At 43.4% G+C, this 57,671-nt stretch carries 39 protein-coding genes and 1 other RNA gene; 6 read left to right on the forward strand and 34 right to left on the reverse strand.

What is annotated here, in order from left to right; genetic code table 11:
• Positions 1-66: 66 nt before the first annotated feature.
• The 11 genes from EO124_RS01440 to EO124_RS01490 all read right to left on the reverse strand — a co-directional run bounded on the left by EO124_RS01440 (position 67) and on the right by EO124_RS01490 (position 13,414).
• Positions 67-948, reverse strand: a complete 882-nt coding sequence (locus EO124_RS01440; RefSeq protein ID WP_127058019.1) for a LysR family transcriptional regulator — start codon at positions 946-948, stop codon at positions 67-69.
• 46 nt (positions 949-994) lie between these two features.
• Positions 995-2,947: an aconitate hydratase gene (locus EO124_RS01445; RefSeq protein WP_241230639.1), complete on the reverse strand. Its 1,953-nt coding sequence runs from the start codon at positions 2,945-2,947 to the stop codon at positions 995-997.
• 2 nt (positions 2,948-2,949) lie between these two features.
• Positions 2,950-4,095 (reverse strand): PrpF domain-containing protein, encoded by a 1,146-nt coding sequence (locus EO124_RS01450; RefSeq protein WP_127058020.1) that lies wholly within the window; start codon positions 4,093-4,095, stop codon positions 2,950-2,952.
• Between the two features lie 20 nt (positions 4,096-4,115).
• Complete coding sequence (locus tag EO124_RS01455) at positions 4,116-5,000, reverse strand: amidohydrolase family protein (protein ID WP_127058021.1); 885 nt, start codon at positions 4,998-5,000, stop codon at positions 4,116-4,118.
• A gap of 10 nt (positions 5,001-5,010) precedes the next feature.
• Positions 5,011-6,159: a DASS family sodium-coupled anion symporter gene (locus EO124_RS01460; protein ID WP_241230640.1), complete on the reverse strand. Its 1,149-nt coding sequence runs from the start codon at positions 6,157-6,159 to the stop codon at positions 5,011-5,013.
• A 233-nt stretch (positions 6,160-6,392) separates the two neighbouring features.
• On the reverse strand, positions 6,393-7,100 hold the full coding sequence (locus tag EO124_RS01465) for an RraA family protein (RefSeq protein ID WP_127058022.1): 708 nt from the start codon (positions 7,098-7,100) through the stop codon (positions 6,393-6,395).
• A 266-nt stretch (positions 7,101-7,366) separates the two neighbouring features.
• Positions 7,367-7,801: a Dps family protein gene (locus EO124_RS01470; protein ID WP_127058023.1), complete on the reverse strand. Its 435-nt coding sequence runs from the start codon at positions 7,799-7,801 to the stop codon at positions 7,367-7,369.
• A gap of 407 nt (positions 7,802-8,208) precedes the next feature.
• On the reverse strand, positions 8,209-8,982 hold the full coding sequence (locus tag EO124_RS01475) for an RraA family protein (protein WP_127058024.1): 774 nt from the start codon (positions 8,980-8,982) through the stop codon (positions 8,209-8,211).
• A 56-nt stretch (positions 8,983-9,038) separates the two neighbouring features.
• On the reverse strand, positions 9,039-10,322 hold the full coding sequence (locus EO124_RS01480; RefSeq protein ID WP_127058025.1) for an SLC13 family permease: 1,284 nt from the start codon (positions 10,320-10,322) through the stop codon (positions 9,039-9,041).
• Between the two features lie 11 nt (positions 10,323-10,333).
• Positions 10,334-11,371: a lactonase family protein gene (locus tag EO124_RS01485; protein ID WP_127058026.1), complete on the reverse strand. Its 1,038-nt coding sequence runs from the start codon at positions 11,369-11,371 to the stop codon at positions 10,334-10,336.
• 105 nt (positions 11,372-11,476) lie between these two features.
• Positions 11,477-13,414, reverse strand: coding sequence for an aconitate hydratase (locus EO124_RS01490; RefSeq protein WP_127058027.1), 1,938 nt, complete (start codon positions 13,412-13,414; stop codon positions 11,477-11,479).
• A gap of 205 nt (positions 13,415-13,619) precedes the next feature.
• On the opposite strand from EO124_RS01490, the gene EO124_RS01495 reads away from it, so the two are divergent.
• Complete coding sequence (locus EO124_RS01495) at positions 13,620-14,525, forward strand: LysR family transcriptional regulator (protein WP_127058028.1); 906 nt, start codon at positions 13,620-13,622, stop codon at positions 14,523-14,525.
• A gap of 335 nt (positions 14,526-14,860) precedes the next feature.
• Here EO124_RS01495 and EO124_RS01500 read toward each other — a convergent pair whose 3' ends face one another.
• The 8 genes from EO124_RS01500 to ffs form a co-directional block, all read right to left on the reverse strand.
• A complete protein-coding gene (locus EO124_RS01500) occupies positions 14,861-15,394 on the reverse strand; it encodes an NAD(P)H-dependent oxidoreductase (RefSeq protein ID WP_127058029.1) in 534 nt (177 codons plus the stop codon).
• A gap of 227 nt (positions 15,395-15,621) precedes the next feature.
• The gene (locus EO124_RS01505; protein WP_127058030.1) at positions 15,622-16,596 is read right to left on the reverse strand and encodes an RluA family pseudouridine synthase; all 975 of its coding nucleotides are present in this window, start codon (positions 16,594-16,596) and stop codon (positions 15,622-15,624) included.
• A 10-nt stretch (positions 16,597-16,606) separates the two neighbouring features.
• Positions 16,607-19,177: a 3'-5' exonuclease gene (locus EO124_RS01510; RefSeq protein ID WP_127058031.1), complete on the reverse strand. Its 2,571-nt coding sequence runs from the start codon at positions 19,175-19,177 to the stop codon at positions 16,607-16,609.
• Positions 19,178-19,196: 19 nt separating this feature from the next.
• The gene (locus EO124_RS01515) at positions 19,197-19,430 is read right to left on the reverse strand and encodes a hypothetical protein (RefSeq protein WP_127058032.1); all 234 of its coding nucleotides are present in this window, start codon (positions 19,428-19,430) and stop codon (positions 19,197-19,199) included.
• A 10-nt stretch (positions 19,431-19,440) separates the two neighbouring features.
• Complete coding sequence (gene recR, locus EO124_RS01520) at positions 19,441-20,031, reverse strand: recombination mediator RecR (protein ID WP_127058033.1); 591 nt, start codon at positions 20,029-20,031, stop codon at positions 19,441-19,443.
• Position 20,032: 1 nt separating this feature from the next.
• Positions 20,033-20,368 (reverse strand): YbaB/EbfC family nucleoid-associated protein, encoded by a 336-nt coding sequence (locus EO124_RS01525; protein ID WP_006555898.1) that lies wholly within the window; start codon positions 20,366-20,368, stop codon positions 20,033-20,035.
• 102 nt (positions 20,369-20,470) lie between these two features.
• Positions 20,471-22,987 carry a DNA polymerase III subunit gamma/tau gene (gene dnaX / locus EO124_RS01530; RefSeq protein ID WP_127058034.1) on the reverse strand — a complete coding sequence of 839 codons (2,517 nt, stop codon included), beginning with the start codon at positions 22,985-22,987 and terminating at the stop codon, positions 20,471-20,473.
• Positions 22,988-23,042: 55 nt separating this feature from the next.
• Positions 23,043-23,142, reverse strand: an RNA gene (gene ffs / locus EO124_RS01535) — signal recognition particle sRNA small type.
• Between the two features lie 227 nt (positions 23,143-23,369).
• Here ffs and EO124_RS01540 point away from each other — a divergent pair.
• Together EO124_RS01540 and EO124_RS01545 are read left to right on the forward strand one after the other, a co-directional pair.
• Entirely contained in the window at positions 23,370-24,788 is a 1,419-nt protein-coding gene (locus EO124_RS01540) for an alanine/glycine:cation symporter family protein (RefSeq protein ID WP_127058035.1), read from the forward strand.
• A gap of 1,098 nt (positions 24,789-25,886) precedes the next feature.
• The gene (locus EO124_RS01545; RefSeq protein ID WP_127058036.1) at positions 25,887-26,675 is read left to right on the forward strand and encodes a basic amino acid ABC transporter substrate-binding protein; all 789 of its coding nucleotides are present in this window, start codon (positions 25,887-25,889) and stop codon (positions 26,673-26,675) included.
• 280 nt (positions 26,676-26,955) lie between these two features.
• Here EO124_RS01545 and addA read toward each other — a convergent pair whose 3' ends face one another.
• From addA to EO124_RS01565, 4 genes are all read right to left on the reverse strand, one after another.
• Complete coding sequence (gene addA, locus EO124_RS01550) at positions 26,956-30,909, reverse strand: helicase-exonuclease AddAB subunit AddA (protein ID WP_127058037.1); 3,954 nt, start codon at positions 30,907-30,909, stop codon at positions 26,956-26,958.
• The gene (locus tag EO124_RS01555) at positions 30,869-34,483 is read right to left on the reverse strand and encodes a PD-(D/E)XK nuclease family protein (protein ID WP_164726531.1); all 3,615 of its coding nucleotides are present in this window, start codon (positions 34,481-34,483) and stop codon (positions 30,869-30,871) included. The genes addA and EO124_RS01555 overlap by 41 nt, the downstream gene beginning before the upstream one ends.
• Before the next feature lie 406 nt (positions 34,484-34,889).
• Positions 34,890-38,420: a pyruvate:ferredoxin (flavodoxin) oxidoreductase gene (gene nifJ / locus EO124_RS01560; RefSeq protein WP_127058039.1), complete on the reverse strand. Its 3,531-nt coding sequence runs from the start codon at positions 38,418-38,420 to the stop codon at positions 34,890-34,892.
• Positions 38,421-38,634: 214 nt separating this feature from the next.
• Positions 38,635-39,885, reverse strand: a complete 1,251-nt coding sequence (locus EO124_RS01565; protein WP_127058069.1) for an SLC5/6 family protein — start codon at positions 39,883-39,885, stop codon at positions 38,635-38,637.
• 422 nt (positions 39,886-40,307) lie between these two features.
• Here EO124_RS01565 and EO124_RS01570 point away from each other — a divergent pair, with 422 nt between their 5' ends.
• From EO124_RS01570 to EO124_RS01580, 3 genes are all read left to right on the forward strand, one after another.
• Positions 40,308-41,258: a LysR family transcriptional regulator gene (locus EO124_RS01570; protein WP_127058040.1), complete on the forward strand. Its 951-nt coding sequence runs from the start codon at positions 40,308-40,310 to the stop codon at positions 41,256-41,258.
• 249 nt (positions 41,259-41,507) lie between these two features.
• Entirely contained in the window at positions 41,508-42,704 is a 1,197-nt protein-coding gene (megL, locus tag EO124_RS01575; RefSeq protein WP_127058041.1) for a methionine gamma-lyase, read from the forward strand.
• Between the two features lie 435 nt (positions 42,705-43,139).
• On the forward strand, positions 43,140-44,324 hold the full coding sequence (locus tag EO124_RS01580) for an SAM-dependent methyltransferase (RefSeq protein ID WP_127058042.1): 1,185 nt from the start codon (positions 43,140-43,142) through the stop codon (positions 44,322-44,324).
• Positions 44,325-44,536: 212 nt separating this feature from the next.
• On the opposite strand, the gene EO124_RS01585 is transcribed toward EO124_RS01580, so the two are convergent.
• The 11 genes from EO124_RS01585 to EO124_RS01635 all read right to left on the reverse strand — a co-directional run bounded on the left by EO124_RS01585 (position 44,537) and on the right by EO124_RS01635 (position 57,433).
• On the reverse strand, positions 44,537-45,322 hold the full coding sequence (locus EO124_RS01585) for a RibD family protein (RefSeq protein WP_127058043.1): 786 nt from the start codon (positions 45,320-45,322) through the stop codon (positions 44,537-44,539).
• Between the two features lie 91 nt (positions 45,323-45,413).
• Positions 45,414-46,580, reverse strand: a complete 1,167-nt coding sequence (locus EO124_RS01590; RefSeq protein ID WP_127058044.1) for an iron-containing alcohol dehydrogenase — start codon at positions 46,578-46,580, stop codon at positions 45,414-45,416.
• Between the two features lie 254 nt (positions 46,581-46,834).
• Positions 46,835-47,545, reverse strand: coding sequence for a DUF554 domain-containing protein (locus tag EO124_RS01595; protein WP_127058045.1), 711 nt, complete (start codon positions 47,543-47,545; stop codon positions 46,835-46,837).
• Between the two features lie 194 nt (positions 47,546-47,739).
• A complete protein-coding gene (locus tag EO124_RS01600; RefSeq protein WP_127058046.1) occupies positions 47,740-49,281 on the reverse strand; it encodes an ABC transporter permease/substrate-binding protein in 1,542 nt (513 codons plus the stop codon).
• A 3-nt stretch (positions 49,282-49,284) separates the two neighbouring features.
• A complete protein-coding gene (locus EO124_RS01605; protein ID WP_127058047.1) occupies positions 49,285-50,004 on the reverse strand; it encodes an ABC transporter ATP-binding protein in 720 nt (239 codons plus the stop codon).
• Positions 50,001-50,462, reverse strand: coding sequence for a MarR family winged helix-turn-helix transcriptional regulator (locus EO124_RS01610; RefSeq protein WP_127058048.1), 462 nt, complete (start codon positions 50,460-50,462; stop codon positions 50,001-50,003). Before EO124_RS01610 ends, EO124_RS01605 begins: the two co-directional genes overlap by 4 nt.
• A 341-nt stretch (positions 50,463-50,803) precedes the next feature.
• On the reverse strand, positions 50,804-53,701 hold the full coding sequence (locus tag EO124_RS01615) for a YadA-like family protein (RefSeq protein ID WP_127058049.1): 2,898 nt from the start codon (positions 53,699-53,701) through the stop codon (positions 50,804-50,806).
• Between the two features lie 337 nt (positions 53,702-54,038).
• On the reverse strand, positions 54,039-55,046 hold the full coding sequence (locus tag EO124_RS01620) for an electron transfer flavoprotein subunit alpha/FixB family protein (protein ID WP_127058050.1): 1,008 nt from the start codon (positions 55,044-55,046) through the stop codon (positions 54,039-54,041).
• Positions 55,047-55,059: 13 nt separating this feature from the next.
• The gene (locus EO124_RS01625) at positions 55,060-55,860 is read right to left on the reverse strand and encodes an electron transfer flavoprotein subunit beta/FixA family protein (RefSeq protein ID WP_127058051.1); all 801 of its coding nucleotides are present in this window, start codon (positions 55,858-55,860) and stop codon (positions 55,060-55,062) included.
• A 14-nt stretch (positions 55,861-55,874) separates the two neighbouring features.
• Positions 55,875-56,156: a ferredoxin family protein gene (locus tag EO124_RS01630; RefSeq protein WP_006555881.1), complete on the reverse strand. Its 282-nt coding sequence runs from the start codon at positions 56,154-56,156 to the stop codon at positions 55,875-55,877.
• A complete protein-coding gene (locus tag EO124_RS01635) occupies positions 56,153-57,433 on the reverse strand; it encodes an FAD-dependent oxidoreductase (protein WP_127058052.1) in 1,281 nt (426 codons plus the stop codon). Before EO124_RS01635 ends, EO124_RS01630 begins: the two co-directional genes overlap by 4 nt.
• Positions 57,434-57,671: the final 238 nt, after the last annotated feature.

Below are 57,671 nucleotides of genomic sequence, written 5' to 3' on the forward strand. Positions count from 1 at the left end.
AGATGTAATCTGAAGTTACGGCTACTCTTTTTATTTGCAATTAACCCTTTTCGTTGATGTCAATATTCACAATTTAACAGACGACTTAAAGTCCCAATTTTTCACAAATTGAATAAAAACATCAAAGATATTATTTTCTTTTAAATCCGTATCATATTGAATATAAGTTTTTCTGGTCAATTCCTTACCGTCCTCCAATAAAAGAGGTCTGCGAAACAATTCCGGGCACTCCTGTTTTATAATCAACTCGGATAGAAAACTATATCCCAATCCCTTTTGTACCATAACTCGGCAAGCATCAACGTTTAACACCGACATGCCAATGTTAGGGCGTTCTCTATAATTATTAAACCACCAATGATTAAGTTTAAACTCAAGCATTTCATCGTTGCGATAGGCCACTTGTTGCATCTTAGGTAAATCTTCATACTCAAAATATTCACACGCTGCTGCAAACATAGTTTCTTCAAACAATTCATCCCGCTCTCCGATGCTACTATATTCGCCACGAATAAAAGCCATCCAGATTTCCTTACGTTCCAACATATGAACCAAGTCACGGCTCCACGCCGTCACTACCTTCACTTCTATATTGGGATATAATTTTTTAAATGCCACTAAAATATCCGGTAATAAATATTTAGTAAATGTATTAGATGCGCCGATACGCAAAACGCCAGTCTTATCTGTTCGTGCTCGAGCTACATCATATTCAGCTGCCATAGTGGCTTTAATTAATCGTTCAGCCCAGTCACAAAGCACGGTCCCTTCCGGCGATAAAACAAGACCTTTCTTAGTCCGTACACCTAACGAACAATTAAATCGTGCTTCAATTTGTTGTACCCGTTTTGAAATGGCCGGCTGTGAAAGCATCAAATTCATTGCTGTTTTACTAAGATTATGTGTTTGTTTTAAATCTTCAAGAATTTGCCAATCCAACTCTTCCATAAAACGCTCCTTATCAATGAATCTACTCACAACCTAAAACTAACAATTACGCGTCCAGCAAGAAATTCAAAAAGCCACCGGCTAAAAGTATTTCTTTTTGACGTTCAGTTAACGAACTTACCGCTTTAATATAACGATTCTTAGTTTTATTAAAAATCGTAACTTTGCCGCTTTTAATACCCTGGTGCAAATTATCCAAGACCAAAGTATCTCCATCTTCTATACTATCATAATCTTGGGAATCAACAAATGTTAATTGCAGAATCCCAAAATTTACTAAGTTAGAGCTATGTATACGTTCTACCGATTTAGCCAATACAACTTTGACTCCCAAAAACATAGGGCAAAGCGCTGCATGTTCTCGCGAAGAACCTTGTCCGTAACTTTCACCGGCTACAATCACTGAGGCTATCCCCGCGTCGCGATTAGACATACAGGTTTTTGCGAAATCCGGTTTTATAAACGAAAATACGTATTCTGAATATTTAGGCACATTGGAACGATATTTCAACAAAGACCCTGCCGGCGTAATATCATCCGTTGTAATCTTATCGCCAAGTTTAATACCAACCTTAGCTTCCAAGGTATCAGGGTACGGTTGATTTTTAGGCGGTGCTCCAATATTCGGTCCAATAACAACTTCCGTATCCGGATTACAGGTTGGTTTAATAAAAAGCGTGTCATTAATTATATATTCGGCCGGCAACTCAATCGTTGGGTACGCTAAATTATATTTTGCCGCAAATTTACGCGGATCTGTAATTACACCTGTAATAGCACTCGCTATGGCTGTTTCAGGACTAACCAGATATACATCTGCATCTTGTGTTCCTGAACGGCCTTTATAGTTTCTATTATTTGTACGTAACGATACACCACGACTTTTCGGCGATTGGCCGGCTCCGCAACAAAATCCGCAAGCACTTTCGAAAAGTCGTGCACCGCCATCCATAAATGTCGTCATTAAACCATTTTGCATCGCCATTTCTTGAACTTGTCTACTGCCCGGTGCAATCCCAAAACTTACACGGTCAAAGGCTTTATGCCCCTGCATCATATAAGCGGCTATGAGTAAATCTTTATATGAAGAATTGGTGCAACTACCAAGTAACACTTGATCTACAGGTAGGCCTTCTATGGATTCAACCGTCACAACTTGATCCGGAGAATGCGGACACGCAATATTCGGTACGATAGCACTCACATCAATTGTAATCTCGTCTGCATATACAGCATCTTCATCAGCCGCTAAAGGGCTCCAGTCTTCTAAACGTTGTTGAGCTTTTAAAAAGGTTTGTGTCACTTCATCGCTTGGAAAAATTGAGGTTGTAATGCCCATTTCAGCCCCCATGTTAGTGATGGTGGCACGTTCCGGAACAGTCAAATAAGGTAATCCTGATCCGCCATACTCAATAGCCGTTCCAACATTTCCCTTCGTAGTAAAATGTTTTAAAACTTCTAAAATAATATCTTTTGCACTACACCAAGGCTGTAAACGTCCCTCTAAATTCACCCGAATAATTTTTGGCATAGTAAAATAAAACTTACCACTGGCCATAGCTCCCGCAATTTCAAGACCGCCGACGCCAATAGACAATTGGCCGGCACCGCCTCCGGTCGGCGTATGACTGTCACCGCCAATCAAGAAATCACCGGGTTTGGAGAATCGTTCCAGATGCAATTGATGGCAAATCCCATTGCCCGGTTTAGAAAATGTAATCCCATATTTATCTGCCACCGTTTGTAAGTATATATGGTCATCAGCGTTTTCAAAGCCTGACTGCAATGTATTATGATCTACGTACGAAACCGATCTGGTTTTCACCTTATCAGCTCCCAATGCTTGGAACTGTAAATATGCCATAGTTCCCAGCACATCCTGTGTTAAGGTTTGATCGACACTAACCTGAATTTCATTGCCTGATTTCATTTCACCACTTAATAAATGTTTTTGTACAATCTTTTCTATAATCGTAAGACCCATATTAATCAGCTCCATTCCTATAATTCTTTTGGCACATACACTTCACCGCTCATAATTAAACGTGCCGTTCGTTCAACACTCACACTAACAGGGGTACCGCTTTCTTCATCTATATCAACAAACACCTCTGTGATACCACCGGGATGACCAATACGAACCAGGCGACGCCCCCCTGTTTTATCACCGATAATCTCATTAATTAAAGTACCTTTAATTGCCGACGAAACGGCTATATTATACATGCAGCTCGCCGGACTGGAATTATGCAATTTTCCCATGGATATTACCTTAATAGCAATATCTATATCCTCAGCATTCACAACGGTGCCTTGATTCGTTGTATAGGTAATCGGTTCGGACACTATCGCTATTTTGGGTATATTCTGAACCACTGTTTTAGCTTCTTGAACATCGCGAGCTAACCCCGTTTTTACTGCCATATCCGCACGTATATCATCTAATACATCAAATACTTTCTGATTTTTCAGTAATTCTGCTTTTGATTCAGCTCCGGTCAAGCCCACGCTACTTGCTCGGATAAATACAAACGGATTCAATACATCTGAAAAAGTCACATCACTATGATTTTGATTATTAAATACTATTTCAGATTTAACTCCAAGAGGGTTCACAGCCCCTGTATTCTCGCCGCCCGGATTCATTATTGATATATAAATTTTGGCACCCGGTTTCTTCACACCTGCTATATAAAAATCCCCTGTCGTTTGCGACATGTTCTCATATACCGGAACTTCTATGCGAATCATCTTTTTAAGGTTTGTATGATATACATTAACAGCTACTTGTTTAGACTGTGGCGGAATTTTAATTAAACCCTTATCTACGGCAAAAGCTCCTACAGCAGTCATTAAATTGCCACAAGTTCCTTTCTCATCAACTATGGGATTCTCCAAACCTATTTGAAAAAACGTCCATTCCACATCGGCACCATCAATATCAGAGGGTCCCACTACACAAACTTTACTCGTTGAGGAAGTCATCCCGCCAAGACCGTCTACCTGCGTACCGTTCCACGCATCAATAGCCGTCATAAACAATAAATCCCGTTTCTCTTTATTTTGGGGAACATCTTTAGCTAAAAAGAATATTCCTCGGCTCGTCCCCCCACGATATACCGAGCACGGTACTGACCACTGATCCATAAAATCATCTCCTTAATAATTTAAAACCTATATAATCTTTCAGGATTGTCCGCTAAAATTTTATTAAGAGTCTTTTCATCCCCTGCCTGCTCCAATAATAAATCCAACATATATGCATCATTCGGATATGCTCTGGTAGAATTAAAAACTGAAGGATGTGGCCAATCTGTGCCCCAAAGCATCCTATCAGGATTAATCGCTACGTAAGCTTTACCTACCGATACGGTATCTTGATAGTCAGGATATGCATCATCATGATCTATATACAGTCCGGATAATTTGACCCAAGCTTTGCCTGACTCCAATAAGGCCTTAATAACTTTAAATGCGGGGTGAGTTATACCAACACTTTTAGGTAAATGGCCTCTATGATCAAACACTATTTCATTTTTTAATGATTTAAGAAAATCAGATAATTCAAGAGTTGTATCGGCGGTCATCCAAAATTGAAGATGCCATCCGAAATCATAAATCCTGTCAGCAACCTCTTTAATAACGTCCAGATTACTTGTACCACCGGTAGCAATATTAAAGCGTACACCTCTGACACCTAACTCATTCCATCGACTCAGAGTTTCTTCTTCAATCGTATTATCAACAACCACAACAGCCTTAGCTTGTCCTCCCATTTGTTTTAATGCATCTAAAGTACATGAATTATCTAGTCCATAAGCTGATGGTTGCACAATCACACTTCTTCGAAATTGATATTTTTCTTGCAAGATCTTATATTCTTCTACCCTTGCCGGTGGTTGATTGCGAACATCACTTAATACATAAGGATACCTAGTAGGGTCATATATATGGTGATGACAATCACATGCATTCTGCAGAACCTGAATAATTGGTAAATCTCGAGAGCTCGAATATGTAACTTGTAATTGCTCCCTATTTATCGCTTTCATAATAATCACCTCATATTAATCCAAGAAACTTAATCCAAAGGCTTCCGATACCAATCCAAATAATCAGATTTATAATCGATAAAATAAAACCATTTCGCCACCACTGACTTTGACTAATATAGCCACTTTCAAAGAATATCGGTGATGGACCAGCTGCATAATGTGTTAATTCTTGAGAAATCGGCATACAAAACATTGTATCCCAAGCACCTTTTTCACCAGTTACGTCATTCCAGCTAATCACATTAGTAATAATCATGGCACCTACGGCTAATAATCCAATCAAAGTTGCATTCAAACCGGTAATTTGAGTAGTTGCCCACAATATAAGCGCACATAAAAAAATAATAACCAAAGAAATCTCAGATTTTTTAATGGGCCCTAAATTTTCTAATTCACTAATAGCTAATGATTTCGCATGAGGAGTTTTTTTAATTTCCGGCGGATTCATAAAATAAATAATTAAGGGTATCAAAAAAAAGCCAATAATTCCGGGAACTATTGTTACCAGTAACCATAATCCCCAACTTATCTCTATATTAGCCACATCTTTTGCTATAGATACCATCAATGGATTACCTGCCATGGCCGTCATAAACATAGCCGAAGTTGTTGTATTACCGTGATATGATGCTTGCATTAAGTAGTTTCCTAATCGTTTCGATGTTTCACCGGGATTTGAATCAAACGCACTACAAACACTCCGTACTACCGGATATATTATTCCTCCTGCACGAGCTGTATTCGATGGTGTAGCCGGTGCAATCAACAAGTCACTCAGTTGCAATACGTAAGCCAATTTTAATGTATTATCACCAAAGCACTTCATTAAATAATAAGCAACCCGTTTTCCCAATCCTGTTTTTATGAAGCCTCTTGAAAATAAAAAGGCAGATACAATCAACCAAACTGTAGGCTGCGAGAACGAACTTAAAATATCTTTTACCGATAAAACCCCTAATAATGCGGTGAGTCCCAAACTGATAAAAGCAATGGCACCAATTTGTAAAGGCTGTAAAATAAAAGCTAGTATAGTTCCCATAAAAATTGAAAATAAAGACCATGCCTGTACCGTAACACCATTCGGAATTGATATATTCCATAGGATTGCGCTAAGTAAAATTGGTCCTATCCATTTAAACTGCCGTTTCATTCCCATAACCACCCTTCTAAACACACTTACCATAAAGAGCTCTTATACATAGTCTAACAATACATTACACAAAAAGATATTTTCTATTCATTATGCTCAAACATAACGTTTTGTTATAGTAAAAACATCATCCTCATAACTTATAATTATTTTCATTTAAATAAAAAAAGACCCTAAGTAGGCAATAATAAAATTTGCTACTTAGAGTCTATAAAATTAATTTTTAATATATAAGCATACTATTTCATATGTTTAATATATTCCTGCAAATCTTTAGTCATGATAGAACTATAGGCGTTAAGATTTTTAGCATTCATATAGTCAAAATTTTCAGCCTTATTGCGCCGTTCCAAATCAACTTGCTCTTTTTCTTCAGAAGCAATAATCGCTTCTTCTAATATCTCTTGGGGGATAATTACAACGCCATCTTTATCCGCACAAATAATATCCCCGTTTTTGATTCCTACTTCACCAATCGTAATATCAACATTAATGCCCCCTACCTCTTTTTTATTAGGTCTATTAGGCACAATCCCTCTACAATAAACCGGTAAATCACTCTCTTCAAGAGTTGCCGCATCACGCACATAACCATCAATAATAATACCCTGACATTGTTTTTTTGAAGCAATCAAGGTTTGTATGTCTCCTAAATATGCAGATTCCTTATAATTATCAGTTGCTACTATCAGTATTCGCCCTTCAGAATGTGTGAACATTGCTAAATGTAGTGGTAAACTACTTCCTTCCGGCGCATATACCGTAGTTGCTAAACCGACCACGGTCTGTTCACTTTTGCCCAAATTCGAGAAAGTACCGGGAAGTGCATTACCGTTTACTAAACCTAACTTCTCTAAACCATCGCAAATTGCCGCTACTGACACCTTTGCCAACCGATCTTTCTGTTCCGGTAATAATTGGCCTTTATTGTCTTTAATAGTCAACATCACTATACCTCCCAACCATTATTCATTATCTGCTACATCAATAAGGTATTCTATACCACAACCAAAATTTGTTTCTATTATAGCAAAGTATTAGCAGTTATATGATACAAAAACATTATGTTTAATAATAATATCCCCTTATACTAAAAAAGCGATGGACCGAAATCCATCGCTTTGCTTGTTTATGTTATTGTGTGTTGAGCTATTTATGTTGTTATTATGTTGAGCAAGTATACTAACTACTTTGTAGTGCTTAAGCTAACTTCTTATGCTAAGCTTGCACGTAAGAACCAAAGCTGTTTAGTGTAGTACTCAATGTGCTCTTCCATCAAGTTGGACAATGCGAAGTTATCTTCTTCACCGGCTTCTTCACGGATTTTAAGAGCCAAGTCGGACATCAATTTGAAGTCAGCCTGTAAAATTTCGTATACTTCTTTAACGCTGAATGCGCGACCATCCAATTCTTCGATAGTAGCCAATTTCAAGTATTCGGAAACACGTACTACCGGTTCTTCGCCTGCCATTTTAAGAGCTTCAGCTACTGCATCATAGTATTCGAATGCATTATCGTATACACTTTCCAAGTATTCATGAGTTGGTACGAACTGGGAACCTACTACATTGAAATGAAGGTTGTGTAATTTTACGTTCCAAATTGCTAAGTTTGCTAAATACTTGTTTACTTCCTGTACGTTTTTCATAATTTTTTCCTCCTTGAATTGTAAACCTCTATTTACAATTCCTACGAATTTTAATAATTGACATTAAAAACATCATTTAATATTTCAACCGAATAGATTTCTTTATGATTCGGTTACTAGCACTTTTACTGCAATTTATAATCATTATTGTTTGCTATGGTTAGATTATAACATAGACAAAAATCGATGTCAATTACTTTTGGAAAATAATTATTATTTACTTTAAAACTTTTATTTATAGGATAAAACAATCAAACAAAACACCTTAAACCGCTATAAAACTAAGGATATTAAAATTACTTAGCAAATAATTTTAACAATTTACACTCATTTTACATTCATATTCAAGGCTTTTCAATTCATACTCCTTGATCAGCAATTTAGTAAAGCATGTCCTTTATCTATTATCATTCTCGATTATACTTATCAGCTTCCAGGTATTTGGCTACATCTTCGGTGACTATCTTTTTATAATCGTCTACGCTATGAATTGATTCAAAATCAAATGTGGCTACACGTCCCTTTCGCGCCATATCATAAGCCTCTTTCTCTTTGGCTGCCATGATGACAGCTTCTACTAATTCACGCGGCACGATTACAACGCCATCGGCATCCGCTACTACATAATCCTCCGGCTCTATAGCAACCGAACCTATTGTAATCGGTACATTGATGCCCCCGTTTTCAACTTTATTAGGTCGTCTTGGAGAAGTGCCGCTACAAAAGACAGGTAATGATGTCTCCAAAATCCCGGTCTTGTCTCGTACCAAACCATCGATAATAAGCCCACGACAATGATTACGATGCGCCAATAAAGCTTGTATATCCCCTATATATGACGTTGTTTTACAATGATTTGTAGCTACCACAACAATTCGATTACGTGCCTGTTTTAATAAAGCTAAGTGTAACGGCAAACTTGTACCATCCGGTGCCCAAACCGTACTCACTTGCCCCACCACGGTTTCTGTAATTTCGCCCAATGATTGTATATCGCTTGGCAAAACGCCGCCATGATTCATAGCGGTTACTGTATCTGAATTTTCCCTTGCTTCCTTCATACGATTACGCACTACATCCAACGCATCACTGATAACTGCCGCCGAAAATTTTCGCAAATCAGCCAAATATACATTAATTTCTTCTTCGTTGTTTACCGCAATATTCCGAATCTCAATCATGTGCCCCTCCTATTAATACATAAGGGGCACGCTCATACATGCCCCTTTGCCTAACATTATACTATTAAGTTATAAAGTAACCCGTAAACACCGGTAAAGGCCAACACGGCTAATACAACGAGTGTTATGCAAGACCAAATCAACAATTCAATAAAAATCTTACGACTTTTATGCTCACGCACATCTGTATTAGCGCTGGTTTCATCGGTCATAAGTGTTGCCAAAATAAGACCACCGGTTGTGGAGAACGGACTGACGCCTGTAAAAGTCCCACCAATAACAATGAGCGATGCCATTTCGATGGCATTTACATTGTCGCCGATAGCTTCTGCCAGACCGGCTACCGTTGGTAACAGCGTAGGAAATACAACGCCTAAGCCGGACGAAAACCACGACATAATCCCTGCAATAATCCCCATAATACCGGATGCAGTCGCCGAATTCATAAGGATTGCCAAAAAGTCGGAGATAATATCAATTCCGCCACTTTCAACGACAAGTTTCATCAACGTCCCGACACCACAAATCATAATCAGCACGCTCCAAGGGATACCTTTAATACTTTTTGATTCCTCAGCTGCCCCTAAGCACAATAAGGCGCCGCCTACAGTAAAAGATACTAAGCCCACATTGTGTTTAAAGAAAATAACCAATACAACCATCGTAAGTAACGCCACTAAGGATAACCACTGCTGACGGTTAAAGGGTGCTACTCTTTCCGTTATATGTACATTTTTAACTTTATATCCTTTGTAATATACAAAAGCAATGAGAGCGCAAACAATGCCGGTTAACGTTTGATTAGCAATAAGAATATTAACCAAGTCCGGCGAAACAATATTACCTTTAGCCAGTAATTCACGAACCAAAATACTTTCCGGCGTAATCGGTGACATTCGTCCGCCAAACACACCAAAATCGGCAATGAGCGCCATCATAATCGGATTATAACCTCGGGCAAGAGCTACCGGAATCGCAAAAGCAGGCATAATAGCCAACATCGGTATGGCACCGGGGCCAAGGCCCGTCATAATATAACCGGTCAAAAAGATAACAATCGGAATCAGCCAATTGTGTGAACCTACTAACGAAACGCTCCGGGTTGCCAACAACTGAATCGTTCCATTGGAATTTAGAATACTAAATAAAAACGTAACACCCATAAGGGTAACAAACAAATTACCGTTAAATCCTGATATAATCTGCTTATCATTAAGCCCCATCATATGACCTACTACAAAGGCGCCCATGATGGCTAAAATACCTACATTTAATTGCCTGAAAAAGCCAATCGCAATGGCGACGATGAGGCATATAATAGTAATCACGGCCATACTCATAATGACTCCCCCTATTTAAAGACTACACTTGTAGGGCTGCCTGTTTCAATCGTAATCCCGGCAAATGTCAACTGACCGTGCTCCGCATCAACATCAAAAAGTTGTAGCGTATCAGAGTCTTCATTAGCAATCAACAACTGCTTTTCATCAGGCATGAAGGTGAAAAAGCGTGGCGTTTTGCCCAAAACAGAGGTAAAGCCGAGATTAGTTAGAAATCCGGTGTCTCTGTTTACCCGATATATAGCTACGCTTTCATGAATACGATTTGTTTCATATAAGAAATCTTCACTCGGGCTAAGTAGCACAGCACTGGCCTGCCCTTGGCCGGTATAGGTTTCCGGTAGTGACGGAATAATCTGCAAAGCCGTCAACTTACCGGTTTTATCATCAAAATCATAGTACGTAACCGAGTTGCCCTTTTCATTCACCACATATACACGGCGATTATCTTTACTAATCGTCAAATGGCGCGGTTCCGCATAGGTTCTGGCATCGATATGAGAGTGTTCCGTAAGTTCGCCTGTTTCGGCATTTACTTTAAACACATAAATTCGTTCGTAGCCGATATGGCGACCCTGGGTAGGCACTAAAAGCCACTGACCCGTTTTATCCAACACACACTGATGAGCCAAGGAGACTGTATCATCACTAAGCCCTTTAATATGTGCTACCGATGTAGCTTTACCTAAACTACCGTCAGGAAGCCGCGGTATCGTAGTAACAGTACCACCTTGCAATGTGGCCACATATAAGAATCGATTATCCGGAGATACTTCAATGTATACCGGGTTTTTACCTTCACAGCCGGTTGTATTTAAAAACGTAAGACTTCCATCCGCTTCAACTTTAAAAGCACTTACTTCTTCATAATCACCATGAACGGTATACAAAAAATCCTTATTATTGTCAAAAGCTAAATATGAAGGGTTTTCCAAAATAGGTGTAATCCCCAATAAACGCCACCCCTGCTCCGTAACTTCATACGCAGAAATTCCTTTACCGCGTGCATTGCGATGCTCCGTTGTACGACAACCTACATAAGCAAACATGTGTATTCCTCCTCTACCTACTACCTTTACCAAAATCTAATTTTACACCAATTTAATTTCCACTGTTTACAATCAATTACACGGCTACTAAGAGTCATTCAATACCTACTGATTTTTTGATTGCACCAAACGCAATTGACCGCCATGAATCAGAATATTCACTTCTCTATCCGTCAAATCAGCTTTAGTATCAAAAGAAAATCCCTTAGTAACATTCGTAACCGTTACGATTCTTGATTCTAATTGACTTGGGAAATTTTCAATTCGTAATACATCATCTTGAGCAATACGGTCATAATCGGTAGCATCTACAAAATTCAATGGCACAACACCATGATTAATAAGATTATTTTTATGAATACGAGCCAAAGACTTAGTAATGATTGCCTTAACGCCCAAATACATTGGCGCAATGGCTGCATATTCGCGACTGGATCCTTGGCCGTAATTTTCACCACCCACAATAAATGATTTGCCATACGATTCGGCCCGTTTTACAAAATCCGGATCAATACGGCTAAACGTAATTTGGCTAATCGCCGGAATATTGGATCGTAAAGCAGAAAACTGTGCATTTGCCGGAATAATATCATCGGTTGTAATATTATCACCTCTATATGCTGAAACATGGGCTTCAATTATCTGAGGCAACGGTTCATTAATCGGCATCGGCTTAATATTTGGACCTCGAATAATCTCAACCGGTTCCGACGAAGTTTGTGGCGGGATAATCATATTATCTTCCACAATATATGTGGCCGGCTCAGTTACCGTACTAAGCACATCCGTTACGCCTTCACGAATCGGATCGGTAATGTACCCTTTTATCGCACTGATAGCCGCTACTTCCGGACTGCCTAAATAAATAGATGCAGCCAATGTGCCACTGCGTCCTTTAAAATTACGATTTGAAGTACGCAGCGAAACTCCGTTGGTGCGCGGTGCTTGACCAATCCCTACACAAGGTCCGCAACCACATTCCAAAATACGAGCACCTGCATCAACTAAAGTAGATATAATCCCGTCGCGCAAGGCCATGGCAAAAATTTGGCGACTGCCTGCGGCTACTACGAGACTTACATCGGGATGAACGGTGTGACCTTTTAAAATGGCCGCCGCTTTTGCTAAATCGCTATAAGAGGCATTGGTACAACTGCCGATAAAGACTTGATCCAATTTTACCGTTCCATTTAAATCACTGACTTTGCAAACATTATCCGGCATATCAGGCTGCGCTACCAGCGGTTCCAACTCAGCTAAATCAATGTCGATAACTTCATCATAGTCGGCATCTTCATCCGGTAACAACGGGCGCCACTGTTCTTCCCGCTGCTGATGAATAAAGAATTCATGTACTACTTCGTCACTTGGGAAGACCGATGTGGTAGCCCCCATTTCTGCGCCCATATTAGTGATGGTTGAGCGGTCATAAATACTCAAACAATCTAACCCATCCCCGGTGTATTCATATATTTTACCTACGCCGCCTTTAACCGTTTCACGTCGTAGCATTTCTAAAATAATATCCTTAGCACTCACACCCGGGCGCAAACGACCATGTAATCGTACATTGACTACTTTAGGCATTTTTAAATACATCGGTTCACCGGCCATAGCCAAGGCAACATCAAGGCCGCCTGCACCAATCGCTAACGCACCGATGGCACTACCGGTAGGGGTATGGCTGTCGGATCCCAACAAAATTTTTCCCGGTTGTCCGAATCGTTCAAAATGAACGGTATGACAAATACCTTTGCCGGCACGTGATAAATAAAGCCCATATTTTTTGGCAATGCTTTGCAAATACACATGATCATCTGCATTCTTATTATCTGCATATAATAAGTTGTGATCCACATAACTAACTGACAACTCTGTTTTTACTCTTGGCACATTCATCGTTTCAAATGCTAAATATGCCTGGGTTCCGGTCACATCATGAGTTAAAGTTTGATCAACCTTTACCGCGATTTCTTCGCCCACGGTCATGGTACCAGTTACCAAATGCGCCGCTATTATTTTCCGAGTTAAATTCTGTTTCATTCTGCTCGCCTCCAAGCTAACCGCTTTTTAATTTCAGCTTATTTCTCATAAACTAAAACGCTCAGTTAAAATACCTATTAAACATATTTCATATTCTTTAAACTCATCATACTATTTTTAATCATTTTATGATAATATTTAATTATGATAGATATATAACATTTTATTATGCAATGTACAATCTTATATTCAAAAGGAGAGGCCTATGGATATTAAGGATTTAAAAAACATAAAAACCATTGCCGATACCGAATCTTTTTCAAAAGCGGCAGACGCCCTATTCATTTCACACCCGGCCTTAAGCCAGGCTATCAAACGGTTAGAATCAGAATTAGGTCTCACTTTATTCTTTAGGGACCGTTCACGTGTTATCCCTACCGAAGCCGGCGAGCATCTTATAAAAAAAGCAATTCCTATTTTAAGTGCTTTTGAAGAATTGCAACGAGAACTTACACAATTTAATCACTTGGAGCACAGCACAATTTCTTTGGGCATCTCACAATTTTACGGACATCATATGTTATCCAATGCATTAGCAGCGTTTAAAGATTATCATGATGATTTACACGTAAATATTGTAGAAGGGGAATCTCACTTTCTGGAACGCCAAATCATCCTCGGTCATCTTGATCTGGGCATATTCCCCACGCCTATTTACTCATCGCAACTCGTAGCAACCCCAATTGTCAAAGAGGAAATACTCTTGGCTATTAATGAAAAAAACACCAAAGCTTTGGAATTAGCTCAATCGTTGAGTCAACAAAATGACCCAATTTCCCTTGAAGGCTTTTCGGACTTTCCTTTTATACTCTTAAAGCCGCATTTAAAATTGCGGACCCTTGTAAATGCTATCTGCGAAGAACATCACTTTGCACCGAAAGCTATTTTAGAAACAGAAAACCTGGATACTTGTTATTCATTGACTAGGGAAAACTATGGACTCACTTTGCTCCCCAATACGATTCGTAAAAACAAATCTGACTCATCTATCCATTTTTTCCGTATTCAATCAAAACTCAATATGCGCGACTTAGTTATTGTTGCCTTGCCGGAAATGGCTTCCAGATTACAACTCAAAGAAATTGCCGGCGTTATGGCTAAAAAATATTAACCTACACTTACAACTTTTTGCCATTGATAGCAAAAACTTTTTATTTTTACAACTTTTTGCCATTGATAGCAAAAACTTTTTATTTTTACAACTTTTTGCTATTAATAGCAAAAACTCGTTAAATTTTACACTTTTTTGCTATTGTATTTTAAATAAACACTATTATTATTCAAAAAACAACAAGCCTCCGCACACTTTCACTATCGAAAATGCACGGAGGCTTGTTCTATTCAATTGTCAGTAATATAGGGGCTTCAAGAGGCTTAAGCACTGTAAGGCACTTTACCATTTTAAATCGCTTTAAACCTTTTTAGCCTTTAAAGTTCAGTCTTTCCTCAGTCAAACTTGCCCAACGCAGGGATGCTTTCCTGTTTCAAGTATTCAGCATATTCTTTAGCATGTTTAGCCAAATCTTCATCACTCATAGTGAGGGTGCCTTTTACTACAAACGGCGTCAAGTAAGTCATGCCGCAGAATTCAGCCATAGCTTGGAACGGACGGAGCAATTCGGTAGCAGTGTACATACCGGCTTCATGGGTATAGTTAGGTGCGCCGGTGGAAACAGCCAATAGCAACTCTTTACCATGCAAAGCTTTACCGGTGCTGCCGTAAGCCCAACCATAAAGAAGCACTGCATCCTGCCATTCTTTTAACAAGGAAGGAGAGCTGTACCAATACATCGGGAACTGCAATACGATGCGGTCAGCTTCAGTCAATACAGCCTGTTCTTTGGCCACATCAATTTTGTTGTCCGGATATAAATCATACATATGGCGAACAGTATAATCACCGCTGATAGCCTGTTCAAAGGCTTTATTAATGCGGGATGCTTCAAAATTAGGATGGAATAATAAAACTACGGTTTTCATAGGATACCTCCTGTTTTCTCAAGATAATAATATATAAATTTTAGAATATACAATGTAACTATATTGAACTTTCTATATCTATTATACATCAAGAAACTTTGAGAATCTATCTTAAAATCACATAAATTAATGTAATTTTATCACGTTAAAACAATTCTCTCCAAAAGCGTATATCCCCATCCGCAAGTCACAAGGCACAGTAAATTATGCGACCTTAATCGGCAACCTTAGTCGGCACTCACTGTTACTATTTGACCGGTCCGAAGTGACGTGAAAACCACGCGCCGCGCCCGTAATTCATAGGTTCTGCCGGCTCGTTCATTACCATACAAAGCATCGCCTACCAAAGGATGGCCCAAATGAGCCATAGCCACACGGATTTGATGTGTTTTCCCCGTATAGAGTCTGATATCTACGGTAGATACCAACTTAGCTTTGTCCGCTTCAGTCATGGTCGCCAATTCATCGGCATTTACTTCGCGATAAGAGGTAGCCAATATATCGTCAAGTTGACCCGTAGCACCACCGAGCTGAACACCCTCGACCTCTTCAAATACACCGGTGCCGTTATACACGGTGCGCGTTGGTTTGCCGTCTTCGCGCACTTCATAGTGAATTCCGTCTTCCCCACGTTTCATAGGCAGATCCACAATATTCGTATCCAAGAGTACCCCTTGCACAACTGTAGCATACCACTTCTCGAAGCGTTGATCTTCAATTTGCTGTTGGTAAAAACTCTGCGCCAAGGCACTTTTGGCAATCACAATGCAACCTGATGTATCTCTATCCAAACGATTCAAAAAGCGAACTTTGCGCTTAATGCCATTATCTTTAAAATACTGAGCTACACCATTAGCTAATGATACCTGCCCCTTAGAATTCACCGTAATCCCCACCGGTTTATCCAAGATGAGTAAATCTTCATCTTCATAGAGAATAACGAGCTCCATAGGCACCGGATCATGATCTATTTTTTCCTTCGACATCTGCAGTCTCAATTCATCATTAAGCGCCACCGATTCCTTTGGATTTGTTTTTTTACCATTTAAGAGAACCAGTTTTTCTTGAAACAGCGTTTTCATAACTGAACGGGCCATATGCTTGGCATCAAGCCAAGCGCCAACCGTTTCAATACCGGCCATTACATCGTCCGGACGCAATAAAAAGCACACATCATCGCTGCGATATGTTTTTCGTGACATAGGCACCTCCTTATTCTCTGATTACATCAGCCGGTAAGTATTTTAAAAACTCACTTGGCTTCACGCCGCGGCCGCGATTATCCGTCATGGCATACGATATAAAGAGCCGCTCTTTAGCCCTGGTAATCGCCACGTAAAAGAGTCGCTGTTCTTCCGACAGTTTTCCCTCTTTCAAAGATAACCAGCTCGGGAATAACCCTTCCCGAAGGCCCGCCAAAAACACATACTCAAACTCACTGCCCTTGGCCTGATGCACCGTAATAATCGGAATTCTATCATTATTTTTAAGCCGTTGGTCCGGCTCACCCGCCGTAAGCGCTGCCTGTTCCAGCATCTGTTGCAAGCAGGCTCGCCCTGACAAGTCGTTAGCCTGACCTTCCAAATCTACCATGAGTCGATACAAATCACGAATATACTCTACGCGGTCATTTTCTTTACGTTCCGCATAATAGGCAAGCACGCCCATATCATTCATGATATACGCCAAAAGGGCCGATGGCTTATCCGTCAAAATCTTGCGGCGCAAGGTTGCCATCTGTGAAGCCATGGTGGCAAAGGAGTTTTTAAAATTACTGATTAAAGCGCGGCGCTGATCTGCCGTTGATTTTATATTATGCTCAATCGCATAGAGCAGTAGCAGTGCCGTAGCACGAATATCATCCATCGCATTATGAGTCGGTTTGTGATTGATTGGGAAATATTCACTCAAAAAGCCCAACTTATGGTTCGGCAAACGGGGATAAAAACGACGGAAAATATCCAAGGTATCATACACATCGGCAAATTCCGGTGTTCCCAAATTATGACGAGCCAATTCGTTGGTAAAAATGCTGATATCATAGTTTACATTATGACCGACAATAACGGCCCCTTTAGCAAACTCCTTAAATTCAGCCAATACGGTAGCCGCATCTTCGCCGACTTCAGCCAGCTTTTCATCGGTAAACCCGTGTACGGCCGCTGAATCACCGACTGATTTCGACGGGCGAATAAAGCGTTCAAAAATCTCACCTTCCGAACCATCTGGATTGAGCTTGCACGCCGCGATTTGAATAATTTCATCACGGGTTGTGTCGGTCCCCGTACTTTCCACATCATAGACCACAATCTTACCGGCTGTAAGGCCTTGCAAAAGTCCGTCATACGGTTCTTTTTCAAAAATCTGCATATCCATAAAGTCGGTCAAGCGCAGCCCCATAGTCCGCACCGCTTCGCTTTCAATTTGCTGAATACGAGCCTCACCGATACCTTTCACATAGCGCATAATAATACGCTTGGCACTCACTGCATCGTGCGGGTTCAGTAACAGTTTGAAATAAGCCATTACATCTTTAATTTCTTGGCGACGGAAGAATTTATATTCATCAATAATCATAAATTGACGCTGTTCTTCAGGGGCTACATGCTCATTAAAACGCTCAAACAGAGCGCTCAAGTACTGAGCCTGTGAGTTCTGGCGCACCAAGATACCGATTTTGGCATCTTTTGGCAAAGTCTGAATGGTATCAAAGATATACGCCCCTTCTTTCCATTCCGTGGGCGCCTTGTGCACCACGATAGGCTCACCCGGCGTCTTACTGGCGGCAAACGGTTTTTCCTGATAAAATTCACCGATTAACCGCGGGAACATGCGCTCTAACACGGCAAACGATGCGTCAAACAGATACTTATTGGCTCGATAGTTTTCATAAAAGACAATCACGTCCGGTGAAAACTCCGCCTTATACTCAGACAGGAGCCGTTCCGGATTGGAGCCGCGCCATTCATAAATAGTCTGAAAATAGTCGCCGCAAAGAAGCACATGATTACCCTGCCACAGATATTTCATAACCATACATTCCAAATCGCTGGTGTCCTGCATTTCATCTACATTGATATAGCGATAGCGACTGCGCCAGCGCTCCCGTACGGTTTCAACTTGAAACAGGCGGTGTACCAAGGTAATCAAATCGGTAAAATCGACGCCGTGCACGCCCGCCAAAGCCTGCTCATAACCGACTAAAGCTTCATACCCTTTGGCACGAAAGTCCGCCAAATCCGAGGGATTGAGTTTTTCAAAAAAACGCTCCATCGTCAATCGTTGTTCTATAAAAAGGCGATCGATAGTCGTTCCATAATCGCGCGCCGCATTATCACTGTAATATCCCCATATAGACCGATATTCCTTCACATGACTGATAAGATTGAAGAACATGGTTTCCTTCATGCCCACCGGCAACCATGGGGCAAGTAATTCCTGACAATCTACTTCATCGTAAATGGCCATGTCAAAATACAGACTATCGTCACGTTTACTCTCCTCTTGCAGGACTTTATAACAAAAGCTGTGAAAGGTGCTTACCTCCACAGCTTTAGCTGCCGGTCCCGCCATGGCCAAAATGCGATCCTTCATTTCACGACATGCCTTATTGGTAAATGTCATGCAAAGAATTTCCTCGCCTTTAGCCGCGCCACTTTGAATAATATGCGCTACACGGTGAGCCAGCGTATTTGTTTTTCCCGTACCTGCCGAGGCCAGTAACAGTATGTTATTCGTCAACGTATTCACCACACGCTGCTGGGCTTCATTTAACTGAGCCATACTGACTGCCTCCTTTATATTACATGCCGTGCATCAAAGCCACGACGATTACCGGAATCGGGCCCAAGACAGCTGTCAAAAACCACATGAGTACGGTCATATCCACCGGAATATGCAAGAAATTTACACTCACATAATACGCTGCATAGCCCAAGATCAGGTTGAAACCGACCCTTTTAATTGTATAGAATGCTACTTTAAAAATTGTATAAATAACAACGACTGCTACAGCAGCAGTTACCACTAAATCCATTCGAAAAGCCTCACATTTCCCGGCGGTTCATAACCGCCCCGCCGATAGTCAATTCATCGGCATATTCAATATCACCGCCAACCGGCACACCGCGGGCAATACGCGTTACTTTAATACCGATCGGTTTTAATAAACGTGCCAAATAAAGAGCCGTTGCTTCCCCTTCCGGATCCGGATCGGTGGCGAGAATGACTTCCTTCACGGTTTCATCGCGCAAACGATTCAATAATTCCTTAATACGGATATCTTCCACACCGATGCCTTCCAGTGGTGATAAAGCCCCTTCCAGCACATGATATACACCTTTATAATCGCCGCTTCGTTCAATGGCTACCACATCGCGCGATGTTTCCACCACACAAATGATGCTGTGGTCGCGCATTTCATTGGCACAAAATTCGCAAGGATCCTGCGCCGACAGATTGAAACAAACGGAACAGCGTTTGGTAGCCGCTTTAGCCTGCTCAATTGTTTCAATCAACGTAGCCACTTCATCAGCCGGCAATTCTACCAAGTGATACGCCAAACGCCGAGCCGATTTAGCGCCGATGCCCGGCAAGCGGCGCAACTCTTCCACTAAGCGTTCTAAGGGATTTGCCATCTTAGAACATACCCGGTAATTTCATGCCGCCTGTTACTTTGCTCATTTCCTGAGCCATCATGTCGTCAACTTTTTGACCGGCTGCATTTACGGCAGATAATACTAAGTCTTCCAACATTTCCATATCGTCAGTATCGACTACGGAAGGGTCGATTTTAACGGATTGAACAATTTTTTCACCGTTCATCACGATAGTTACGGCACCGCCGCCTACGGAAGCATCAACTGTTTTAGTTTTTAATTCTTCCTGCATTTTCTGCATATCTGCCTGCATTTTCTGCACTTTTTTCATCATACCCTGCATATTGCCCATATTTGGCATACCTTTACCGAACATTATTGTTCCTCCTTTTAAAAACCATTATTTTAAAAAATTAATATATTTCTATAATAAAAGCTTGCTCGCTCATTATATGAAAGTCTTTATATCGTTCGCGCTTTACTTATCAGCATCTTTAGGCGGTTCTTCGTCGTTGATAATTTCTACATACACGTCATTGCCTTCAGCTTGTGCATTAATAAGCGCGCCCATCAAAACGGAATTGGACCGTTCTTCCGGCGTGGCCTTACTGGGATCCCATTTGGTCATGCCTTTTAACTCATCGGGAACTTCCGTTTTTTTTTGCGCTATAGAGCCCTCGGCAGACGGCATCATCTCACCATCACCGAATTCGTCGTCAGGTGGCGGCGCCGCTTCAAAATCGGCTGCACCAAAGTCATCCACGACCGGCGCTCCTGCTGAAACAGTACCGGATGCACCAAAATCATCAACAGGTGCAGAATTACCCGCAGTTGATGCACCGAGGTCATCAACTGTCAGCTTAGCATCGCCAACATTTGAGGCACCAAAATCATCCACGGTCGGCTTAGTGCCACCGCCATTGGAAGCGCCAAAGTCATCTACTACCGATGGCGATACGCTTGGCTGTGACACAGTAGGTTGTACCGTTGACTGTGCAGTTGGCTGCGCAACCGGTGATACGCCGCTTGGTCCGGCCATCGGTTGCGGCTGAGGTTGTTGTCTTGCCGATTGTGGCGGTGTATTTACATGCGCTGCTCCCGCAGTCGCTGCTTTACCACCACCGCCGTTAATTACGGCCTTGGCGGCATCTAAATATCCTTTAGCGGCACTGTCGTCTTGACACAGCACTTGCACCATCACTTCGCGCCCCAGAGCCTGATATAAACTCTGCTCCAATTCGAAAATTCGATCTTCCGTGTTACACATATTAACTAGCATCGGATTGCCGAATACGAAAACAACGCGCGATTCATCAATATAGGTCAAGAAAGCTTGGTTAAAAAAGTTAGCCGTAAAATTCCAAGACCTGCTGTTGGCATACCGTAAGGTATCCTTCTTTATTTTATCATAATTCCTAGGATTTTCGATGTGCTGACCTAAAATAAGTGCTGTATCACCTATAATTGAGCGAATTCGAGACTCTTTTTTAGCCGCTTGACCATGGCCCATGCCGGCGTTCTTTGCCGGTGCTTTGCGCTTAGACGGCGCCTTGCTTCTACTTTGCGTAGGCGGTGCCATTGAAGTTGGCGGCGCCATACCTACCGAAGTTGTCATATCGGCGCCGGGCGGCATCGCCCCCGGTGGCATCGTACCCGGCGCCGCAGATGATATGCCGCTTGGCGATACTGTACCGGGAACTGCTGAACCCGGCATCACGGCACTTTGCGCACCTGACACTGCCTGATTCATTGCGCCCGCGTCAGACATCATACCTTGATGCATCATATTCGGGCTCATCATCGGTGGATGCTGTTCTAATTGAGCCAGTCTGGCACCAAACTGATTATCTGATTCATCCAAACGATGTTCAACGGCAGCCAACCGTTGTAATACATCTTCTTCGCTGACTTGCGCTCGCGCACAAATTCCCAACAAGCCCATTTCAATAACGATGCGCGGATTATCCACCCGTTTGGCATCATTCAAAATTTGCTGTAATTCTTTGACAAAATAATTGAGCTCATCTACCGACAAAGACTGTGCTTGGGTCGCAAAAGTTTCCTTAAACGGCGCATATAAAGCCAATTCTTCCGCAGTAGGCAATACTTTTTCAATCAGTAAGGCCCTTACATGTTGAATGAGAACTTCAATAATCTGTTTACTGTCACGCCCTTCGCTAAGTGCCTTTTTAGAAGCAACCAAAACGGCCGCGCCATCACCTTTGCGCAAATAATCGAGGAAGGTCATAATCCACTCTTTACCGACAAGACCGATCATGGATTCCACAGTCTGCGCCGTAATCACGTCTGTCGTCATGCCGGAGCATTGATCCAAAATACTGAGGGCGTCACGCAAACCGCCGTCCGCATGAATGGCAATGAGTTGCGCCGCATCAGGGGCCAATTTAATATCGCTTTCTTCGGCCACATGCATCAAGTGTTCCGCAATATCTTCCGCCGTAATCCGTCGGAAGGTATAACGCTGACAACGGGATAAAATCGTTACCGGCAATTTGTCCACTTCCGTGGTGGCAAAAATAAACATGATATGAGGCGGTGGTTCTTCAATCGTCTTCAAAAGGGCATTCCACGCTTCATTCGTCAGCATGTGGGCTTCGTCGATGATGAAGATTTTTTTACGACCTTCAACGGGTAAAAACTTCACACTTTCGCGCAAAGAGCGAATTTCATCTATACCGCGGTTCGACGCCGCATCTATTTCCAAAACGTCCATGGATTGGCCGTTCAAAATTTGTTTACAAGAGGTACATTCGTTACAAGGGTGATCAGTGGGTCCTTTTTCACAGTTAATGGCTCTGGCAAAAATCTTGGCTACACTCGTTTTGCCCGTCCCACGCGGTCCGGAAAACAAGTACGCATGCGCCACTTTATCTTCGCGAATGGCACGCATCAACGTCTCGCTCACTTGCTTTTGCCCTACCACATCGGTGAAGGTCTGCGGCCGCCATTTCCGATACAACGCTACATAACTCATAGGGTTCCCTCCTTTCTTATAAACAAAAAAGCCGTCACAACACTCGATTATGACAGCCTTATAGGTTCCCTCGTGGCACATGAAAGTAACCGCTTAGTGCTGCTATCTCTCGATCCTGACACGATTCACAGGCTTCCATTGCACGAGCCCCACAAGACTGCCATAATCCAGTCCTGCATTACGGCTAGCTATATTATTATATACTACTAAAGGCAAAAAAACAAGTCGCCCCCAACCAATCAATTTATACAAAATACACTATACATTTTGCATAAAATTGCCAATAAAATGTATACGATAAAGATTGCCTGTAGTATAATAATGCTAGATATATTCTATAGCGTATCTAACTTTTATCAAAAGCTAGGAAAGGATTTTTATTATGGACGCTTTTAACTCTTTCATCGGAACCATTACCGGCTTTTTATGGGACTACATTATCATTATTTATTTAGTACTCGCCGGCCTCTGGTTCTCCTTCAGCACCGGATTCATTCAGGTGCGCGAACTCAAGGAAATGATTCGTCTTCTAGGCGAAGGTGTTGGTAAAAAAACAGAAGGCAACCGCATTTCCTCCTTCCAGGCATTCTGCGTAAGCTCTGCCTCTCGCGTTGGTGTCGGCAACATCGCCGGTATCGCCATCGCCGTTGTACTCGGCGGCCCGGGTGCCATTTTCTGGATGTGGTTCATCGCCTTATTGGGCGCTGCCACCGGTTTTGTAGAAAGTACCTTGGCACAGATTTACAAAGTGCCTTCCAGTAAAGGCGGTTTCCACGGTGGTCCGGCTTACTACATCAAAATGGGTTTAAAAAATCCGGCCTTCGCATTTCTCTTTGCCGTGCTCATCAGTGTAACCTACGGTTTGATTTACAACTCCGTACAGGCCAACACATTAGCCAACGCCTTGCTTATCGTAAACCTTGATCCACAAGTAACCGCCATCGGCGTTGCTATTTTAACAGCCCTCGTTATCTTCGGCGGTATCGCTCGTGTAGCTCGTTTGAGCGAATGGCTCGTACCGGTTATGGCCGGTTTATACATTTTAACCGCTATTTATGTTGTATTGGTGAACATCACCGAATTACCGAACGTAATCTATGCTATTTTCTCCAATGCCTTCAACTTTGATGCAGCTGCCGGCGGTTTCTTCGGCGCCGCTGTCATGAACGGTATTAAACGCGGCTTGTTCTCCAACGAAGCCGGTGAAGGTTCCGTACCAAACGCCGCTGCTACGGCTGACGTAAGCCATCCGGTAAAACAAGGTCTCATCCAAAGCTTCGGCGTATTCGTGGATACTTTCCTTGTATGTTCCGCTTCCGCCTTCATCGTATTGATTTCCGGCAACTATGCCAGCGCCGGTCTCACCGGTATTGCTCTTATCCAGCATGACTTGGCTATGCAACTCGGCAGCTGGGCTGCACCTGTAATGGCCATCTTCATTTTCATGTTTGCCTTCTCTTCCATCGTGGGCAACTACTACTATGGCGAAATCAACATCGCTCATTTAACTAAAAACCCTATTTACCTAAATATTTTCCGCGTGTTCGTTGTTATCATGGTATACTTCGGTTCCGTGGCTTCCCTTAACCTCGTATGGAACTTGGCCGACTTATTCATGGCCTTCATGGTACTTACGAACTTAACCGCCATTCTCCTCTTGTGGAAACAGTGTAAAGCTGCGATGCTCGACTATTTCAAACAGAAAAAAGCCGGCATTGTGGAACCTACATTTGATAGAAGCGTACTGCCTAATCAAGAAGGAATAGTATGGTGGCATAAGGACGCACAGCATAAAGACTAGTAAAGGTATGCGTACAATAAGCGTGTTATAAAAAAGATAGTAGGTGCTGTTTCCTCCCGACGAAACAAGTTCTGAGGGTCGTTCAACAGCACCTACTATCTTTTTCTTTCATATTCACGGCTTAGCACGTATATCTTTACTAACGTCTTATGTTGTGCGTCTTACGTCGGGGAGAGGAGAGTAGGACATATAAAATAAAGCATATTAATTGCCTCGTGCGTATTTCAGAAAGCATGATGATCCTATCTCCTCCCTGCGAGTCAAGCTAGAAAGGTCGTTCAACAGGACTGTCACTCTTTTTCTTTCAATTTCACGGCATAGCACGTATATCTTTACTAACGTCTTATGTTGTGCGTCTTATGCTGGAGAGAGGGGAGAAGGAGATAAGAAATATATTTATCGTAGCTCAAAAGCAAAAAATTTTTACCCTAAAGCTCAGTAAATAGGCAATCAAAATCATTTTCTCTTCTCTCCACTGATGTGCAGAATTGGATTGGGTATAAGGCGTTAAGTACTCTGCGAAGAAAAAGGAAAGGCAGGCCTATTGAACGAACCTCAGAACTTGTTTCGTTGGGAGGAAATAGGCCTGCCTTTCCTTTTTTACCAGCATAAACAGCCTATACCTAATCTAATACTGCCCTTTTCTCCCACCGTAAATATTCGAGGCGCGCCTAGAGGCTTCTAGGAAAACCATACGTGCTATGGAGATATGTGAAAGAAAAAGAAGTCATGTCCTATTGAACGAACCTCAGAACTTGTCTCGCTGAGAGGAAATAGGCCTTCCCTCCCCCCGTAAATATTCGGAGGCGCAACATTAGGCTTGAAGTGAAACCATATGTGCTCTGCACCTATGTGAGTAGAGAAAGGCACTAAGGGCCTGTTGAACGACCCTCAGAACTTGTTTCGTCGGGAGGAAATAGGCCCTTAGTGCCTCTCTCTTATACAGCCTCAGAACACATGGTTTCACTTCGCCTATGTCGCCCTGCGAATATTTATAATTTCATTATTGATATTTATGCAGAAAAGGTCTATAATATGCATATAATTGATTTTGAGTTTTTAAGAGTCCTTGAAGTTTTAATGTAGGGGGAAGTAATTATGTTTAGTTCACTTAAAAAATTCGCGAGCAAAAAGATTGTGCTCACTTTGACAGCGGCTTTATTGACAGCCGGTTTAATTGCAGGTTGCGGCAGCACCGGCGGCGACAATCAGGAAAAAGTTATTAAAGTAGGGGCCGAAACTACGTTTCCTCCATTTGAATTTACCGAAGGCGACAAATATGTAGGTTTCGATATTGACCTTGCTGATGCAGTTGCCAAGAAAATGGGTTACAAAATGCAGTTCAAGAGCATGGGCTTCGACGCTTTGATTCCTGCTTTGCAGAGTAAAGATATCGATATGATCGCATCCGGTCTCAGTGCTACACCTGAACGTGAAAAAGCTGTTCTTTTCAGTAATCCATACTTTGAAAAAGGCGGTTTCGTAGCGATTGTTAAAAAAGATGACACTGCTACAAGCATGAACGATTTAGCCGGCAAACGTATCGTTGTTCAAATCGGTAGCGTAGCCTTAGACGTAGCTGAAAAGATTCCTAACGCACAGGTTAAATCCGTTGACAGCAACTCTCAGTTATTCAATGAATTAAAAGCCGGCACTGCTGACGCCATCGTATTGGACAACGCCGTTGCTCTTTACTACTTGAAACAGGGTGCTGATGCTGATACCAAAATTATCGGCGAACCTGTAGATCCGGAACCATTCGTATGGGCATTCCGTAAAGATGACAAACAGTTGAAAGAACAAGCTGACAAAGCTTTGGCTGATTTGAAAGCTGACGGCACTTACGACAAAATCTATGAAAAATGGTTTGGTCCTGCTAAAAAATAAGCTTAAAATAAGCTAGTTTTTAACAAGTGAATCATAGCTCCTCATTCACTTTGAATGACGGAAGCTGAAAATATCATATACCGTTACCAAAAGGAAGGCGTTATCCCTTGAGCAAAAGCTGAGGGGATAACGCCTTTTCTTTCATTATAAAGTTGAATGATTGATAACCCGGAACTATAACATTTAACTAGTCCCTTATGGCAAAACAACTAGATACCACTTAATCTACAGGTACTGTCCTAGATACAACTTACTCTACAGGTACGGTACCAGGTACAACTTACTCTGCAGGTACGGCAATCGCATCATGTAAGCGGAACGAATAGATATAACGTTCTTTAACCGGTTTACCGGTTAAGCGCTCTAATGCTTTGCTGTAGATGCGCAACTGAATGCCGTATCGACGAATCAATTCTTCACCGGTTTTAACGCGGTCCGTTTTATAGTCTACCAAAACCCACTGGCCATTTTCTAAAAATGCCGTATCAACTATCCCTTGAAGGAATAATTTTTCACCCGGTTCTACTTCCGGATATACATCATGGGCTTCAATAAGCATGCTGAACGGCCATTCTTTGGCGACTTGTGAATAGAGCCTACTTGGCGCTGACGTGTCTACAGATTCCGCCAAAACATTCGCGGCTTTTAATAATCGCTTACCCAAATCGGAAACAAAGAAGCGATACAAGGCTCTATCACTCAATACTTGTCGTTCTTCCAGCGTAAAATAGCCTTCCAAAACCAATTGATCAAGTTTGGCACTTAAGCTTTTTTGCGTATATTTTTCCAGCGGCAACCACTGCATAGCTTCATGCATCAAAGTACCCCAGCGGGCGCCGGTGCTCACTTCTTCAGCAGCCTCCAAAGCTCTCGGTTTAACATCAAACGGACCCAGATCCGAAGGTAATAGGCCTGCTGAAGTCGCTTGAATAGATGTAGCCTCAGTTGCTACTGATGCAGTTGCTACTGATACAGTTGCTACTGATGCAGTTGCTACTGATGCATTGGCTACAGATACAGCAGCGGTCTGTTCAGGTATTGCTGAATCAATTGCTTTAGCTTCATTCGCCTCAGTCTCATTTCCGCCGGCCGGCTCTACCAAAGTTTCGGCTTCTTCCTCGGTCTCGGCAAAGCGTCGTTTTAATTCACTGACTGAGATTTTAGCGGCACGGCTCACAGCCCCCATATATGGATAGGTGAAGTTAAAACGAGCTGCTAAGCTATCTTCAAGGGGTTCAGCCTCGATTGGTGCCAGTTTTTCTACGGCCGCCAAAATAGCAGATTTTTCTATCTTACTACGCTGCAAATCCGTGTATAAACTACCGTCGTGAAGTTCAACTTGTATACGACATTGTTTGTCCTTAAGATCCATAGAGGCTACGTCTTCTACGCCACTGAATTGGCGTATCAAATTCCCCCCGTTTAAATGGCGGCTTAAGCCCATGATAAACCAATCCAAATAAGATTTTGCGCCTGTAATCAGATTTTTACTGAGCATCTGCGTATCGGTCAAGAGGGCCGGGGCGCCCTGCTTGCTGCAAAGATCTTCAAAATTTTTTACAAAACCGGTAATAAACAATTTATCGCGAGCACGAGTTAACGCAACATATAAAATACGCTCTTCTTCAGCTTTCGTAGCCAGTTCAATCTTGTCGCGTACATAAAGCCATGGCAGTGAGCCATATAAGACCCGATAGTTTTCATAATAGCCTTTAATACCCACGCCGCTATCACCGTGAAGTAACATGGATTTTTTCAAATCCATCAGATTAAACTCTTTTTGCACGGAGCTTAAAAATACAACTGGGAACTCAAGGCCCTTACTTTTGTGAATACTCATGATGCGCACCACATTATCCGCTTCGCTTACTGTTTTGCCGATGCCCAAGTCTTGGCCGGCGGCCTGCAAACTTTCCAAGAAGCGTAAAAAGCGGAAAATACCGCGGAAACTACCTGCTTCGTACTGCTTGGCTCGTTCGTAAAGTGCCATTACATTGGCGCGGCGTACGAGTCCGTTCGGCATGGCGCTGACGTATTCCAAATAATTCATATCCTCGTAGATGGTCCACAGCAGATCGCTCACACTGTGATGACGTGAGTAGGTGCGCCATTTTTCAAAACGACTTACAAAAGCCTGAACAGCTTCATTTTGTGTATTTTTACCATATTCGGCCAGCAATGACCAAATCGAACCTTGGCCACTCATGCGCAATCGTCCCAATTCGTTCGCATCGAGACCGACAAACGGCGAATTTAACACCACTGCCATCGGCAAATCCTGTTCCGGATTGTCAATAACCTGCAGTAGTGACAGCAATAGCTTTACTTCAATGGCACTGAAGTAGCCCGTGTTCTCTTCCGCATAAGCCGGAATACCGGCCTGACGCATAGCTTCTACCATACGGCCCGCTTTGACTTTGGGCGAACGCAAGAGAATCACTATATCGCGCCATTCCAAAGGTCGGAAACTGCCATCCATATTCTGTACAACCTTGTCGGTGTTTTTTAACTCTTTAATTTTTTCAATGATAAAAGCCGTCTCTTTTTCGTCATTTTCTAAATCTGCTTCATCATCGTCATCATCAGCTGCACTCTTAGTAAACGTCGATGTTTTTTCATTCCCCACGTCGATGAGATGGAGTTCTACGGGGCCACCGACCCAGTTTTCCGGCGCATCATCGGTGTTGCGGCCCGGGTTCAGGGCTTCCGCATCACCGTAGTCGAGTTCCGCTCCGTCAGCCGTCATGATTTGACGGAAAAGGAAGTTGGTAAACTCCAAAATATTCGCATCGGAACGGAAATTTTGGGATAAGTCGATACGACGCTCTACGGCATCGACAGACTGCTGAAATCTATGATATTTTTCCATGAAAAGCATAGGATTCGCCATACGGAAGCGATAAATACTCTGCTTCACGTCGCCTACGTAGAATCGATTATCGGTACGCGACACGAGGTTCACGATGGCTTCTTGTACGCCATTCGTATCCTGATATTCATCCACCATGACTTCTTTGAAGGTGTTTTGAAGCTCAATGGCCACTTCGGACGGTGCCCAACTGCCATCATCCTGTTTGTCACGCAAGAGGGCCAGGCATAAATGTTCCAAGTCTGAAAAATCGAGCATGCCCAGTTCTTGTTTGGCTTTCGCAAACTCATCCTTAAAGGCCAAAGTTAAATCTATGAGACCCGTCACATAGGGCAAACTTTGCTCAATCTGTGCTTTAAACTCCGCCTCGGTAATGGCAAAAGGACCACTTGAAAGTTCTTTCAAACTCTCACGAACACCCTTTATCAGCTCCTTAGCCTGGGATAACAAACCGGCATCAACCTTATCCACATCTTTTTTCAAAGGGTTCATATTGAGACGCTTGAACGAATGATTACCAATCAGAGCGACGGCCGCCACCATCTCATCCCATGTTTGCGCCTCCGTCAAAGCGGACATCATATAGAACAACTCATCAATAAATTCGGCGCCTTTAGTAGGCCCACCCGGTTGGTTGAGGATGTCTGCAAATTTTGTCAGACGATTAGCAATATCATCAATCAGAAGATGTTGCTCTTCCATAAAATATTTACCCCAAACGGTCTCCATTATGGGCTGGGTGAGCGCATTTTCATAACGTGCCTTAGCCTCTGACAGCCATTTTTCAGGATCAGACTGGGCCAAAGCAAACTCATGAAGGCTCAAAATTTGCTCCATAATACCTTGATCGGAGCGTTCACTGCCAAACATGTCGGCAATTTCAAAAATGTGAAATTGATTTTCCTCATAGGCTTTTATCAATAACTTTTCCAACACATCGGTTTTCAAAAGCATCAATTCCCCTTCATTGCCGATGCGATAGGACGGATCGATATCGAGGCGGTAAAAATAACTGCTGATAACCCACTGACAGAAGGAATGGAGCGTCGAAATATGAGCAGACGGCAACAAGCTGAGCTGCTCTTCCAAATAAGAATCTCCGGTTTTATTGAATTCTTCCGCCAATTTAGCGCCGATACGAGCGCTCATTTCAGCAGCCGCCGCCTTGGTAAAGGTTACTACCATAAGTTCCTGAATGGACAAGGGATTATCTTTAGATTTCAAACGCTGAATAATGCGTTCCACCAAAACGGCGGTTTTCCCGGAGCCGGCCGCCGCCGCTACGAGCAAGGTTTGTGAAGCGAGCGAACCCGGCTTCGGTGCATCAATCGCTGCTTGTTGAGCGTCGGTCCACTTCATATACATCGTCTCCTTTCGCCATTTTAGCCAACACTACATCTTCGTCTATTTTGTTGATATAACGATACTTATTACGGGTATTTTCAAAACGGCATAACGCCTTATATTGACAATAGGAGCAAGGAATGTACTTATTATCCAAGTTGTACGGACTCACCGGGAAATGCCCCGCCAAAATATGCTGCCCGGCCTTACCTATCACGCGTGCCGCATAATCGGTAAGCGTCTTAAAGTCTTGTGCCGACTTGGTCTTTCTTTTATCTTGGCCATGAATAGAAGCGCCATTACCGGTAATACGAATCGGTACATATGGCGTTGATTTACCGGCAACCACTGTTTCGTCGATATTCGCCAATAACTCCACATTATCTGTGAAATAACCATCATTTTTAAGGCCTGTATCGGTTTTCACCAATTCAGACGCCATTTCTTCGGTTAGGACACTACTCTTACTGATTCGTGGATTTTTTACATATGTATATACCAAGGCTGCCGGTTCAATTTGATCGCTTCGCTGTGCCCGTTCAAGGGCTAAAAGATAGGTTACGAGCTGCAATTTGAGGCCATAATACACATCCGATGCCGTTACTTCCGCATAGCCCGACTTATAGTCCACTACGAGGCCGTAGGTTTTACCGGCTTCATCCTGCCACTCATCGACGCGGTCAAGCTGACCGATCAGTTGAATATACGACTCGTCACCCAACGATATTTGTACCGCCGGCCAGTGACCGGCACCGCCGTAACTGCTGAAACTTTTTTCCAAATAACGCGTATTAAACTTACTCTTTTGTGACCAATCGGTGAGTCGATTTACCGTTCGTTTAAGGGTCGATTCCAAACGCTGTTGGAGTACGGTTTCATACACGTCGCCTTCTTCGCCGAGCTGCAATTCCTTACTGATTTCAGCTACTACCGCTTCGCAAAGCGCTTCTTCTTCATCCGGTTTTATATCACGCCATTGACGGTTTTCTTGCAAAAGTGTCATCCCCAAGGAGCGCAAGCTTTCATGGAGAAAAATCCCGATTTCCGGGGCACCGAACTGCTTAATCGGCCGTTCTTCCAAACTTAAACCGTAACGGGCATAAAAAGCGAACGGACATTGCTGGTATTTTTCCAAGCGGGTGACGGATCCGCTTAAAGCTTCATTTTGGAATAATAAGGCCTGCACCACCTCGCGGTCCACTACAGGCACATCGTTAGAATCCATAACACCACGGGTAGCCATCCGTAAGGCTTCGCGATACTGACCATTGAGGCTCCAATCGTAAACGCTGCGCCAAATCGGCGCTAAATCGCCATCTTGAGCAACGTTCCCCATCTGGCCGGCCAATAAAGATAAACTCTGTAACGGTCGCCAAATATAATCCGGTTCTTTGCCTTCCGGGAGGGTAAGCGGAGCTCCCTTCGAACCGGCGGTATAACCCAACTGTTGCCAACGTTTGATAGCAAGACTGCTTTCCAAGGCGGCCCCTTCTTCATCGGAACCGGCATAGGAAATATGAAGTTCCTCACGACCGCGCGTACAAGCCAGGTAAAGTAAGAAGTTTTCATTAAAAGCCCGCACTAAGGCCCCTTCCGCCAAGGTGACCCCAGCGGCCTTCAAGGCTTCACGTTCCGTATCTTTCAAAAGGCCTTCATCGCCCATACGTTGCGGGAAGACGCCGTCATTGAGGCCCATTAAGAATACAACATCGCATTCATGAGTATAACCACGTTCAACGGTGGTCACCATAACGTGGTCGAGGCTTGGCGGAACTAAGGAGTAGGATACTTCTTCTAACCCTTCTTCCAGAAGAAGGGCGATTTCCGCTGTTGTCATCGTATCGGGTAATTCCAAAGACATTATTTCATCAAATAGGGCAATGACCCGTTTATACATCTGCTCATGAGCGGCTGCACTTTCCGCATCACCTGCCGCTTCAGCATCAGCGGCCCACTGTGCCAAACGAGCGGGCACCCCCACATTACTCATCAACAAGAAAAGCTCTTCGCACCATTCATAACCGGTGTGTTCTTCTTTGGCAAATTCCCAGAAAGGACGGAGCTCGGCCATGATTAAATCATGGGCCGCATTAACACGCATACGCCGCGCAGATTCCGTATTACCTTGCATGAGTTCATCAGAAATTGTGCTATTGGCTGCCGCATCATTTGGCGTAGTATCAGCAAAGGTACCATCTTCTACCTTCGCTGTGATTTCCTCGGCGATTTTTTCATCATACGTATCGTCATCGTCACTACTGTCAAAACGATTCTTCCGTTCATACGGCCAGCTGTCTTTGAGCCACATGAAGTCGCGAATGCCGAATTCGAGGCAATAGTTTTCCAATTCATCCACAGCAGATCTGCTTAACGGCCAAAAGTCGGTTTTTAACAATCGAAACACCGCATCATGATCGAAATTACGACGTACCACTTCCAATAATCCCTGTAAAAACTCACCTAGAGGGTGGCTCACCATAGGTCGGCGGCGGTCTGAGAAGTAAGGAATTTCGTAACGTTTCAGTGTTTTTTCCAAAATATCGCCATAGGTCTCCGACTCACGAAGCATAATGGTAATATCCCGCCAGCGCCGATTCGGTTGTTCCATCGCTTCCAAAATCTGCCGACATACGGCATCGGCTTCACGAGCTCGATTGTACGCCACCGTAACAGGCAAGACGGCCTCTTGATTATTATCTTTGATTGGTGAGTTAAAATAACGTGTTGCCAAGCTCTCTAAGACAGGCTTTTTAAAGCGATAATTTTTATCAAACGTCCGCACCACGAGCTCTAGCGCATCTTTTTGCGAAGCATGCCATTTCATCACATCGGTAAATACAGAATGAGGGCGCCCAAACAATCGCAATTTTTGTGGCGGTACCTGTAATTTTGCCAGGTCCGGCGGTAAGGTAATGGTTAAAATGCTGTCTTTTGCCAATGTAAACAGCTCATATAAAAGTTCCATTTGAATCGGTGTAAACCAATGAAAGCCGTCCACAATAACGTGAGAATTATGGATTAAAGGGCTTTTTGGCAATACCTCCATGAGCTCTTCCAAACGATTAGCCGTATTAACACCGGTCGTGGCCAATGTTTCCCGATACGCTTCCATGATATGAGCAAGTTCCTGAAGCTTGCGCTGCAATACCATGGATTCGACCTGTTCAGCCCCTTTTTTCAAATCGGCCGCGTCCACGCGGAATGAATCGCATTCGCTGATGAGTCCCTGCAATACATCGGCGAAATGAGGCTGCTTAGCCGACTGCCCTAATAATTCCAGTTTGCCCTGCTCTCGCTTCATGATTAAACGAAGCAATAACTTTTGTCCAATGTCCGACAGACCCGATTCGCGCACCATCCCTACCGATTGAAATATCTGGTACGCCAAACGGCTAAAGCCCACTACGCGAACGGTGGTAAAACCGCCTTGCGGCATGAATTCTGCCAAGCTTCGTTCTATCGTATAGGTCGCCGAATCCGGCACGATGTATAAAATAGGCTCGCCCGGATTTGACTCGATAACTTGCTTCACATGCTCAAAGCAGGCCTGTGTTTTGCCCGTGCCGGCCCGTCCTACATAGACCGAAAGTGCCATACTTTCACTCCTTCCTACAGCGGTATATTTCATCTAGATTGTCTACTGCTATAATTATACTCTTAATCATAAATATAACTCTATACTCTCATATATAAATATATCATAGCTGCCTTTGGTATAAGACAACCAAATTTTTTCAAACTACAAGTATCTATCGGCTCAGATAATAAAGCGGATTAAGAAAATGCTTTCAATTATACAGCAAATAATTAACACATAAAAACAGAAACTGCACGAATATGGGGCCCCAATGCCCATTCGTGCAGTTTCCTTGGAGGTTTTACTACATTCTATATAAATAAATTATATAGCCCTATTATGAGTGTCAAACCTTATTTAGATTATTAAGTCACCTCTTATTAGAATCAAACCTCATTTGATTTAAACCTAATACGATTCAAACCTATTTAGTCGGTGCCAAGCTTTCTTGCATACGTACGTAGGATAAACGACGTTCTTTGGCATCCTCTTCTGTTTTGGCAAAAAGTTCTTCCGCCACTTCAGGGAATGTCTGTTTAAGCGATGCATAACGCACTTCACCCATCAAGAAATCTCTAAAGTTTTCAGTCGGTTCTTTCGAATCGAGGCTGAACGGATTTTTATCAGTGCCGCGTAAAGCAGGGTTGTAGCGATACAAGTCCCAATAGCCGGCCGCTACGGCACGACGGGATTCTTCCTGCGTTGTGCCCATGCCGGATTTAATACCGTGGTTGATACATGGTGCATAGGCAATAATGAGGGATGGACCAGGATAAGCTTCCGCTTCCGTAATCGCTTTGAGAAGTTGATTCTTATCGGCGCCCATAGCCACCTGAGCCACATATACATAGCCGTAAGACATGGCAATCATGCCGAGGTCTTTTTTCTTCGTGCGCTTGCCGCTGGCCGCAAATTTAGCCACCGCTGCGGTATGCGTTGCTTTGGAGGATTGACCACCCGTATTGGAGTACACTTCCGTATCGAATACGAGAATATTTACATCATCGCCGGATGCGAGTACATGGTCGAGCCCGCCGAAGCCGATATCATAAGCCCAGCCGTCGCCGCCGAAGATCCATTGCGAACGTTTAGCAAGGTATTGTTTTTCTTCTAAAATCGCCGTCATAGCTTTAGTCGGCTGAGCCACTTTTTCAAGCAAAGCTACCAAACGTGCGGACCGTTCACGCGTTCCGGCCCCCTGTTCACGATGTTCATTCCAATCGCTAAGAGCGTCTTTTAATTCAGCCTGTTCAGCCGTGCATTCATCGATAGCGGTTGCTACATATTCACCGATTTGTTCACGAATCTTGGTGGTACCTACACGCATGCCGTAGCCGAATTCCGCATTATCTTCAAAGAGGGAGTTGGCCCAAGTAGGACCTTGGCCTGCCTGGTTAACGGTATAGGAAGATGTCGGCATGGAACCGCCCCAGATGGAGGAACAACCGGCCGCATTGGCAATCATCATGCGGTCACCGAAAAGTTGCGTAACAAGACGGGCATACGGTGTTTCACCGCAACCGGCACAGGCACCGGAGAATTCGAGAAGCGGTACTTCGAACTGACTGCCTTTCACCGTTTCTTTCTTCATCGGATTCGCTTTAGTCGGTAAGTTTACACCATAGTTCCAAGCATCAGCCAAGTGTAATTCGTCATCGATTGGACTCATGGTAATGGCTTTGCCCTTAGGAGCCGGACAAATCTGTACGCAGTTGCCGCAACCGAGGCAATCAAGCGGCGATACGGAGATGCGGAGCTGTAAGTCACCGGCACCCATGGCAGGAATTGTTTCAAAACCTGCCGGAGCAGCTGCCACTTCATCAGCCGTAGCCAATACAGGACGAATTGTTGCATGCGGACAAACGAAAGCACACTGGTTACATTGGATACAATTTTCTTTATGCCAATGCGGAACGAATAAGGCGACGCCGCGTTTTTCATAAGCAGCCGAACCGGCCGGTAAAGTACCGTCTTCGTAGCCCATGAAGGTGCTTACCGGTAAATCATAGCCTTTTTGGGCATTGATTGGACGGCAAATGTTTTGTACATATTCAGGAATTTCCTGAGTATCTTTTGTTTCAGCATCCACCGCATTCGCCCAGTCAGCCGGTACCGTAACCGGTACAATGGCGTTAACACCTTTATCTACGGCCATCATATTCATATCGATAACAGACTGACCTTTTTTACCGTAAGTGGCCACTATGGAATCTTTCAAATGTTGCACCGCTTCTTCAATCGGAATAATATTGGCCAATTTGAAGAACGCGGACTGACAAATCATGTTGATGCGCCCGCCGAGCCCGATGTCTTGGGCAATCTGCGCCGCATTGATGATATAGAATTTAAGATGTTTATTAGCAATAGTCCGCTTCATAGCAGCCGGTAATTTTTCAGAAAGTTCTTCCGGCGTCCAGGTGCAGTTCAACAAGAAGGTACCCCCTTCTTCGATGCCTTGTAAAATATCGTATTCGTTTACATAAGCCTGACGATGACAGGCTACAAACGTAGGACGTGTTACGAGATATGGTTTATTGATCGGCTTTTTACCAAAACGCAAATGCGACATGGTCACGCCGCCGGATTTTTTAGAATCATAATCGAAGTAAGCCTGCGCGTACATATCCGTGTTATCGCCGATGATCTTGATGGCCGTCTTATTGGCGCCAACCGTACCGTCGGAACCGAAGCCCCAGAACTTGCACGCCGTAATGTGAGAGGCATCAATCCATACATTATCGGGACGCGGCAAGGATAGACCGGTCACATCATCGACGATACCAAGCGTAAATTCAGCTTTTGGTTCAGCGGCAGCTAAATTATCGAAAGCGGCTACAATATCGGCCGGAATCACGTCGCGAGAACCAAGGCCGTAACGACCGCCCACAACGGTAATATCCAGTTTAGCGCGGGCAATGGCAGCCTGCACATCGAGGAATAAAGGTTCGCCCATGGAGCCCGGTTCTTTCGTACGATCAAGGACGGCAATGCGTTTAACCGTCTTAGGCAAGGCTTCGATGAAACGGTCCATAGCAAATGGTCTGAAAAGATGGACATTAACGGCACCGACTTTGCGACCTTGTTCGAGCAAGTATTCCACTGTTTCATTGGCTACCTGAGCACCCGCACCCATCACAACCACTACATCGGTAGCATCCGGTGCCCCTTCGTAGTTGAACAGATGATATTCACGGCCCGTCAATTTGCTGATTTCAGCCATGTATTCTTCTACGATACCCGGAATATCCAAATAGAACGGATTGGACGCTTCACGATGCGTGAAATACACATCAGGGTTTTCTGCCGTACCGCGCGTTACCGGTGCATCCGGCGTGAGAGCCCGTTTACGGAAGGCTTTTAATGCATCCCAGTCGAGAAGCGGTGCCAATTCATCATAATCGAGCACTTCAATTTTTTGAATTTCATGAGACGTTCTAAACCCGTCAAAGAAGTTGATGAACGGCATACGGCCTTTAATCGCCGATAAATGAGCTACCGCACTCAAATCCATAACTTCCTGTACGGACGATTCGGCGAGCATGGCGCAACCTGTAGCGCGGCAAGCCATAACGTCTTGGTGGTCGCCGAAAATCGACAAAGCATGCGTCGCCAAGGCACGCGAAGCCACCTGGAATACTGCCGGTAACAATTCACCGGCCACTTTATATAAATTAGGAATCATCAAGAGCAAGCCTTGTGCCGACGTGTAGGTAGTGGTCAGTGCCCCGGCCTGTAACGAACCGTGTACGGCGCCGGCTGCACCGGCTTCCGATTGCATTTCTACTACCTTAACAGTGTGTCCGAACACATTTTTACGCCCGTTAGCCGCCCATTCATCCACATGTTCCGGCATCGGTGATGACGGAGTAATCGGATAAATTGCGGCCACCTCGGTGAACCCGTAGGAAATGTGTGCAGCGGCTTGGTTGCCGTCCATAGTCTTCATTTTACGCATAGTAAAGCCTCCCGGTATATACTTATATAGTTGCGTCTGCATTTCTCATATGCAGTTGTCGCTGTTGGAAACTGATTTCACGCTAAACAAAAGCTCTCTCTTGATTCGGTCCTGCAATTTACTGCTAATTTACTGCTATTTACTTCTGGTACTGCTAATGTGCTGCTTACTTTAATTGTTACGCATGTACAGATGATGCTCAATGTTGAATTTTTTAGAAAAATGGCGAAATACTGAGCAAGATACCGGCTGCTATGATAAACATTAGACTCGGACTTCTGAAACGAGCCAGGAAGTCTAATTTATACACCAAATAAGTCGGTATAAAGCAACCGATAATCCCCATAATCGGGCCCATCCACGTTAAGAGACGAAGCACGGGAATATTCAGAATAATGGCGCCCCAAGCGACCAATACACCAAATACCAAGGTACCCCACGCAATCGCTTTGTGATTAATGCAATCTTCGTCATACACGCGTTTTAACAAATTAATGGCAATCCCCTGACACGATTCTTTGAATGCCAGGAATACGCCGAAGAAGGCTGTCATAATTGAGAAAATATTAAGCAATAAGCTTAAAATTCTCACCGTATCGCCGTCCATTTCACTCGCTGCAATAGCCAAGGCGGAAATATTTTGACTGGCCGCCATAACGGCTTGCTCATGACTCATGGCCAAATTAAAGGAAATGGCAAAGAAAAAGATGGTCACGAAAAGAACGCCGAACGATATATTCATGGCTCGCAAGGATTTGTGCCAAGCCACATCCACCGATTTATTGTGGGAACGATACGAAATTACCATCGGACTCAACGTCTGAATAAAAAGAATCGACGTGAGCGTCAACGGCAACATAGTAAACGCCTGATAGAGCGCATCCGACAAGCTCGGTAAAGCCGGAACATTCGCCAAATTCCAATGGCTTACCATGATGAGCCCCAACACGATAATGGCTAATAACTTAGTAAGTACCAGCCCGGTGGATACTTTGAAAAGAATCTTCTCCCCTTGGGCCGCAATGGCCACCAATAAACAAATAACACCTAACCCGTAGAACGGATTACTCGATAGAATCGTGTCCGTTACCTCAAATGAGTATAAGAAGGACGCGCTGTCATTGGTAATCGCCGTGGAATACACGAAGATACTGATGACAATCATAACGAAATAAATCGCTCCTAAGAAGATACCCCAGTTTTTACCCAAATAATGGGAAATAACGGACGGATAATCCGTACATTCCGGCGATACCGCCAAGGTATTGACGAATAAGCGCTGGAACAGATAAAGCGCCGGATACCCCACGGCCGCTGCCAACAAGTACACCCACACCCCTACAATACCGACTTGAACGGGTAAGAACACGATACCGGCGCCTATAGCCATACCGATACTCATGATAATCCAACCCCAGTCAGTACTGTCAAAACGGGTGGCTTCACGCCACTCAGCGTCGCTCATACCGGCTCTGGCCGCTTTGCTCATCCCTATAGCAACCGGTTCACCGACAGCCGTAAGCGTCGCCTCAACTTGAATTTCCTTGTTCATGAAAACCTCCTCTAATTATACATTATGACATATAAGTACAATTTCTCATAGTATATATTCTGATAAAGCATGACTTTTTTTGCATTCCCTGTTACAATAAAATGGTCATATAATTCAATTTATTTATCAACTCAGTAATATACCTTAACAAAAGTCTTATATACCTATAATCCCGTGTTTTATACCTGTTATAGTTAACTATGTATGAGGGAAGTACCGTTACGTCTAGCGGTACTTAATATAGGTTCAGCATAACATGTTAAAAATACACTGTGAAATACTTAATTAAGTGTTGTTACTATAGTTTAAAGCTATGTCACTTGGGAGGCGTCCTTATGACCTTACAACAATTGCGTTACTTAGTCGAGATCTCCAAATGCCAGTCCATTACACTGGCGGCCCAGCGTTTATTCATTGCGCAACCGAGCCTTTCTAAATCCATTAAAGACCTGGAGAAGGAGTTCGACATTACCATACTGGAACGCACGCGTCACGGTGTTTCCTTCACCGTTGAAGGCCTTGAGTTTTTAGACTACGCCCATCGCATTCTCGAGCAGGTCAACGGCCTTAACAACTACTTCAATCAGGACAGTATCAACAATCGGCTCACCCTTACCGTGTCGGCCCAACACTACATGTTCTCCATCGAAGCGCTCACGAATTTTGTAAAACGCTTGAAAAAAGTCTCCGATTATACCATCGTTTTTAACGAATGTCGCACATCTAAGGTTATCGACAACGTCCTCTTAGGGAAAAGCCAACTGGGTATTCTCTATCTGTCACGGAGCAACAATAAATTTATGAAACGTCTTTTTGCACAAAAAGGTATTGAGTTTACACCACTTCGTCAATTCCCGCCTTGCGTCTATATCGGTCATAATCATCCGTTAAAAAACGCCGGTGCCCTCACCGTAGAGGATCTGCAGGACTATCCGTATATTAAATACTATCAGGGCAATGACTCCTATCAGTATGCCGAAGAGGTGAGCGTCCGCGGTCTTCAAGAGAATCGCTCCCTCGTCGTATCCGACCGCTCCACTATTTTGCGCCTTTTAGCCTGCACCGATGCCTTTACTATCGGCTGCGGCTGCCTATTGCCGGACATTACCAAAGACCGTATCTTATCCATTCCGCTGGAAGGCGCCCTGGACCTTATCAATATTGGCTGGATAAAACTAAAAAGCACCAATATGACGCCGGCTATGACAGATTATGTGGAGCTCCTGGAAGATTCCATCGATTCCTTAAGCCATCCCGTTTTTGCACCGCTAAAAAATGAGGCCTAAATGATTCGCCCCTCGCCTAAGCAATAACAATAGCACAAATTTCTTATATCAAAGAGCCTTCGGCCCATGCCGGTGGCTCTATTTACTTCCCATAAATCAATTAATTTAGATATAGTTTTAATGCATGGTAAATACACTCCAGGCGGTATTATACAGTATGAAATATCCATGTTACACTGACCTCAAAATAAACGGTGTTCCCAATAACTTGTCCGTTTTAAAAAGACTTACTTTTAGGAGGTATATAACATGGAAGATTTAAAAAACAAGGGATTCTCTACTAAAGCAATTCACGGCGGCGCAGCGCCTAATACATTTGGAGCTTTAACAGCACCTATTTACCAAACTTCTACATTCGTTTTCGACTCTGCCGAACAGGGTGGTCGTCGCTTTGCCCTCGAAGAAGGAGGTTATATCTACTCTCGTTTAGGTAATCCGACCAACACGCAGTTGGAAGAAAAATTAGCTCTTTTAGAAGGGGCCGAAGCTTGTATGTCCACCGCATCCGGCATGGGCGCCATTTCCGCCACCTTGTGGACGGCGCTGAAAGCGGGCGATCATGTTATCGCGTGTGACACCTTGTACGGCTGCACCTTCGCCCTTCTCAACCACGGATTAACCCGCATGGGCGTCGAAGTTACCTTCGTTGATATGAGCGATGTGGACGCTGTGAAAAAAGCCTTCAAACCAAATACTAAAGTGGTGTATTTAGAAACGCCGGCGAACCCGACGCTTAAAATCGTAGACATCAAAACGATTGCCGAAATCAGCCATAAAGAGGCCGATTGCCTCGTTGTTGTGGACAACACCTTCTGCACACCTTACATCCAACAGCCATTATCCTTGGGTGCCGATGTAGTGGTTCACTCCGCTACCAAATACTTAAACGGTCACGGCGACGTAATTGCCGGTTTTGTATGCGGCTCTGCCGACTTCTTAACGCAAGTTCGTTTATACGGTATCAAAGACATGACCGGCGCCGTACTCAGCCCGTTTGATGCCTTCCTCGTAGCCCGCGGTCTTAAAACTTTGGCCATCCGCATGGAACGCCATTGTGCTAACGCCATGAAAGTGGCTCAATTCTTGGAAACCCATCCGGCCGTTAAATCCGTAAACTATCCGGGCTTACCAAGCTTCCCGCAATATGACTTAGCTAAACAGCAAATGGCCTTACCGGGCGGCATGGTATCCTTTGAATTAAAAGGCGGCGTCAAAGAAGGGGCTGTTGTTATGAACAGTGTTAAACTCTGCCGCTTAGCCGTTTCCCTTGGCGATGCGGAAACCCTCATCGAACATGCCGCATCCATGACACACTCCACCTACACAAAAGAAGAATTGGCCGCTGCCAATATCAGTGAAGGTCTCGTACGTTTATCCGTAGGCCTCGAAGATGCGGACGATATCATTGCCGATCTAGCCCAGGCTTTGGATCAAATCGCCAAATAGTTCAACATTGGCACAATCAGCAATTAAGATTAGCATCCTAACGTAATTACTTCAAATTAACAGCAGCACTTCACGCCTCCTTTTACACTTGCCATAAGGCCGGTACCGGCAAATTGTCGGCCTTAACGATGCGTGAATTTTGATACTCCTATCCGCTCATTATATTTAAAAACTAATAAACTTATTTCATTAGACACTATGTAGTGGATAGGAACTCTCAATTACTACAATGCCCTTGCCTGTAACCCTCGTGTTTTCAGGTAGGGGCATTATTAATTATTTTTTATAATAACATAATAAAAATATTTTCATCTATTTATATTTTCTATATCTATTATTACATATTACAACCGCCAAATTGTTTGACTTTTCACATCTAAAGTTTTAGTATATAAAAACAAGCTAGTCAAAATTTTAATAAGGAGGTACCTTGAGATGTTAGGCAACTTAGGTGAAAAAATAGAGGAAAAGGCAATGATTAGTTTCTTAAAACGATTCGATGCCAATCCTTTTAAAGTAAAATTTAAAGATAATGAATATATAATTGGCGAAGGGGAACCTCTTTTTACAGTAGATATGAAGGAACCCATTCCCGCAAACAAGCTCATGGCGAGTACATCCATCGCTCTCGGCGAAGCATACATGGACGGCAATCTAGAAATTGAAGGCGATTTATACTTCGCGTTGAACCATTTTCTCGGCCAGATGGATCAGTTTTCCACGGCCGGCGACGTACTCACCAAATTAACCCACAATCCGCTTACCAAGAAACACCAGGCGGAAGAAGTGCAGAGCCACTACGATATCGGCAACGATTTCTACTCCCTTTGGCTCGATGAAACCATGCAGTATTCTTGTGCTTACTTCGAAGATGAGAATACGACTCTTTACGAAGCACAGATGAATAAAATCCACCGCATTTTGGACAAACTGTATTTAAAAGAAGGCATGCGCCTCTTAGATATCGGTTGCGGCTGGGGCTATTTGCTTCTCGAAGCGGCTAAAAAATACAAAATCAAGGGCACCGGCATTACGCTCAGCCATGAACAGTATGAAAAATTCCAGGAACGCATTAAGGAAAATCACTTGGAAGATTACCTCCAAGTCAAACTCATGGACTACCGTGATTTACCGAAATCGGGCCTAGAATTCGACCGCGTTGTGAGCGTTGGCATGGTAGAACATGTAGGCCGTGAAAACTATCAGCTATTCAACGACTGTGTAGACTCCGTGCTCGTTGACGGCGGTGTTTTCCTCCTTCACTTCATCAGCGGTATGGATGAAAAACCTGGCGACGCTTGGATGAGCAAATACATCTTCCCGGGCGGCATGTTACCAAGCCTGCGTGAAATGATTTCCGATATGACGGACGATAAATTCCACATCTTAGACGTAGAAAACCTCCGCATGCACTACAATAAAACCTTGTTGGAATGGGACAAAAACTTCCGTGCCCAGCTCCCAACCATTCGCCAAAAATTCGACGAACGCTTCATTCGCATGTGGGATTTATACCTTAACGGCTGTGCCGCCGCTTTTGCGAACGGCATGATGGACTTACATCAGATTCTAGCTACCAAGGGCATCAACAATGATTTACCGATGACGCGTTGGTATTAATCAAAAATATGGTGGTTATTGCCTGAACTGCAACAAACCGCTTTAAACAATCCATAATTTGTTTGAGCTAAACATGACATAACAAAACCCCGATTCATCAACCGATGAGTCGGGGTTTATTTAATATATTATAGTTTCGTACTATACGTTTTAGCTGTAATCATAGCTGTGATATTAGTTATGGCGGTGATGTTAGCCGTGTAAGAAAGCTCTTATTTATGAGCCTCAATCATGCCCATAACTTCTTTATACGTCGGATCGTTGTCGAAGTCGAACTCTACTTTTTCACCGACCTGCCAACGAATCCAAACGGCATCGTCTTCCATGATTTCAACACTCAACGGTTTAAAGAGAATCGGCTGATCTTTGGTGATACCCGGTTTTGCCATAAAAAGTGTCTGTGTTGCTGTACTGCCGTCTGCAGCCGGCGCAATCACCTGGCTTATTTCGTCAACAAGACCGGCTTGGAGGAAACTCCAGTTAAGCACGGCACCGCCACCGAGCATCATTTTTTCAACATGGAGCACGTCCTTAATCTTTTCACAAGCAAGAGCTAAATCAACGGAATCCTTGCCGCAGATCAAATAGCTGATGCCTTTTTGACGAAGAAAATCTTTATAACTATTCGGCGTGGCTTCCGTTAAGATAGACACCACATGCGGCTTCATATCACCATCTTCCGCCGTGTTATCAGGCCATGCCAATTTACCCTTACTGTCGATGGCAATCATGAACTGCCCCAAAGAAGCGCCTTCAGCAATAAAGTCGCCAGCTGGAACCTCAGGCGCCGCTTCATTTACCGGTGGTGTTTCATAATACGTAAAATTATCATCAATCGTCGTACGGCCTAAAATAAGCGCTTGGTACTCATACTTCTGATGTTGCACTATGTCAAAGGAATCGCCTTCATCGACAGCATTGGGGCGCCAAAGGTATTTTCCCATAATTTTACCGTCTAAACTCGTTTCCATATGGCAAAAAATATAAGGTCTCGTCATCACACTGTATCCTTTCCTTTAAGGTATACCCTAAGCTCAAGCTTACGGTATAACATAATCTCAGCCTACAATAGGGCTCAATAGTCGGAAATTATAAGCTGGCTTTTAAAACAGCTACGACTTCATCACGTGACAATACTTTGTAGCCGCCTTTAAGAATGAAGGTGGCATCGGCAATGCCTTCAATCATGTCAGGCGTAACGCCAAGATCGGTTAAGTTCATAACCACACCGATTTCACGCATGTAATCGGCCATAGCATCTAAACCGGCCAAGGCAATTTCTTCATCCGTTTTACCGGTTCCATCTACATTCCACACATTCAAGGCATAGCGTTTAAACTTAGGCAAGCCGGCCTGCAAAATATGTTTGTAGTATGGAATGGAAACCGCCGCCAAGGTCATGCCATGAGTGGCATCGGTATACGCACCTACCGCCTGGCCAAGCATATGAACCATCCAGTCGCCCGGTTTACCCATATGAGTAAATGTGTTCAGTGCCCAAGTGGCCGTCCACATAATATTACTGCGTGCTTCATAGTCCTTAGGATTTTTTACGGCAATGCGCGCACTGTGAATCACGGAACGTAAAAGCCCTTCAATTACATAATCCGATGTATTATCATCTTCACCGGAGAAGTATTGTTCCAGTAGGTGAGACATGATGTCAAAGAATCCCGCTACCATCTGATACGTAGGCAATGTATAGGTGTAAGTAGGATCTAAGATAGAGAATTTAGGGAATACATTAGCACCGAATACATGGCCGACTTTTAATTTTTTAGCGGGGTTCGTAATAACAGAGCCACCGTTCATTTCAGAACCTGTGCCTACCATTGTTAAAACAGTACCTACCGGTACGATTTCACAATCCACATCCTCCATGCGTTCAAAATATTTTTCCCATGGGTCTTCCTTACAATTAATCGATACCGACACAGCTTTCGCATAGTCAATAACGGAACCGCCGCCGACAGCCAAGATAAAATCTACATTGCCTGCTTTAGCCCGTTCGATGCCTTCATATAATTTATCTACCGTAGGATTAGACATAACACCGGCATCTTCGGTAATCGTCTTGCCGTTGGCTTTTAAAATTTCAACCACTTGATCATATAGTCCTGATTTTTTAATGGAGCCGCCACCATATACAAGAAGAACATTCTTACCAAACTTCGGCAGTTCCTGCTGCAATGATTCCAATGCATTTTGACCAAAATGAATTCGCGTCGGATTTTCAAAAGTAAATGTACCTAACATAACGTATCCTTTCCTTTCTTTACACAACTATTCAATACTGTAACCACGAATAATTCTGCCTTGGATTGCCAACTGATATTACGCCGGTCCATGAGCAAACAAAAGAAAATATAAAGTATTACACGGCCAAATAGCTTCTATATACATGCTAGCTATCAATGCCTATACTTTTATTTTAACCCTTGAAGTTGACTTTAAGTCAAGCAATAAAAAAACTCCGCCGTAAAATTACGACAGAGTTTTATTAAATTAACTTACAGCCACGCCCACAACGCTGCCACCACAAGGGTCGGCAACATATTAGCAATCCGAAAATGCTTACCCGTAAGTAAGCTCACACCGATTAAGAAAATCATAATCGAGCCGGTCAGCGATATATTACTGAGTGCCTGATTCGTCAGCCATGGGGAAATAAAAATAGCCAATAGGGTAACCAACCCTTGCACTATGCCCACGGGAATGGCGGAGTAGATACAGCCCTTGCCCAAAGTGGTGGTCATAATCATAACGACAATGCCGTCCATCATAGCCTTAGCAATCAAAATTGACGGATCGCCCGTGGCATCCTTAATAGAGCCGATAATCGCCATAGCACCAATACAGACGGTAAAAGATGCTGTTAAAAAAGCTTGGGTAAAACCGCCTTCCCCTTCGTTCTTAGTTCTCACACGGAGCCAGGCGCCAAAATCCTCTAATTTTTTATCCAAATCAATAAATTCCCCGATGACAGTACCGATAATAAAGGTTACTACCAGCATCATCAAGTTGGTAAGAGCGAATTTTTGACCGTCAAAGACGAGTGACTCTTGAACGGCTCCGGCAATACCGATAAAAATAATGCAAGCACTCATGGCCACCATCAACGTGTCCAATAGCTGTTGTTTCAAATAATTGCGTGCTGTTAATCCGATGAGTCCCCCAACTACGATGATTAACATATTAATTAAAGTACCTATCCCAGGCATACAATCCCTTCTTTCATAAGTCTCTCAAAAAGCTGATAATCTGATTATAACATATAATAAGGGCTGTAAAATTCTATATTTTAAAAGGCTTCACGGACACGCCGCAAAGCCTTTTAAGGGAAGGTATCATACTATTGTCATGCCGAAGCATTATTATGCTTTACGGATCTGTTTAATCACGCAAGCCTTACATACTATTTATGTTGTAATAACCCTTTAGCTTTCAAGTAGGCCACCGCCACTTCGTTAGCCGTCTTGCCGTCCACGTCTACTTCGTAGTTCATTTTAAGCATTTCATCCGTCGTAATCATACCGGCCAGCTTATTTAAAACAGGTGCCAATTCAGGGTATTTTTTTAGCGTATCGGCCCGTAATAACGGTGCCCCCTGATATGGTGGGAAAAGACCGCGGTCATCTTCAAGCATTACCAAATCGTGCGTGATAATCTCAGGGTCCGTGGAGAACACATCGATGACATCCACATTGCCCTGGTCAATGGCTTCATAGCGAAGACTCGGCTCCATGGTCACCACGTGGAAGTTAAGCCCGTAGAGGGACTGCAAGCCCTTGTTACCGTCGGAGCGGTCATTAAACTCTAAGGAGAAACCGGCTGTAGCCGTATTTACGACTTTTTGCAAATCGGAAATCGTTTTAAGCCCATGCGCTTCCGCGTAAGAACGTTTTACCGCCAAAGCGTAGGTATTCTGGTATGCCATTGGTTCCAACAATACCAAATTATCTTGTTTTAAAATCCCCTCTTTAGCCGCTTCATACACCGTCTTCGGATTATTCCCGATATTCGTCAGCGGTGGTTGTAACAAGGCGGATGTTACCGTACCGGTAAACTCAGGATACATATCGATGGAGCCTTTTTTAAGTGCTTCATACAAGAAGCTCTTCTTACCGAAGCTTGGCTTAACAACAACTTTAATATCCGTCTGATCTTCAATCAGTTCCTTATACATATTAATCAAAATTTCCGGCTCCGAGCCCAGCTTGCCGGCCGCTATCAGCGTCGGGTGACCGCCGATGCTGCCAACACCGCCAAGGCCGCCCACATTAATCGTAGAGAAGACCAATAATACTAAGGCAGCCAGGAAGGAAGACCCGATAACTTTTAAAGATTTTGTTTCTAAAAACTTAATAATCACGCTGAACAATACGGCCAGCAGTGCCGCCGAAATTGCCCCGATAAGAATCAAATCGGAGTTATTGCGGTCAATCCCGAGTAAGATGAAGGCTCCGAGACCGCCGGCCCCGATTAAAGCACCCAACGTAGCCGTACCGATTAACATAACCGACGACGTACGAATCCCACCGATAATGGACGGCATGGCGAGTACCAGTTCAAACTTTTTGAGCTTTTCCCAGCGATTCATACCGAAAGCATCAGCCGCCTCCTGAAGGAGTGGATCGATACTCTGCAAGCCGGTAATCGTGTTTTGCAAAATTGGGAACAAACCGTAAATAACGAGCGCTACGATGGCCGGTACCTTGCCGATGCCAAGGAGCGGAATAAAGAGGCCCAATAAGGCCAACGACGGAATCGTCTGTAAAATGCCGGCCACCTGCAAGGTGATTTCCGATGCTTTTTTGTATTTTACAACGAAGATAGCAAACGGTACAGATAATAAGATGGCAATAAACAGAGCAATCATGGAGATTTGCACATGTTCTACCAACAATTGTACCCATTCACCCTGTCGTTCAATGAATGTACTATATAATGTGTCCATGATTTACCCCTCGTAGAAAAAACGCTTAACCACTTCGTGCGCCGGCTGCTCTTTAATCACTTGCGGCGTATCGAGCTGCACAATTTCGCCCTTACTCATGACGCAAATACGCGTGCCCAACTTCACCGCTTCCGCCATGTCATGAGTTACAAATACAATCGTCATTTTAAACGTATCATGGAGTCGTTTAATGAGCTCCTGTAACTGATTGCGGCTAATCGGGTCGAGGGCGCTGAACGGTTCGTCCATGAGGAGAATCGAAGGCCGTGTTACGATGGCTCGCAGAATCCCCACACGTTGCTGTTCACCGCCGGAGAGCTCATGCGGATAGCGATTCATATATTGGTCCGGCGGCAAACCTACCATTTCCAAATAGGAATGAATTGTTTTAACCCGTTCTTCTTTAGGCCAACCCTTCATTTCCGGAATGATTTCGATGTTTTCACACACCGTTAAATTCGGAAATAAAGCACCGGCCTGTAATACATAACCGATGTTTAAGCGCAGTTCTCTCAGCTCTGACTGCTGTACATCAACACCATTAATCAAAACCGTGCCTTCCGTTGGTGTCAAAAGACGGTTAATCATCTTGAGTGTCGTCGTTTTACCGCTACCGCTCGTGCCAACGAGGACAAAAAATTCACCGCACTCAATGGTCATGTTGATATTACGGAGTGCCGCTTTCTCTTTATACAACTTACTTACATTCTTAAATTCAATCATTGTTTCACCTGCCGTTCCCGTAATTCATCAATGTTCTTGGCCAATGCCGTAGTAAACTTTTCACCGGCCCGGAGTAAGACATCCTGCTCCTCGGCCGTTAATTCCTTCATAGCCGCATTTTCCGCTGCTTCCAGTGCATCCAATATAGATGATGCATAGCTACGGCCGTCTTCGGTCAATTTAATCACTTTTGTCCGTTTATCTTCAGGATTTTCTTCAAAAAAGATATAGCCCTTGTCCTTGAAGTTCTTAATGGTCGCATTGACGACCTGTTTCGTGGAGTACGTCTTGCGCGTAATGCGTTGCTGCGTAATCCCCTCGGGATTATAGTAAATCCACATCAGAATCGTCAGCGCCTTGCTCTGCATGCCGTTCTTACGAGCATAATTTTCAAAAATCGACATCTGGTTGTCGCGAATTCTGGAATATTCTTTTGTTGCCGGTAAAATATCAGTCATTCACTACCACCACCTTCATATAATCCCTCTTTTCAGTCAAAACTTTTTACAATTTAATTATATATCTAAAAACCTCTATAAGTCAAATAATTTGACCTATAGAGGTTTATCAATGAATTAATTAAGCCATAAAACAAAAGGACTGAACACAGAATAAAAGAAGGCCGTTAAAGAAAAAAGACGTACATCTCGTCAGAGCCCGGGTTGCTTTGACAATGATGTACGTCCTTTTAAGTGAGTTTTTGATAAAAGTGTTTTAAAATGAATTTTTGGTTTTTGGGTGCTGTGATTGAGGGGAACTAACCTCACAATCGGTTACAGTACATGCATTATGAAATCTCTTAGCGATTGATTTGGCTTAAAATTTCCTGCATCTGTTTTTCTAACGCTTCGATACGTTTAGTTTTAGCTTCATTATCCGCTTTGATAGCTTCATTGTCGGCTTTAACTGCACTGATTTCCGCTTGCTGGCTAGAGATTACGGAGACTAAATCAGTTTTGGAGTAGTTAGAGTATTCACTACCCTTACCGAATTTAATGCTCACACCGGCGTTAAACATGTTTTCACCGCCGCCCATGCTGGTGCCTACGGAGAATAACAAATCATTCGTCGGACGATAGAATGCACCGATAGCTACTGCATTGGCCGATTTGTAGTTGCCATACCCGGCCGCAAAATCCCACTTAGCAGTCGGATCATAATCTTGCGGATGTAAAGCAGCTAATGCGGCGGCACCGGCACCGACACGATTAATTCGATTATCCAATTTATTAACTTGGCTGTTTAAGCTGGTTACGTTATTGGTAATGTTGCTTACTTCGTTGGAAATAGAAGTGATATTATTGGTGTTCTGGGTAATTTGAGTTGTATTGGCCGCTACTTGGCTATCCAAAGCAGTCAAGTTTTCTCCTGCAGATTTAGATTGTTTAACGTAAGTACCATCTTTGGCTACACGGGTTTCGTTGTAGACAGTACCGCCATTAACAACACCTTTATTATCTGCGGCTACCTTACCATCAGTGTTAACTTTGAGTTGGTATTTCACGCCATTAAATTCATTTACGCCTTCAGCTTTTTCAATCGTAATGGTATTGTCACCATCAAAGTTACCTACACTATTACGAGTATTAATAGAATTGGCTAAATCAGATATTTCTACATTGCCTGTAATAAAGTCATTACCATCCGAATCTTTAATAGCTAAGGATAATTTATTGTCTTCATAACTCAAAGCATTGTTACTTGCTTGTAAGCCTGTACCAGCTGCGTCTACAGCTGCTTTAAGTTGAGCCACGTTAACAGCATCAGTATCATTAGTACCTGCTGCTACATTAGTAATTTGACGAGTTATCCCGGCTTCACTGTCGCCAACGGAAACAGCTGCAGCATTGGACTTCCACGCAGAAGTAATCTGATTCTTTTCTGATACAGCGGCTGTGTAAGCTTTATTAGCGTCATTCATCGCAGTCTCAGCTTTATCCATATCTAACTTAGCAGACTCTTGAGCAGCTTTAAGAGATGGAATTTCAGCTCTAATATTTGCCGCTTCATCTGATGTTGGATCAAGATTATTAAGTCGTTGAACTTTTTGGGTTAAAGCAAGACTCTTTTCTACATACTCAGAGGACTTACTTTCATATTCAGTTTTTGCTACTGTATAGTCACCTTCTAATCCGGCCAAACTATTATTCAATTCACTTAATCGCTCACTCTTGCCAACAAAATCAGCAATAACTGCTTCATTTACAAAATTACTACCTGTTATTGGATTATACCCATAAACACCTTTATCAATAGATGCAATGGACTGACTACCAAGAGCCACGCCGCCATCTACCTGTACATCGGTATTGTAACCAAGCATAACGGCATTATTAACATTTTCCGTATGGGCCTTCACCGGAGTCTTTACTTCTACTACATAAGGCACTGTTTCTCCCACCCATTCTGTGCCAGTCCTCGGATCTAAAGCACGGGGTATAAAAGTTCTATCTTCAAAAGTATTTTTAGTTTCCATAAATCCAAGAATAACGTTGTTATCGCCACCGGATAACTTATGATAATCACCAATCACAATATCCGTCGTTGCATCACTTAGAGTATTGCCAGTTCCCATAACAGAAACATTATTTACATTAGTCCCTCTATTTTGATACCCTGAAATCGTATTATAAGTACTAGGTGCCGATTCTTTACCATTCAAAGTATTTGCTGTCCCAATAATCGAAGATAGTTTTGCATAATCTAATTTATTACTATTTCCCAGAGTCGAAACAGAACCTCCATTAAGTAGCGCAAAATCCCCCATTAAATCAGAAAGTCGATCCGTATATCCTACCGCATATTGACTGTTAAACATTATATCTGAAAAACGTGCATTACCAAAAAATCCATCTAACCCTTCACTACGATTACCTGTAGAATGTTTTACTTGGTTACCGGCTCCTAAAATCATTGAGTTTGTCGACATCTCGGCTTTATTCAAAGTACCAACAATCGTATTTGTCGCTGTACTGCTTATATCATAAGGGGAACGACCTATCACTTTATTGTCAACCCCATATATTGTCGAAAAATAAGTTCCTGCTTCGCCAATGGAATTATGTCCGGTAATTGTTCCCTCATAACCTAAAGACTTTGCGCCATAGCCAACTACAGTACCAAAATTAATAGTTTGAGCATGATATCCAATGACGACCGCTCTATCCGTAATCTGTCGGTCTGTCTTTTCAGAAGGATCCAAGGAGCCAATCACAACAGAGTCACGAATACTGCTAATATCATGATTATCACCAATAAGAATACCTGAGTCTGGACTAGTCGAAGTATTATTGTTACCAATAACAGTTAACGAATTCCACTTATTAGGCCAAGGTCCCCTACCACCAATAATATTGCCACTACCAATCGTTAAATCTGTAACATTAGCAAGAGCTTCATTATTCGTTCTATTTCTAATTTTATTATTATCACCTATTACTGTCTGACTCTTACTTTTGTCTACAATATTCCCATCGCCAATAACTTCAGCATCATTGCTTGTTGTAACTTTATTCCCGGTTCCCACTATACGGGCGGTCGTGTCATCGGTTACGGTATTAGTCGTACCTGTAGCCGTACTACTATCTACAACGATATTATCCGCCGCAAAAACTTGTCCCCCTAACAACAAACTTAATAAAACTGCACTCCCCAAAGATGCCTTCACTACGCGATGACCATTTTTCTTGATTTTCATACCCAATACTCCTCTCAAAATACGTCCACTAACTAACGTTTTGAAAACAGTGAATTGATTATTACCTATACCAATCAATTCATCACGACTTCATTTATATCTAAATACTATCATATTTGTACCCCCCCCCACAAGACATATAGCCATTATTTTATCACTGTTTCTCATAAAACATAAACCAGTGAATAAAAATTATTTTTCAAACTATCACATTATAATTTCATTCATTTTATATTTTTCTCAATATTAATCGAATAAAACACAAAAAGACCATAGCGTAATAACGCTATGGTCTTATCATAAATTTTATCAATAAATAAACAATCTAATATTTAGTTTATCCTTTAATTGCCTTGGTTTGAGCAATCATTTCACGAGCCACTTCCATGGCGTCGCCTACGATACCGTAGTCGCACACTTTGAAAATAGCTGCTTCCGGATCGTTATTAATAGCTACAATCATATCGGAGCCCGTAATGCCGGCCGTATGCTGAATAGCACCGGAGATACCGAAGGCCAAGTACAATTTAGGCGCTACCGTTTTACCGGTTTGGCCAACCTGACGGCTCAACGGATACCAGCCTTTTTCAACAATCGGACGGGTTACACCGAGTACGCCGCCGAGGGCATCAGCCAATTCTTCCAAGATTTTGAAGTTTTCAGGAGAACCCATACCGCGACCACCGGCCACAATAATTTCCGCTTCTTCGATGTTAACATCGTTCATGTCTACCTTAATCATTTCGACGAAACGATTGCGAATGTCTGCATCAGTGAGCTGAACATCAACTTGGTTGATATGACCTTGACGACCTTCCTGGCGTTCCGGCATTTTGAACACGTTCGGACGAACGGAGCCCATTTGCGGGCGATGTTCCGGACAGATGATTTCCGCTAAAATATTACCGCCCAACGCCGGACGAGTCCATTCTACAAGGCCGTCGGATGTACTTACGGATAGAATCGTACAGTCCGCTACAACGCCGTTTTTCATACGACCGGAGATACGCGGTGCCAAATCGCGACCGTCGTTAGTAGCACCGATGAGGATAACATTCGGTTTATTTTGAGCAAAGAAATCGGTAATAACTTTTGTGTAGCCGTCCGTCGTATAGCGAGCCAATAAAGGATGTTCAAATACATGAACGTAATCGCTGCCATACTCGATAAGGCTTTGTGCTTCGCCGGCCACTTTGGCGCCGAGAAGCAATGTATGTACATCTTCTTGCAACTGATCCGCTATGAGGCGGGCCTGACCAATTAATTCGTATGTGACTTTGCGCACCTGACCGTCAAAACAGTCAGCAATGACATAGACACCTTTGTATTCTTCAAACACCGTAATTCCTCCTTAGCTATCAGATAAGTTCTTTTTGTTTTAACACATCCATAACCGTGGCCACGGATTCCGAAACAGCACCGGTCAACATGGTACCGGCGGAGCGCATAGGTGGGCTGTATACTTTACGTACACGGGTTGGCGAACCTTGAAGGCCTAAACGCTTAGGATCCGTCGTCATGTCTTTAACGGTAATCGTCTTAACTTCGTACTGGGTAGCACGAATGGAATTATGGAGGGTCGGATAGCGTGGTTCATTGAGGGATTTAACGGCCGTTAGGAGCATCGGCATTGGCGTATCCAATACTTCAAAGCCTTCTTCATGTTCACGCTGGGTCCGTACAATATTATCGTTCACTTCGATACCGCACACATAGGTAACCTGAGGAATGCCGAGTTCTTCCGCAATTTGCGGACCTACTTGCGCCGTATCACCGTCAATGGCCTGTTTACCGCAGAAAATCATATCGAACGGTTTGCCCTGGTCTTCCTGCACTTTGGAGATGGCACAGGCGATAGTGTAACTGGTAGCCAAGGTATCGGCACCGGCAAAAGCACGGTCGGTAATGAGGTACGCATCATCGGCACCCATGGAGATACATTCTTTTAACGCCACGGACGCTTGCGGCGGTCCCATGGTAATGACGGAAACGCGTGTTCCCGGATATTTATCTTTAACGGCCAAAGCCGCTTCGAGCGCATTCATGTCAAACGGATTGACAATACTTGGCAGGCCGGTACGAATTAAAGTGTTCGTTTCCGGATCGAGCTTGATTTCAGACGTATCCGGCACTTGCTTGATACATACGAGTAATTCCATAGTCAGCCTCCCTATTAGCCTTGACGAAATTCAATACCCTTCGTGTCGTCCGGGTATTCCCATTTAGTTACAATCGTTTTGCCGCATAAAACTCGGCAGGTACCGCATTCTACGCAACCGGCGTAATCAAATGCAAGCGTACCGTCGTCGTTTAAGGTATATAAACCGGCCGGGCAGGCATTGACGAGTTTCATTTTTTCCTTCATATCCGGATAATCATGAATGATTTCAATGTGCGGATGACCTTCGTTTACGTAATATTTATTAACGCCTAATTTTTCTTCTAAGTTTGTCATAGGGCACGACCTCCTTTAAGGGCATCCATAGCCAAGTTAACAAGGCCTACACCGGTAGCCCGTTTCAATAATTTAGGAACAAGCGGTTTCGCGCCGTCGCCGTTAACGGTAAATACATCGGACATAATGCCGTTGACCATTCCCGGATATTTTTGGAAAATACGCGGATTGTTGAGGAATTCAGGGAAGTGACGATAGGTTTTCAAATCTTTACCTACGAAGCTGTCCTCAATCATAATATCGTAGTAACGCAACGCACCGGCGGAGTAATCGCCTAAGCGTTTGGCTTTAATAATAGCATCGGCTGCGTACATGCCGGACGCAATGGCAAAATCCATGCCGCGTACGGTGTAGCCCATGTTGATACAGAAGCCGGCCGCATCACCGACGATGATAAAGCCGTCACCGCTCAAGGTGGTTACCATTTTATAACCCGCTTCCGGAACCATGTGACCGCTGCGTTCAAGGAGTTTGCCACCTTTTAACAAACGAGCTACTGTCGGATAAGCCATGAATTCATTCATCATATCTTCGATGGTAGCGTCCGATTCGCCGATGTGTTCAAGACCTACTACGACACCAACGGAAAGGCTGTTTTTATTGGTATAGATAAAACCGCCACCCATGAGGCCGTGCGTAATATCGCCCATGAAAAGCCAAGACAAACCGTCATTACCTTCGAGGCCGAGGCGTTCTTCCAACACGCCTTTATTGAAGCTGTATACTTCTTTAGCACCAACAGCTACTTCGGCTTCGGTAATCGGCTTACGCAAACCGGCTCTTTCAGCCAATAAGGAGTTAACGCCGTCAGCCAATACGACTACATCGGCGCGCAAAGTATCTTTGCCGCAACGAATGCCTACCACTTTGCCGTGTTCCATGAGGAGTTCACTGACTTGAATCCGGTTAACTACAACGGCCCCGGCTTTTTCAGCCTGTTCAACCAACCATTTATCAAAAACGCCGCGCAATACCACATAGGATTCGTCTTTCGGCTGAGCCGGTTCCGCTTCATATTCAACGGTCGTCGCTCTGCCGCCTTCCAAAATAGAGATGCGCTCCTTCGTTACTTTGCGTTCCAACGGAGCCGTTTTTCTAAAATCAGGGATTAACTCTTCTAACGAATGGGTATAAATACGACCACCCGTCATGTTTTTAGCGCCCCCATAACTCCCTCGTTCAACCAATAGCACTTTCACGCCCGCTTTGGCCATTCGGTAAGCAGCTGCCGCACCTGCTAAGCCACCGCCTACAACAATTGCATCAAATTGTTCCATGCTGTTCTCCTTGTGTAATATACTGTATATTATATACATTTAAAAATAAAACAGTTACGTCCCACCTCGGCCTTTTGCGACCCACCGTGGGTAAACACAGCTTAGAAATTTGCAAAATACCATATCGATATTTTACTTTATACTCACTATTATATATATTCTAAGTGAATTTATAAAATACCTCTTTTGCATTGTAAAATATATTCTATATATTAAAATTAATCAAAACTGACCAAGG

It is taken from the genome of Veillonella ratti (assembly GCF_003992115.1).
In the GTDB taxonomy this organism is placed as follows: domain Bacteria; phylum Bacillota; class Negativicutes; order Veillonellales; family Veillonellaceae; genus Veillonella_A; species Veillonella_A ratti.

Excerpts from the sequence above, each read along its gene's own strand:
- EO124_RS01440 (WP_127058019.1), bottom strand. The coding sequence starts at position 948 with ATGGAAGAGTTGGATTGGCAAATTCTTGAAGATTTAAAACAAACACAT.
- EO124_RS01445 (WP_241230639.1), bottom strand. The coding sequence starts at position 2,947 with ATGGAGCTGATTAATATGGGTCTTACGATTATAGAAAAGATTGTACAA.
- EO124_RS01450 (WP_127058020.1), bottom strand. The coding sequence starts at position 4,095 with ATGGATCAGTGGTCAGTACCGTGCTCGGTATATCGTGGGGGGACGAGC.
- EO124_RS01455 (WP_127058021.1), bottom strand. The coding sequence starts at position 5,000 with ATGAAAGCGATAAATAGGGAGCAATTACAAGTTACATATTCGAGCTCT.
- EO124_RS01460 (WP_241230640.1), bottom strand. The coding sequence starts at position 6,159 with ATGGGAATGAAACGGCAGTTTAAATGGATAGGACCAATTTTACTTAGC.
- EO124_RS01465 (WP_127058022.1), bottom strand. The coding sequence starts at position 7,100 with ATGTTGACTATTAAAGACAATAAAGGCCAATTATTACCGGAACAGAAA.
- EO124_RS01470 (WP_127058023.1), bottom strand. The coding sequence starts at position 7,801 with ATGAAAAACGTACAGGAAGTAAACAAGTATTTAGCAAACTTAGCAATT.
- EO124_RS01475 (WP_127058024.1), bottom strand. The coding sequence starts at position 8,982 with ATGATTGAGATTCGGAATATTGCGGTAAACAACGAAGAAGAAATTAAT.
- EO124_RS01480 (WP_127058025.1), bottom strand. The coding sequence starts at position 10,322 with ATGAGTATGGCCGTGATTACTATTATATGCCTCATCGTCGCCATTGCG.
- EO124_RS01485 (WP_127058026.1), bottom strand. The coding sequence starts at position 11,371 with ATGTTTGCTTATGTAGGTTGTCGTACAACGGAGCATCGCAATGCACGC.
- EO124_RS01490 (WP_127058027.1), bottom strand. The coding sequence starts at position 13,414 with ATGAAACAGAATTTAACTCGGAAAATAATAGCGGCGCATTTGGTAACT.
- EO124_RS01495 (WP_127058028.1), top strand. The coding sequence starts at position 13,620 with ATGGATATTAAGGATTTAAAAAACATAAAAACCATTGCCGATACCGAA.
- EO124_RS01500 (WP_127058029.1), bottom strand. The coding sequence starts at position 15,394 with ATGAAAACCGTAGTTTTATTATTCCATCCTAATTTTGAAGCATCCCGC.
- EO124_RS01505 (WP_127058030.1), bottom strand. The coding sequence starts at position 16,596 with ATGTCACGAAAAACATATCGCAGCGATGATGTGTGCTTTTTATTGCGT.
- EO124_RS01510 (WP_127058031.1), bottom strand. The coding sequence starts at position 19,177 with ATGGCTCAGTTAAATGAAGCCCAGCAGCGTGTGGTGAATACGTTGACG.
- EO124_RS01515 (WP_127058032.1), bottom strand. The coding sequence starts at position 19,430 with ATGGATTTAGTGGTAACTGCTGCTGTAGCAGTCGTTGTTATTTATACA.
- recR (WP_127058033.1), bottom strand. The coding sequence starts at position 20,031 with ATGGCAAATCCCTTAGAACGCTTAGTGGAAGAGTTGCGCCGCTTGCCG.
- EO124_RS01525 (WP_006555898.1), bottom strand. The coding sequence starts at position 20,368 with ATGTTCGGTAAAGGTATGCCAAATATGGGCAATATGCAGGGTATGATG.
- dnaX (WP_127058034.1), bottom strand. The coding sequence starts at position 22,987 with ATGAGTTATGTAGCGTTGTATCGGAAATGGCGGCCGCAGACCTTCACC.
- EO124_RS01540 (WP_127058035.1), top strand. The coding sequence starts at position 23,370 with ATGGACGCTTTTAACTCTTTCATCGGAACCATTACCGGCTTTTTATGG.
- EO124_RS01545 (WP_127058036.1), top strand. The coding sequence starts at position 25,887 with ATGTTTAGTTCACTTAAAAAATTCGCGAGCAAAAAGATTGTGCTCACT.
- addA (WP_127058037.1), bottom strand. The coding sequence starts at position 30,909 with ATGTATATGAAGTGGACCGACGCTCAACAAGCAGCGATTGATGCACCG.
- EO124_RS01555 (WP_164726531.1), bottom strand. The coding sequence starts at position 34,483 with ATGGCACTTTCGGTCTATGTAGGACGGGCCGGCACGGGCAAAACACAG.
- nifJ (WP_127058039.1), bottom strand. The coding sequence starts at position 38,420 with ATGCGTAAAATGAAGACTATGGACGGCAACCAAGCCGCTGCACACATT.
- EO124_RS01565 (WP_127058069.1), bottom strand. The coding sequence starts at position 39,885 with ATGAGCGACGCTGAGTGGCGTGAAGCCACCCGTTTTGACAGTACTGAC.
- EO124_RS01570 (WP_127058040.1), top strand. The coding sequence starts at position 40,308 with ATGACCTTACAACAATTGCGTTACTTAGTCGAGATCTCCAAATGCCAG.
- megL (WP_127058041.1), top strand. The coding sequence starts at position 41,508 with ATGGAAGATTTAAAAAACAAGGGATTCTCTACTAAAGCAATTCACGGC.
- EO124_RS01580 (WP_127058042.1), top strand. The coding sequence starts at position 43,140 with ATGTTAGGCAACTTAGGTGAAAAAATAGAGGAAAAGGCAATGATTAGT.
- EO124_RS01585 (WP_127058043.1), bottom strand. The coding sequence starts at position 45,322 with ATGACGAGACCTTATATTTTTTGCCATATGGAAACGAGTTTAGACGGT.
- EO124_RS01590 (WP_127058044.1), bottom strand. The coding sequence starts at position 46,580 with ATGTTAGGTACATTTACTTTTGAAAATCCGACGCGAATTCATTTTGGT.
- EO124_RS01595 (WP_127058045.1), bottom strand. The coding sequence starts at position 47,545 with ATGCCTGGGATAGGTACTTTAATTAATATGTTAATCATCGTAGTTGGG.
- EO124_RS01600 (WP_127058046.1), bottom strand. The coding sequence starts at position 49,281 with ATGGACACATTATATAGTACATTCATTGAACGACAGGGTGAATGGGTA.
- EO124_RS01605 (WP_127058047.1), bottom strand. The coding sequence starts at position 50,004 with ATGATTGAATTTAAGAATGTAAGTAAGTTGTATAAAGAGAAAGCGGCA.
- EO124_RS01610 (WP_127058048.1), bottom strand. The coding sequence starts at position 50,462 with ATGACTGATATTTTACCGGCAACAAAAGAATATTCCAGAATTCGCGAC.
- EO124_RS01615 (WP_127058049.1), bottom strand. The coding sequence starts at position 53,701 with ATGAAAATCAAGAAAAATGGTCATCGCGTAGTGAAGGCATCTTTGGGG.
- EO124_RS01625 (WP_127058051.1), bottom strand. The coding sequence starts at position 55,860 with ATGGAATTACTCGTATGTATCAAGCAAGTGCCGGATACGTCTGAAATC.
- EO124_RS01630 (WP_006555881.1), bottom strand. The coding sequence starts at position 56,156 with ATGACAAACTTAGAAGAAAAATTAGGCGTTAATAAATATTACGTAAAC.
- EO124_RS01635 (WP_127058052.1), bottom strand. The coding sequence starts at position 57,433 with ATGGAACAATTTGATGCAATTGTTGTAGGCGGTGGCTTAGCAGGTGCG.